This window comes from Priestia megaterium (genome assembly GCF_023824195.1).
Taxonomy (GTDB): Bacteria; Bacillota; Bacilli; order Bacillales; family Bacillaceae_H; genus Priestia; species Priestia megaterium_D.
Window position 1 is genome coordinate 1 of record NZ_CP085445.1, and the last position, 57,671, is coordinate 57,671.

General features: G+C 34.0%; 61 protein-coding genes, 3 pseudogenes and 1 riboswitch (1 of these 65 running past the window's edge). Of the genes and pseudogenes, 36 read left to right on the forward strand and 28 right to left on the reverse strand.

The features are described 5' to 3' along the window. Positions 1-1,178: 1,178 nt before the first annotated feature. The 7 genes from sigH to LIS78_RS28490 all read left to right on the forward strand — a co-directional run bounded on the left by sigH (position 1,179) and on the right by LIS78_RS28490 (position 6,425). Complete coding sequence (gene sigH, locus LIS78_RS28460) at positions 1,179-1,841, forward strand: RNA polymerase sporulation sigma factor SigH (protein WP_252285522.1); 663 nt, start codon at positions 1,179-1,181, stop codon at positions 1,839-1,841. A gap of 126 nt (positions 1,842-1,967) precedes the next feature. After that, entirely contained in the window at positions 1,968-2,237 is a 270-nt protein-coding gene (locus LIS78_RS28465) for a DUF1871 family protein (RefSeq protein WP_116079153.1), read from the forward strand. Between the two features lie 532 nt (positions 2,238-2,769). Then, complete coding sequence (locus LIS78_RS28470; RefSeq protein ID WP_098901496.1) at positions 2,770-3,063, forward strand: hypothetical protein; 294 nt, start codon at positions 2,770-2,772, stop codon at positions 3,061-3,063. Between the two features lie 594 nt (positions 3,064-3,657). Next, the gene (locus LIS78_RS28475) at positions 3,658-4,842 is read left to right on the forward strand and encodes an Alp7A family actin-like protein (protein WP_252285523.1); all 1,185 of its coding nucleotides are present in this window, start codon (positions 3,658-3,660) and stop codon (positions 4,840-4,842) included. A 17-nt stretch (positions 4,843-4,859) separates the two neighbouring features. Continuing rightward, on the forward strand, positions 4,860-5,237 hold the full coding sequence (locus tag LIS78_RS28480) for a hypothetical protein (RefSeq protein WP_252285524.1): 378 nt from the start codon (positions 4,860-4,862) through the stop codon (positions 5,235-5,237). A gap of 282 nt (positions 5,238-5,519) precedes the next feature. After that, complete coding sequence (locus LIS78_RS28485) at positions 5,520-6,056, forward strand: RNA polymerase sigma factor (protein ID WP_252285525.1); 537 nt, start codon at positions 5,520-5,522, stop codon at positions 6,054-6,056. 139 nt (positions 6,057-6,195) lie between these two features. After that, a riboswitch (cyclic di-GMP riboswitch) is annotated at positions 6,196-6,280 on the forward strand. 22 nt (positions 6,281-6,302) lie between these two features. Then, positions 6,303-6,425 (forward strand): anti-repressor SinI family protein, encoded by a 123-nt coding sequence (locus tag LIS78_RS28490; protein ID WP_252285526.1) that lies wholly within the window; start codon positions 6,303-6,305, stop codon positions 6,423-6,425. Between the two features lie 30 nt (positions 6,426-6,455). On the opposite strand, the gene LIS78_RS28495 is transcribed toward LIS78_RS28490, so the two are convergent. Then, complete coding sequence (locus LIS78_RS28495; protein ID WP_252285527.1) at positions 6,456-6,602, reverse strand: anti-repressor SinI family protein; 147 nt, start codon at positions 6,600-6,602, stop codon at positions 6,456-6,458. A 247-nt stretch (positions 6,603-6,849) separates the two neighbouring features. Between LIS78_RS28495 and LIS78_RS28500 the strand changes: the two genes are divergently transcribed. Next, entirely contained in the window at positions 6,850-7,545 is a 696-nt protein-coding gene (locus LIS78_RS28500; protein ID WP_252285528.1) for an AbrB/MazE/SpoVT family DNA-binding domain-containing protein, read from the forward strand. Positions 7,546-8,309: 764 nt separating this feature from the next. Here the strand turns inward: LIS78_RS28500 and LIS78_RS28505 are convergent. From LIS78_RS28505 to LIS78_RS28525, 5 genes are all read right to left on the reverse strand, one after another. Next, positions 8,310-9,269, reverse strand: a complete 960-nt coding sequence (locus tag LIS78_RS28505; protein ID WP_252285529.1) for a threonine ammonia-lyase — start codon at positions 9,267-9,269, stop codon at positions 8,310-8,312. Between the two features lie 61 nt (positions 9,270-9,330). Next, entirely contained in the window at positions 9,331-9,759 is a 429-nt protein-coding gene (locus tag LIS78_RS28510) for a GNAT family N-acetyltransferase (protein ID WP_252285530.1), read from the reverse strand. Between the two features lie 135 nt (positions 9,760-9,894). Next, positions 9,895-10,302 (reverse strand): GNAT family N-acetyltransferase, encoded by a 408-nt coding sequence (locus LIS78_RS28515; protein WP_252285531.1) that lies wholly within the window; start codon positions 10,300-10,302, stop codon positions 9,895-9,897. Positions 10,303-10,520: 218 nt separating this feature from the next. Continuing rightward, positions 10,521-11,024 (reverse strand): VOC family protein, encoded by a 504-nt coding sequence (locus LIS78_RS28520; protein WP_098197702.1) that lies wholly within the window; start codon positions 11,022-11,024, stop codon positions 10,521-10,523. 461 nt (positions 11,025-11,485) lie between these two features. Further along, on the reverse strand, positions 11,486-11,737 hold the full coding sequence (locus LIS78_RS28525; RefSeq protein WP_098197703.1) for a hypothetical protein: 252 nt from the start codon (positions 11,735-11,737) through the stop codon (positions 11,486-11,488). Positions 11,738-12,161: 424 nt separating this feature from the next. On the opposite strand from LIS78_RS28525, the gene LIS78_RS28530 reads away from it, so the two are divergent. From LIS78_RS28530 to LIS78_RS28540, 3 genes are all read left to right on the forward strand, one after another. After that, positions 12,162-12,530: a MerR family transcriptional regulator gene (locus tag LIS78_RS28530; protein WP_025601758.1), complete on the forward strand. Its 369-nt coding sequence runs from the start codon at positions 12,162-12,164 to the stop codon at positions 12,528-12,530. A 239-nt stretch (positions 12,531-12,769) separates the two neighbouring features. Then, complete coding sequence (locus LIS78_RS28535; RefSeq protein ID WP_252285532.1) at positions 12,770-13,903, forward strand: NADH-dependent flavin oxidoreductase; 1,134 nt, start codon at positions 12,770-12,772, stop codon at positions 13,901-13,903. Positions 13,904-13,968: 65 nt separating this feature from the next. After that, positions 13,969-14,709: an SDR family oxidoreductase gene (locus tag LIS78_RS28540; RefSeq protein WP_192101425.1), complete on the forward strand. Its 741-nt coding sequence runs from the start codon at positions 13,969-13,971 to the stop codon at positions 14,707-14,709. 276 nt (positions 14,710-14,985) lie between these two features. On the opposite strand, the gene LIS78_RS28545 is transcribed toward LIS78_RS28540, so the two are convergent. Beyond that, positions 14,986-15,897: a LysR family transcriptional regulator gene (locus LIS78_RS28545; protein WP_252285533.1), complete on the reverse strand. Its 912-nt coding sequence runs from the start codon at positions 15,895-15,897 to the stop codon at positions 14,986-14,988. A 185-nt stretch (positions 15,898-16,082) separates the two neighbouring features. On the opposite strand from LIS78_RS28545, the gene LIS78_RS28550 reads away from it, so the two are divergent. Continuing rightward, positions 16,083-17,267, forward strand: a complete 1,185-nt coding sequence (locus LIS78_RS28550) for an MFS transporter (protein WP_245210752.1) — start codon at positions 16,083-16,085, stop codon at positions 17,265-17,267. 515 nt (positions 17,268-17,782) lie between these two features. Here LIS78_RS28550 and LIS78_RS28555 read toward each other — a convergent pair. Continuing rightward, complete coding sequence (locus LIS78_RS28555; protein WP_252285534.1) at positions 17,783-18,562, reverse strand: SDR family oxidoreductase; 780 nt, start codon at positions 18,560-18,562, stop codon at positions 17,783-17,785. Positions 18,563-18,740: 178 nt separating this feature from the next. Between LIS78_RS28555 and LIS78_RS28560 the strand changes: the two genes are divergently transcribed. From LIS78_RS28560 to LIS78_RS28570, 3 genes are all read left to right on the forward strand, one after another. Continuing rightward, positions 18,741-19,655: a helix-turn-helix transcriptional regulator gene (locus tag LIS78_RS28560; RefSeq protein WP_252285535.1), complete on the forward strand. Its 915-nt coding sequence runs from the start codon at positions 18,741-18,743 to the stop codon at positions 19,653-19,655. Between the two features lie 81 nt (positions 19,656-19,736). Then, positions 19,737-20,093, forward strand: coding sequence for a nuclear transport factor 2 family protein (locus tag LIS78_RS28565; protein ID WP_252285536.1), 357 nt, complete (start codon positions 19,737-19,739; stop codon positions 20,091-20,093). Positions 20,094-20,362: 269 nt separating this feature from the next. Next, positions 20,363-20,650, forward strand: a complete 288-nt coding sequence (locus LIS78_RS28570) for a DUF1330 domain-containing protein (protein ID WP_252285537.1) — start codon at positions 20,363-20,365, stop codon at positions 20,648-20,650. A gap of 459 nt (positions 20,651-21,109) precedes the next feature. On the opposite strand, the gene LIS78_RS28575 is transcribed toward LIS78_RS28570, so the two are convergent. From LIS78_RS28575 to LIS78_RS28585, 3 genes are read right to left on the reverse strand one after another with little or no spacing between them, the layout of a single operon-like run. Next, a complete protein-coding gene (locus tag LIS78_RS28575; protein ID WP_055991944.1) occupies positions 21,110-21,292 on the reverse strand; it encodes a hypothetical protein in 183 nt (60 codons plus the stop codon). A 40-nt stretch (positions 21,293-21,332) separates the two neighbouring features. Further along, on the reverse strand, positions 21,333-21,680 hold the full coding sequence (locus LIS78_RS28580) for a hypothetical protein (RefSeq protein ID WP_252285538.1): 348 nt from the start codon (positions 21,678-21,680) through the stop codon (positions 21,333-21,335). A 48-nt stretch (positions 21,681-21,728) separates the two neighbouring features. After that, positions 21,729-22,001, reverse strand: a complete 273-nt coding sequence (locus tag LIS78_RS28585; protein ID WP_252285539.1) for a hypothetical protein — start codon at positions 21,999-22,001, stop codon at positions 21,729-21,731. A 1,130-nt stretch (positions 22,002-23,131) separates the two neighbouring features. Between LIS78_RS28585 and ltrA the strand changes: the two are divergent. Then, positions 23,132-24,678: pseudogene (gene ltrA, locus LIS78_RS28590) on the forward strand (group II intron reverse transcriptase/maturase). Between the two features lie 339 nt (positions 24,679-25,017). Here ltrA and LIS78_RS28595 read toward each other — a convergent pair. Next, a complete protein-coding gene (locus LIS78_RS28595; protein WP_252285541.1) occupies positions 25,018-25,398 on the reverse strand; it encodes a hypothetical protein in 381 nt (126 codons plus the stop codon). A gap of 417 nt (positions 25,399-25,815) precedes the next feature. Between LIS78_RS28595 and LIS78_RS28600 the strand changes: the two genes are divergently transcribed. The 6 genes from LIS78_RS28600 (at position 25,816) to LIS78_RS28625 (ending at position 29,356) form a co-directional block, all read left to right on the forward strand. Next, positions 25,816-26,481: a TetR/AcrR family transcriptional regulator gene (locus LIS78_RS28600; protein WP_127760300.1), complete on the forward strand. Its 666-nt coding sequence runs from the start codon at positions 25,816-25,818 to the stop codon at positions 26,479-26,481. Then, on the forward strand, positions 26,474-27,217 hold the full coding sequence (locus LIS78_RS28605) for an ABC transporter ATP-binding protein (protein ID WP_209152036.1): 744 nt from the start codon (positions 26,474-26,476) through the stop codon (positions 27,215-27,217). Before LIS78_RS28600 ends, LIS78_RS28605 begins: the two co-directional genes overlap by 8 nt. Next, the gene (locus LIS78_RS28610; protein WP_209152035.1) at positions 27,201-27,911 is read left to right on the forward strand and encodes an ABC transporter permease; all 711 of its coding nucleotides are present in this window, start codon (positions 27,201-27,203) and stop codon (positions 27,909-27,911) included. The genes LIS78_RS28605 and LIS78_RS28610 overlap by 17 nt, the downstream gene beginning before the upstream one ends. Further along, positions 27,912-28,133 carry a hypothetical protein gene (locus LIS78_RS28615; RefSeq protein ID WP_209152034.1) on the forward strand — a complete coding sequence of 74 codons (222 nt, stop codon included), beginning with the start codon at positions 27,912-27,914 and terminating at the stop codon, positions 28,131-28,133. Positions 28,134-28,155: 22 nt separating this feature from the next. Further along, positions 28,156-28,311, forward strand: coding sequence for a hypothetical protein (locus LIS78_RS28620; RefSeq protein WP_252285542.1), 156 nt, complete (start codon positions 28,156-28,158; stop codon positions 28,309-28,311). Between the two features lie 337 nt (positions 28,312-28,648). Beyond that, positions 28,649-29,356, forward strand: coding sequence for an IS6 family transposase (locus tag LIS78_RS28625; RefSeq protein WP_252285543.1), 708 nt, complete (start codon positions 28,649-28,651; stop codon positions 29,354-29,356). Between the two features lie 271 nt (positions 29,357-29,627). On the opposite strand, the gene LIS78_RS28630 is transcribed toward LIS78_RS28625, so the two are convergent. The 5 genes and pseudogenes from LIS78_RS28630 to LIS78_RS28650 form a co-directional block, all read right to left on the reverse strand. Beyond that, positions 29,628-30,164, reverse strand: a complete 537-nt coding sequence (locus LIS78_RS28630; protein WP_209152045.1) for a hypothetical protein — start codon at positions 30,162-30,164, stop codon at positions 29,628-29,630. A gap of 429 nt (positions 30,165-30,593) precedes the next feature. Beyond that, on the reverse strand, positions 30,594-31,148 hold the full coding sequence (locus LIS78_RS28635) for a peptidoglycan-binding domain-containing protein (RefSeq protein WP_209152046.1): 555 nt from the start codon (positions 31,146-31,148) through the stop codon (positions 30,594-30,596). An 848-nt stretch (positions 31,149-31,996) separates the two neighbouring features. Further along, complete coding sequence (locus LIS78_RS28640; RefSeq protein WP_209152047.1) at positions 31,997-32,482, reverse strand: MarR family transcriptional regulator; 486 nt, start codon at positions 32,480-32,482, stop codon at positions 31,997-31,999. Positions 32,483-32,661: 179 nt separating this feature from the next. Next, complete coding sequence (locus LIS78_RS28645; protein WP_252285544.1) at positions 32,662-34,164, reverse strand: monooxygenase; 1,503 nt, start codon at positions 34,162-34,164, stop codon at positions 32,662-32,664. Between the two features lie 1,113 nt (positions 34,165-35,277). Further along, a pseudogene (locus LIS78_RS28650) lies at positions 35,278-35,358 on the reverse strand (GNAT family N-acetyltransferase); the annotation flags it as partial. A 593-nt stretch (positions 35,359-35,951) separates the two neighbouring features. On the opposite strand from LIS78_RS28650, the gene LIS78_RS28655 reads away from it, so the two are divergent. Then, positions 35,952-36,278 (forward strand): antibiotic biosynthesis monooxygenase family protein, encoded by a 327-nt coding sequence (locus LIS78_RS28655; protein WP_098907278.1) that lies wholly within the window; start codon positions 35,952-35,954, stop codon positions 36,276-36,278. 467 nt (positions 36,279-36,745) lie between these two features. Here the strand turns inward: LIS78_RS28655 and folE2 are convergent, their stop codons facing one another. Both folE2 and dcd read right to left on the reverse strand, forming a co-directional pair. Further along, a complete protein-coding gene (folE2, locus tag LIS78_RS28660) occupies positions 36,746-37,639 on the reverse strand; it encodes a GTP cyclohydrolase FolE2 (protein ID WP_209152050.1) in 894 nt (297 codons plus the stop codon). A 143-nt stretch (positions 37,640-37,782) separates the two neighbouring features. Further along, positions 37,783-38,358, reverse strand: coding sequence for a dCTP deaminase (gene dcd, locus LIS78_RS28665; RefSeq protein ID WP_209152051.1), 576 nt, complete (start codon positions 38,356-38,358; stop codon positions 37,783-37,785). A gap of 358 nt (positions 38,359-38,716) precedes the next feature. Between dcd and rpsN the strand changes: the two genes are divergently transcribed. From rpsN to LIS78_RS31640, 4 genes are all read left to right on the forward strand, one after another. Next, the gene (gene rpsN / locus LIS78_RS28670; protein ID WP_061860288.1) at positions 38,717-38,986 is read left to right on the forward strand and encodes a 30S ribosomal protein S14; all 270 of its coding nucleotides are present in this window, start codon (positions 38,717-38,719) and stop codon (positions 38,984-38,986) included. Between the two features lie 87 nt (positions 38,987-39,073). Beyond that, positions 39,074-39,466, forward strand: coding sequence for a (2Fe-2S) ferredoxin domain-containing protein (locus LIS78_RS28675; protein ID WP_098591385.1), 393 nt, complete (start codon positions 39,074-39,076; stop codon positions 39,464-39,466). Between the two features lie 16 nt (positions 39,467-39,482). After that, positions 39,483-40,472 (forward strand): CobW family GTP-binding protein, encoded by a 990-nt coding sequence (locus LIS78_RS28680; RefSeq protein WP_252285545.1) that lies wholly within the window; start codon positions 39,483-39,485, stop codon positions 40,470-40,472. A gap of 367 nt (positions 40,473-40,839) precedes the next feature. Further along, the gene (locus LIS78_RS31640) at positions 40,840-41,253 is read left to right on the forward strand and encodes a Fur family transcriptional regulator (RefSeq protein ID WP_209152053.1); all 414 of its coding nucleotides are present in this window, start codon (positions 40,840-40,842) and stop codon (positions 41,251-41,253) included. Positions 41,254-41,302: 49 nt separating this feature from the next. Here LIS78_RS31640 and sufU read toward each other — a convergent pair whose 3' ends face one another. Both sufU and LIS78_RS28690 read right to left on the reverse strand, forming a co-directional pair. Next, positions 41,303-41,734, reverse strand: coding sequence for a Fe-S cluster assembly sulfur transfer protein SufU (gene sufU, locus LIS78_RS28685; RefSeq protein WP_098591387.1), 432 nt, complete (start codon positions 41,732-41,734; stop codon positions 41,303-41,305). A gap of 28 nt (positions 41,735-41,762) precedes the next feature. After that, positions 41,763-42,713, reverse strand: coding sequence for a CobW family GTP-binding protein (locus LIS78_RS28690; protein ID WP_098449533.1), 951 nt, complete (start codon positions 42,711-42,713; stop codon positions 41,763-41,765). A gap of 545 nt (positions 42,714-43,258) precedes the next feature. Between LIS78_RS28690 and LIS78_RS28695 the strand changes: the two genes are divergently transcribed. Next, positions 43,259-44,446, forward strand: coding sequence for a glycosyl hydrolase family 18 protein (locus tag LIS78_RS28695; protein WP_252285546.1), 1,188 nt, complete (start codon positions 43,259-43,261; stop codon positions 44,444-44,446). A 99-nt stretch (positions 44,447-44,545) separates the two neighbouring features. Here LIS78_RS28695 and LIS78_RS28700 read toward each other — a convergent pair whose 3' ends face one another. From LIS78_RS28700 to LIS78_RS28715, 4 genes are all read right to left on the reverse strand, one after another. Next, positions 44,546-45,520, reverse strand: coding sequence for a CobW family GTP-binding protein (locus LIS78_RS28700; RefSeq protein WP_252285547.1), 975 nt, complete (start codon positions 45,518-45,520; stop codon positions 44,546-44,548). A gap of 149 nt (positions 45,521-45,669) precedes the next feature. Continuing rightward, on the reverse strand, positions 45,670-46,506 hold the full coding sequence (locus tag LIS78_RS28705; RefSeq protein ID WP_252285548.1) for a metal ABC transporter permease: 837 nt from the start codon (positions 46,504-46,506) through the stop codon (positions 45,670-45,672). Further along, positions 46,452-47,159, reverse strand: coding sequence for a metal ABC transporter ATP-binding protein (locus LIS78_RS28710; protein ID WP_098591392.1), 708 nt, complete (start codon positions 47,157-47,159; stop codon positions 46,452-46,454). The genes LIS78_RS28705 and LIS78_RS28710 overlap by 55 nt, the downstream gene beginning before the upstream one ends. Before the next feature lie 66 nt (positions 47,160-47,225). After that, a complete protein-coding gene (locus LIS78_RS28715) occupies positions 47,226-48,176 on the reverse strand; it encodes a metal ABC transporter substrate-binding protein (RefSeq protein WP_209152057.1) in 951 nt (316 codons plus the stop codon). Between the two features lie 441 nt (positions 48,177-48,617). Between LIS78_RS28715 and LIS78_RS28720 the strand changes: the two genes are divergently transcribed. The 6 genes from LIS78_RS28720 to LIS78_RS28745 all read left to right on the forward strand — a co-directional run bounded on the left by LIS78_RS28720 (position 48,618) and on the right by LIS78_RS28745 (position 53,981). Continuing rightward, the gene (locus LIS78_RS28720; protein WP_209152058.1) at positions 48,618-49,604 is read left to right on the forward strand and encodes a permease; all 987 of its coding nucleotides are present in this window, start codon (positions 48,618-48,620) and stop codon (positions 49,602-49,604) included. A gap of 10 nt (positions 49,605-49,614) precedes the next feature. Beyond that, positions 49,615-49,992 carry a DUF1980 domain-containing protein gene (locus LIS78_RS28725; RefSeq protein ID WP_252285549.1) on the forward strand — a complete coding sequence of 126 codons (378 nt, stop codon included), beginning with the start codon at positions 49,615-49,617 and terminating at the stop codon, positions 49,990-49,992. A 144-nt stretch (positions 49,993-50,136) separates the two neighbouring features. Beyond that, on the forward strand, positions 50,137-50,580 hold the full coding sequence (locus LIS78_RS28730) for a TIGR03943 family putative permease subunit (protein ID WP_252285553.1): 444 nt from the start codon (positions 50,137-50,139) through the stop codon (positions 50,578-50,580). A 518-nt stretch (positions 50,581-51,098) separates the two neighbouring features. Further along, positions 51,099-51,968, forward strand: a complete 870-nt coding sequence (locus LIS78_RS28735; protein ID WP_252285550.1) for a permease — start codon at positions 51,099-51,101, stop codon at positions 51,966-51,968. Positions 51,969-51,983: 15 nt separating this feature from the next. Continuing rightward, positions 51,984-52,835 (forward strand): TIGR03943 family putative permease subunit, encoded by an 852-nt coding sequence (locus tag LIS78_RS28740; RefSeq protein WP_209152060.1) that lies wholly within the window; start codon positions 51,984-51,986, stop codon positions 52,833-52,835. Between the two features lie 384 nt (positions 52,836-53,219). Then, positions 53,220-53,981 carry a ZinT family metal-binding protein gene (locus LIS78_RS28745; protein ID WP_209152061.1) on the forward strand — a complete coding sequence of 254 codons (762 nt, stop codon included), beginning with the start codon at positions 53,220-53,222 and terminating at the stop codon, positions 53,979-53,981. A 990-nt stretch (positions 53,982-54,971) separates the two neighbouring features. Here the strand turns inward: LIS78_RS28745 and LIS78_RS28750 are convergent. The 3 genes from LIS78_RS28750 to LIS78_RS28760 all read right to left on the reverse strand — a co-directional run bounded on the left by LIS78_RS28750 (position 54,972) and on the right by LIS78_RS28760 (position 56,417). Further along, complete coding sequence (locus tag LIS78_RS28750) at positions 54,972-55,466, reverse strand: YflT domain-containing protein (protein WP_053488446.1); 495 nt, start codon at positions 55,464-55,466, stop codon at positions 54,972-54,974. A 143-nt stretch (positions 55,467-55,609) separates the two neighbouring features. Further along, positions 55,610-55,915 carry an MTH1187 family thiamine-binding protein gene (locus LIS78_RS28755; RefSeq protein WP_053488445.1) on the reverse strand — a complete coding sequence of 102 codons (306 nt, stop codon included), beginning with the start codon at positions 55,913-55,915 and terminating at the stop codon, positions 55,610-55,612. A 76-nt stretch (positions 55,916-55,991) separates the two neighbouring features. After that, complete coding sequence (locus LIS78_RS28760) at positions 55,992-56,417, reverse strand: CBS domain-containing protein (RefSeq protein ID WP_252285551.1); 426 nt, start codon at positions 56,415-56,417, stop codon at positions 55,992-55,994. A gap of 222 nt (positions 56,418-56,639) precedes the next feature. Here LIS78_RS28760 and LIS78_RS28765 point away from each other — a divergent pair, with 222 nt between their 5' ends. Then, positions 56,640-56,966 (forward strand): YflT domain-containing protein, encoded by a 327-nt coding sequence (locus LIS78_RS28765; RefSeq protein ID WP_252285552.1) that lies wholly within the window; start codon positions 56,640-56,642, stop codon positions 56,964-56,966. 282 nt (positions 56,967-57,248) lie between these two features. Then, positions 57,249-57,671 (forward strand): annotated as a pseudogene (locus tag LIS78_RS28770) (transposase); its annotated part runs 17 nt beyond the window's last position; the annotation flags it as partial.

The following is a 57,671-nucleotide window of genomic DNA, read 5'->3' on the forward strand; positions in this document are numbered from 1 at the left end:
ATGCAGGCTCACAGGCCATCAACATTTACCTTTTTCATATTCATAGCAGGTTCACATGAGTTAGAAAAAGATGTTGTAAAAAAGAAAATGAAAAGCTATGGAAAGGCTAATACAGAATCAAAAATTGTGATGAAAAAAAGTATCATTCAATCGGGTGATGAAAATATTCAGCTCTACCAAGATGATCAAAATAGTTTGCAAGAAAAACTCCAAAAATTGAATGAGAAGCAACAGGGTTTAGCCATGAGGTGAAAAAACACAGGGGGACCCAAAGGGGACGTGGCTTTAAAACAGGGGGACATAAAGGGGACATTGGGGTTTTAAAGGGAGACATAAAAGGGACGTACACCAAAAAAAGGGGACTCAAAGGGGACATTTAGCGACTTTCTTTGATATCACGGTTTTGCTAGGCTTTGCCTAGCCTATCACCCTATGTGATAGCAAAAACCCCTTATGCTCTTCTTCTCTCTTTTGTAGTAGGGAACCACACTTTACAGGGAAGGAACGGGTATCATGGATATGTTTTTATAAAATATAGATCCAATTGCCGTTAAAAAAATAGATAAAATAGAAAAAGAACAAAAGAATTTCCTGCCAAGATTTCTTTAAAAGTCGTCCTGAAAAGGGGGGAGATACTGAGAGAGATAAAAGGTTATGACAAAGGGGAAAAATAGAAATTATAAAATGGGTTTACGTAATTTTTTGCACGGAATAATGGAGCACATTCTACAACAAAAGAAATGCAGGATAAGAAATGGAACGTTAAAAAAAGCAAAAGTTTGGAGGCGAAGTGAAGGATAAGGAGTCTTCTTTTTCATATTGGAAAGGTAGAAGAAGGGAAGAAGTAGCAAGCAAACTAGGTAATCAAAATTTGATTATTATCAATAAGTACTACAACAAACTTGCTTATTTTCACAATGGCTATATTGAAATCCTTGATCCAGTAGCAACGGGTAAAACGTGGGAGAAAACACCTGTTAGCTTTTTTAAAGTCGTAAGCAAGATTAAAAATCGTCCATATTATACAGGTCATATACATAATATAAGGTTTGATGTAATGTCTCCCTTCTTTCTCTCTAAATATTCTTTCTACTCTTTGTTTTTTCGACATTTTTTATACCTTTTCTTTTTTATAATGTAAAGTACATAGAAAGCATAAGACACGAGGAGGAACGCAGATGAACATGGTAGCAGGTGTAGAAAAAAGAGAAGAAAAGACGAAACTAAATGATAAAGAGATTGTTCAAGCGTTTCAAAAAGGCGACGAAGACGCTTTCAACGTACTCATAAAGAAATATGATTATTTGGTCTGTTCAAAGGTAAAAGGATACTTCCTAGTAGGAGGAAATCGAGAAGATCTCTTACAAGAAGCAAGGCTAGGATTATATAAAGCTGCCCGTGATTTTAAAACAGAAGGGATGAGTTCATTTAGAGGATTTGCTGATTTATGCATTACACGTCAACTCGTTACAGCTCTAAAGGCAAGTGCTCGTCAAAAACATTCCCCTTTAAATAATGCTCTCTCTTTAAACATACCTAGGAATTCAAGGCGATTGGAAGATGATATGATCCTTATGGAGATGCTTCCTCATCCACGTGCCGTAAGCCCGGAACAAGTTGCTGTAGAAAGGGAGAATAAAAGGGAGAGGGAACAAATGTTACAAGAAATACTGTCACCTATTGAACAAGATGTATTCGCTCTATATCAAAAGGGACAAACATATATGCAAATCTCTCAAAACCTACATCTTCCTCAAAAAGCTGTGGATAATGCGCTTTACCGAGTTAAGAAAAAAATGAAGCATCAAATGCAGTACCTGTATTTACAGCAATCATCCTGACAGACGTGGATAAGTTTCTATGAGCTATTCGTTCTAAATTCATACAACGCTTATTGCATAGATACTACTTTTTTCTTTTATTTATAGTAAAGATAATGATGAGTAAGCTAATAGAAGGTGATGGGAATGAAAGGACAACAATGGAGTACAATGTTTAATGATGTAAAAGAGACGATACAATCAATTATCTATACATGGAATCCACTCTCTTTGCATGCTTCCGAGGAATATGAGTATGAAGCTACATGGATCCTTCCTATGGTATACAAAGTACCAAACGTTGAGAGTCTGGCGATTGAGATAACAGAAATATTAAATCAGTCATTTAATAGTAAGTTAACAAAAGAGGACTGTATAGGAATTGCGCAGCAAATCTGGGAGCAAATAAGAGAATAGATAAACTTACGCCTGTAGTTAGATAGGCGCTTGAAAAGAAAAGATTCTTCTCCCTAAGCACCACTGACGAGATGGGTTATGATATATACCCTTATTTACCATAATCACTCTTTCTGAAACAAAGCAAACGAAAGAACTCTTATGGAATAAGAGTTCTCGGAAAGTTTTTTTATTGGATATGCAACTCTTATACATCCTTGACATGACTCGATTTTCTCGTTTACCAGTTGAGAGGATAACGTATAAAAGGTCTGCAATATATACATATACTTGTACATGAAAATATAGAATTTATGGTAAAAATGTGCTATTATTAGTCTGCATTTGTCAATTCATTATTTGTTATACGTGTGAACCCTAGCAAAAAGCTATCTCATTCCCTGTTTTGAGGTAGCTTTTTTATTTTTACGAAAGTGTTTATTATGTTACCTGAAGAGTGGCTTTTAGCAGGGTTTTACCTTTTTAAGTCCAAATAAGATACTAATAGTGGCTTAGAAAGCGATTGAAGGATACAGAAATGGAGGGGAGTAAGTTGCCTAACAGAGAGTATCCATACTATTTTATGAAATTAGGTAAATTATATTACGTATATCATTCGTATAAGAACGTAAAAAAGAAAGAGGTATCCAGTTACGAATTCACAAATGATGAATCGTTAGCATTTCCCATTGATGAAGAATCTGCCAAACAATTGGCAGATGAATGTGGAGGTCATATTGTAGTGAAAAATGCTACGTTTAATGATTATATCAGCCAAGGAGAGAGATGGAGTAATTTTATAGATCGCAAAAAGAAGAACATATGGAGAATCTATATCATTAACTGAATGATAAAATCCTTTAACTACTATTTATTTGAAGAAAAACAAACAGTTTCGTTATAAAAGTACAACCAAAGGAAATTAGAATGAAATACGGTATGTTTTAATTCTAAAAGATGTGGTACACATATAGTACAGTATCAATATCAATTAAAATTGAATGCTGTGAAAGGTTAAATACTTAGCTTAATGAAGGGACTGGTTCGGTTTTGAAAGACGTAACAGCGACTTCAGCAAACGTATTACCCCAATTGACAAGTAGGTATTGTGATTTAACGAATGGTACTCTCGTTATGAACCGATATACGTAACGAAAGGGCCTCACAAGGGCAAATGAACATGAGAATTATTTTGTTGTAAGAGAGGGAAGCCTGCATCATTTTTGATGCAGGCTCTTATTATGTTGATGATATAAAGTAAGGTACATAAGGATTGAATCTGAATATTGCTTGTAGATACAAGTTCTACTTAATTTGAATAATTGTTGATAGATGTAATGTTTTGTAGATAACTAAATTGCCCCCACATATTGAATATTTATCCTATATCAAGTACAATAAGTTGAATATAAGTTCAACTTAAAAGATGAGGTGTTTATAAATGAAAATTTCACGTTTTAATAAAGATTGCGGTAACTCTGTTGATATGAACATTATGGATGGATATCTATTTGATTTTCCAACGAATGTAGTTGAACTTCAAAAAGAAGCAGCCGACTCCTTTTTCACAGATGCGGTTACAGCTCCAGAAGAATTTAAGAAGCGCATTTTACTTTCTACAACCATTAAGGGCGAAGAGAAAGAGCGTTATTTCTTAGTAGGTGACATTGCAGCTAGTCAATTGCTGGCTAATAATCACATTAATAAATTACATAATAAAATTACAAGTCATATTCCATACATCACTTTTTTAGCTGCGATTGCGTATTACCATGCGTTGCATGCGAAAAATAAAAAAGACAATACAATTGAAATTGACTATTTTTCTACCATGTTACCAATCTGGCTTCTTAAGAAAGAGAGTACATTTGGGGCAGCTCAAAAGGCCATGGCTAATCGATTCCTAGGCGACCATACATTTACTGTGCATACGCCTGGTTTTGAAAATACCTTAAAGGTAGTAGTTGAAGAAAGTGCCTGCTTAAAAGAGGGAGAAAGTGCACGTTTTGCATTAAAAAAAGACTTAACACTTCAAGATCGTGAAGATGCGAATGAGTATGTAGAATGTGAAACGGTCATGGTGGACATAGGCGGAGGCTCCATCGATGTGGTTATTCTACCAGAAGGATTGAAAGCAGCCAATAGTCGTGAATCGTTCCAAAGCATTGAAGGAATTCCTTATTTAGCGCATATTGATAAATTGCGTAAAGAGAAATTTCTAGAATTATTTACAGACTTACGTGCCTTTGATCAATTTATTCTCGATAACTACAGCAAGCAAAAATTTGTATTGAAAAACGAGAATACAGGTGAATCCATTGATCTAACAAGCACAATCAAATCTTCACTACGAGAATATGTGGAAATTTTATTGGCTAAATTAAATGATGTCGCACCACCACCAGCGAATAAACTGCGTAAGTATGTATACTGCGGCGGGGTAGCTCCTACTTTAGAAGTCGCTATCATGAATAGTATGCGTGAAAAAATTGGAGAAGAACGTACGGAGAAGTATCATAAGGTTCCCCAAGATAGCCGCCATTTAAATTTATTTGGCTTAGAGATTCGTAGTATTGGTTACGTTCAAAAGAAGCAAGCAGCAGTAAAGAAAGCCGTTAAATCCTAATAACGTAGGTGATAGGGATGTCAGAGCGTCAAAATGCGTTTACCATTAAGACAAATCAATTGAGTGATGAAGTTTATAATAAACTAGCTAAATATGCAAAATCGCGTAAGTTAGGGGATTATATTTCATCTTTAATTCTGCGTGATTTAGATGATTCATCTACAGAAAGAAAAGCAATTGAAGACAAAAAAGCCTACGAAATGTTTGAACATATCAAGAATGAATTAGCTGATTTAAAAGCATTAGCAAAAACAACAGGTTTTGTAGGAAACGATTCCTTCAAAGAAGAAGAGCCTTCAAAGGTTCCACAACTAAAAGAAGGAAAAATTGCAGATTTAGAAAATATCTCTGGCTCATTAGACGATGACGACTTAGAAGAATATAACGATTTTTAAAAGCAAAACCACTAGAATTGATTCTAGTGGTTTTCTTTTTGCAATTCATCTTCATTATTCTTTCCTTTTGCAATTATTTTTTTATCACTTGAACATTTTTACTTTTTCATCTAGCACACTCTTTTTCGGCTTATATTCCAAATAATAAACTCTTTACTGTCCATTTCAATAAATGAATAGCCTTTTTGTATAAATTCCTATTATAGAACTAACTGTAGGATTATTATAAGGGTGAATATATGTTATCTTAAAAGAGAATTTAATTAGTTTGGATGATCGATAATGGACGATTTTGAATATGAAATAATAATAAATGACTTAGTAGAGCAATACCAAACACAGCTTTTACATATAGCCTCAACATATATAAAAGACATCCATATGGCAGAAGATATTGTGCAGCAGGTGTGGATTAAGTATTATCAACTTCTACAGGTAGAAGGGAAAGACAGTAAAAATTCAGCGTATGCATGGTTATATCGTGTTACCGTTAATCAGAGTATTGATTTTTTAAGAAGAGTAAAGAACAAACCAGTAACACCCTCTAATTATATAGAGATGACTCAATACGTACAAAGCAGCAATACAATCATCTTGGAACAATTTATAATAGATAGGTTTGAAAATGAGGAGCTTTTTAAAAAAATAAAGCATTTACCGGATAAATACCAACAGGTTATTGTTTATTTTTATTTTAAAGACTTACCATATGGAGAGATTGCTACAACCTTAAATATTAGTGTGGGAACAGTTAAGGCGAGGCTTCATCGAGTAAAATTTTTGTTGAGAAAAATGTATGCGAAGCAAAGTAGTGATTAGCTGAATTTTCATGCAGTTTCTATAATACTGTTTATGTTAATTAGGGATAGTTTATAAAGAGTTTAAAAAATAAATGATAATCCTTATTTCGACATAATTTGACACCCATTATATAGTAAGATATTTATAAATTTACATATTAAGATAAAGGCAAACTAGTTGAAAAGCTAGGACGCAAAGCCACAGGTCTAATGTCAAGTGACTATGGAAGCTGAGCTCCCTTAATATCTGGAGGTAATTTTTATTATGGATGGTAAAGGACAATTAGTAGCACAAGAACTTAATCAAGAATGGATTAGACTTATGAAAGAAGCCAAGGAATTGGGTTTAACCATTGAAGAAATTAAAAAGTTCTTAAAAAACAAATAGATCCTTAACCATAAACAGTATTAGTTATAGTTAATCTTGTTTATGGTTATTTAATTCTTCGGATGTTCTATTCAAAAACTCCTTAAATTCCCCTTGAGTAACGTTAGAATTCATTGCTTCTTTAACTAAAGCTAGCCATTCCTGGGGAAGGGTAGTATCAAGATTTAAGTTATTCATTACAATATTCCTCCTTCACAACTTGTCCTATTATAAAACAAATTAATTTGTAATATAACCTATAATAACAAATTTATTACTTTAAGCTTATCATTTTCTTATATTTGGAACTTAATTTAGTTATTTGGTTTATAAAAAATCAACATTTAATAACATAGGTAGGCTAATAAAGACATAAAAAATGAATGGTAAGTAAATTCAAAGTTAACCTTTTTTTATAGAATTACATTTGAAAGGATTTTTATTAGTGAAAGAGAACGAATTACCTAAAGATTACCTAATAATCAATAGTACGGGGAGGGTAAAGATACCACCCCTGTTTTTAAAGCGTGCTAATATTCAGACATCTACTACAATACAATTCTTTAACTACAAAAATTATTTTGTTATGAAGCAGATTGAAGCTTCACCGGTATTTTTGGAGAAAAAAATGAAGTTAAACAACTTAGTTAGAACTATCGATCATTTAGGCTATATTCTAATCCCAAAGATACTCCGTGAAATACATGATATGAATTTATGTGAAAAAATAGGAGTGAAATTAATTAACAAGAGTATTATTTTCTATAAAAAAAGGAAACAGAATAAATCTCCAGGTCTAATACAAGAGCCTATAGAACCTGAATTAAATAAGTTATCTTTACTTGAAATAAAAGAAGGGAAGATAAGGATTCCTAATTTTTTGTTGGAATCTTTTGATCTAGAAGTAAGTATGCAATTACAGTTTTTTACTAAAGACCAGGACACGGTTGTTGCAAAAAAACACCAATATGAGTTTTTTACAAAAGGAAATCTTTTCTTTACTGGGCAATCGCGCGTAGTAAACAAAGATAAATATTTAAACATCCCTAAAAAGCTAAGGAATTATTTAAACGTTAATAACGGTGACGTTCTGGAAGTTAAAATAGTAGGAGATAAGTTAGTAATAAAGAAAGGTACTTAGAACGAAATAAGAGTTAAAAACTTATATCCAGAAGAAATAGATGTTTTCTTTTATAGTTGAAGTCAGGTTACTAATAATTTTGTAATAGAAGGAAACCTACTTTATTATTTATAATAACATCCCTGTTTTTATCAAAGAAACAGTTGAGAACAATACTCTTATTGAATAAGTTGGCTTTTTCAATGAGAACCAATAAAAGTAAGGAAATGAGCATTTCTCTATAGTGCTAAAAATTGTAAGTTATACGCAAAATAATAGTTAATTTCGTCAGAAAGCGTTTCTCTGCATATTAAAATCGTGGATAAACTAGATTTTTATTTAATATTTATACGACAAATCACAACCTTATTTTATACTAATATTAAGCATGTAGATACAAATTTCATAAAGAAAAGTTCTCGAAAAAGGCTATCTCAAAGATGAGATAGCCTTTTTCAGTTTCTTTTGATGGTTTAGGTGTTCTTAAAAGATTATGTCTTAGTGCTATTATAAGGTCTTTTGTCAGACATGTCACTATAAATTTTCTGACATTTATAAAAACTTGCAGAAGTTAAGGCTATCTAATATAAATAGTCCAAAAAGGCACACCTTTTTAGACTACATAGAATCAAAAGAAATAACGTCTATTTAGTGAATAAAATAAACCTTTATGGACGTATAAAAAGTAATTAATCTTTATAGACAATATTTCATATTCAATTTTAGTTAACATGGTCTGAATTCTCGAGAAAACTCCCTATCTAAATAGGGAGTTATATTTTTATTTAGTTATGTGTCGTAATAATATTAGCTAAAACTTTAGCATCTACATTACCCCCACTAATTACATTGAGGACCTTTTTGTCTTTCACATCAATTTTTTTATTTAAAATAGCTGCAATTCCTACAGCCCCAGATCCTTCAATCATATAGTGATACTCGGTAGCTAACCAAGACATAGCTTTCTCAATTTCTTTTTCAGCTACCAAGACAAAATCATCTATATAATTCAGAGCTAATTTTAAATTTTCTTTACCAATGCCACCGTGTAAACCATCAGCAATTGATTTTTCATATGTAACATCAACCAATTCTTTTGCCTTAAATGAATAATACCAAGGAGGGGAGGCTTCACTTTGTATACCAATAACCTTAATTTTAGGATTTATGGACTTAGCAGCTATGGCAATGCCAGAAATTAATCCACCTCCACCAGCAGGAACTAAAATCATATCAAAATTCGGATTTTCTAACAGAGATTCTAATCCAATAGTACCTTGGCCACAAATTACATCTTTATCTTCAAAAGCATGAATATAGGTCATACCTAATTTTTTAGATAATCTATAAGCATGTAATTCAGCCTCATCATAATTAGTTCCGTGAATAATAAGTTCAGCACCTAATTTTTTGATGCTGGTTTTCTTTGTCTCAGGTGTATCTTTCGGAACTACAACTTTAGCTAATACACCAAAGCGTTGAGCTGCTAGAGCTACACCTTGAGCATGATTACCTGCTGATGCTGTTATAACACCATTCTTCTTTTCATCTTCATTCAGTAAAGTTATTTTATTAAGTGCACCCCTTATTTTAAATGAACCTGTCTTTTGCAAGTTTTCTAACTTAAGCCATATTTCACCTTCACTCATTAACGATAAAGAATCCGAATAAAGTAAAGGCGTCTTTTCAATAAAACTTCTAATCCGATTATTAGCTAAGAATATATCATGCAGTTTAATATTCATTTGATTCTCCCTATATTAAAAATTGTTCCGATCATTATAACAGTAGTAAGAGCTTTTATATTTAATCTAGATATTCTTCTTCTAAGGATAAATTCAAATATCTCCCCATTGCTGTTTTATGCTTTTTAAGCCCCAAATTACGATAAAATTCTTCATTACCCGTTGTTGCAGTTAAATGTACAAATGAAATATCATCTAGATGCTCTAATAGATTACTAACAATAGCTTTTCCTATTCCTTTACCTTGAAATTCAGGATGAATTGCTACATCATAAATAGTTGCATAAAATTCATGATCCGTTAATACACGTCCACATCCCATAACTTTATTTTCTATGTACCCTATAGCTACGATTTGACTATTTTCAAAAGCTTTAATAATCCGATCTACTTTATGGTTATTCCAACCAACTTCTAAAAATAATTTGGACAGTTGCTCCCATTTTATATGTTCTAGGTTATTTTTAATAATTAAGCTGTCTTCATTCATTTCACTTCTACCTCCGATATATAATTGCTGTATTTTCAGATACCAGTATGATTTTCTCTAATCGATCCCGAACCATATAGTGTAAAATATATAATTTTAGTTAACATAAGCAAACTTATTAATGTACATTTAGGATTAAAGAAAAATAGACATACCAGGAGCTTCAATATCTCTTTCTTTAAAGCCAACTTTCTTATAAAAGTCTTGTTTACCTCTAGCAGAAAATAACTGTACCCATTTTATATTTTCTACTCTACACTTTTCTAAAAGGTTTTCTACTACTCTTTTTCCAAACCCTTGTTTTTGATATAGAGGATGAACAATTACATCACATATAAGAGTTTGATAAATACCATCTGAGATAATCCGTCCAAATGCTATAAGTTCATCATTAAGATAAACTGAAATTGCATACCAACTATTAGTTATTGCTTTAAAAAGCTGATCATCAGTATATAAACCTTTAGCATTCCAGCCTGTAGTTCTATGAAGTCCAATAAATTCTTCTTTTTTAGGTAATGAAGCTTTAAATTCCACATCCATTGACAATCTTTCTCCCTTTTGTTTATTTATTTAATTTATTTTATAATTATACAATAAATTCAAAGTTATCAGTTGTTTTATTGAATAATTATAATAAAATGAGCTTATATTTAATGAATGATGATTGTTACATTTAAAGACTTTTAAACTTGTATATGATATACAGAGTTAGTTTACATAACCATTATTATCAGCAACCATTTATAAAAAGGAGCAAATCAAAGTTTGATTCGCTCCTTATAATCCTTCTTCATATCTAACGTATAAAATTCTATAATGTTATCTTCAGTATCCTTAAAATACACTCTTCTTTCCTTTAACATATCGGTATTAACCTCTTCTATAACCTTATAATCAATACTAGCACTTTGCAGTACTTTAATAGCGAAATCAAAGTTCTCTTCTTTTATATGTAAAGCAAAATGTATATGAACGCCACCTTGATCATAAAGTCCTTTCCAGTTGGAAATCGTTTTTTCTTTTTCTATTTTTTCTAATGGTGAAAAATCTCTAGGAAGCCAGAGACCTAGCCTAGTATGTCCCCCTATATATAACCAAGTTGCCCGAATGTCTTCTTTATTATTTTCACTAAAATGGCCATTTTCATATCCCCACTGTTCCACAATTGGAAAACCTAATTTATTAGACCAAAAATCTATTGCTCTATCCATTGATTTTACTTGTAAAACCAATTCCGAAACTCCTTCAAGATTAAGCTTCATATCCATCCCCCATTCGTTAATTGTTAATTAAATGATAACAAAAACAGGGATTTTTAAATCATACCTAATAATGAAAGGGAGTCATACTTTAGCCTAAGGTTTATTTACATAATGTGCTTTCTAAGAATAAAGACAAGATACCTAACCACCCTTTAGGTATTTTTTATTTATTGTTCTCTTAGTGGTAAAATACTCTCCAAAAACCATCTAATGAGTAAAGAAATGAATATAAAACCAATGAAAGAAAGCCAATGAGAAAAGGTATGTATCTCATACATTCTTGCCCATATAAATAAAGGCTCTATCACATAAGAGAATAAAAATGAGGTAATAACGATATATAGGAAGTATCTTCTCCATGTTTTCCCGTAATAATAAGCTAAACTAAATGCAACAGGGATGACAGTTAAGTCAGCAGGAAATAAAGGTGGAACCATGAAAAATAATTTGATAGGGTATCCTCATAACAATGTATCAACTCCAATTACATCTAAGACATTTGAAATGATACCCATCGACATAGCAAATGCAAATACATGTAGGCGGTGCTCCTTTTTAATAAGATACCCCCATATAATCCAAGGTAGAATAGAAGCTATAAGCAAAACCCACCATTGCCATGTAAATAGGTCATGGTGAAGCCAATACTGATATCCGGTTTCCTTTAGTTCACTTCGAATATCTTGTACTTCATCATAAGAAGGGTAGGTCATAAATACTCTTTCGCCTCTCTACATACACTCCATAAATGCTTTTTCATTCATATCCTTCCCAAAATATTGACAATTAAAATTTATTATTTTTTCAATGTATATCCGATTCATTTTTAGTTTACATAAAACATGTTAACGATAGAAAAAAGCGCAGACCGGTTTAATAAAAACAAGTTGACGCTTTTTTCTATTATGAACGAGCATAATGGTCATATCCATCACTTACTTTTAAGTACCTTGTGACTCTATAAAAAACGCACACAAACAGATAGTTCGCAAAATGAACGTCCATAAAAGTATATCTTTTCGATTTAAGTTTCTTATCCTTGACTTAGAGTAAACTCTAAGCATTATTCTTTCTTTATGTCACAAATTAAAAAGGAAAGAAGAAATAGATCTATCAGATTTAATGGAGGCGGTTATATTGACATATTCTATTGGAGAATTTTCTAAAATCGTTGGGTTAAGTGGACATACATTGAGATTTTATGAAAAAGAAGGGTTAATAAAAGTAAACAGAGACGAGAACAATGTCAGAATCTACTCGGATGAAAATAAATTATGGATTGAATCTTTGCTTCACCTAAAAAATACGGGGATGTCACTTAAAGACATGAAACGATTTGCCATGTGGGGACATATGGGGGAAAAAACAATGGAAGAAAGGTTAGATTTGCTTAGAAATCATCGCAAAAAAGTAGTGGAAGACTTGGAGAAACTTCGTCAAAGTTTAGAGCATCTAGATAAAAAAATAGATTTTTATGAAAATGAAGTAGGAGACTGTTTCTCTTAGAAATTAAGTAGCCAATTGTTTTTTCCATTTGCATCTTTTGGATAAACCTCGTACAGACAGCTTTCTACATCGTGTTTTTATCGAAAATAAAAAAAAATAAAAAAACACTTGCGTTAGAGTGCTCTCTAAGGAGTAACCTTTTCTTGTACCATTTAAATACATGAAGGGTTAATCAACCTTTACAACATACGACAAACTAACAATGTTAGATCAATACTATTCAGAAAGAGGTTAAAAAAATGAACGAAAAATATAGCAACTTATTTAAATCTTTTACATTTAAAAACGGGATTACCCTTAATAATAGAGTGGTTATGGCACCAATGACAACTTGGTCCAGTAATGATGATTACACGGTTTCAGATGAGGAATTAACCTATTACAAAAAAAGAGTAAACGGAGTAGGACTTGTGATTACAGGTTGTACACATGTGACTCCAAACGGGATCGGTTTTACAAATGAATTTGCAGCTTATGACGATACATTTATGCCGGGCTTACGTAAATTAGCTGAAGCCGCGAAAAGTGGCGGAGCTCCTGCGATCCTTCAAATTTTCCATGCAGGTAACAAAGCACTACCAGACCTTGTGCCAAATGGTGAGGTTGTTAGTTCCAGTGCTGTAGAGACTGAGGCAACTGGATTTGCTCCTTCAGTTTTGCCGAGAGAACTTTCACATGAGGAAATTTTAGATATCATCCATGCATTTGGAGAAACAACAAGAAGAGCAATTGAAGCAGGTTTTGACGGCGTTGAGCTTCATGGTGCTCATGGATTTTTAATGCAAAACTTCTTCTCACCTTTCTTCAACAGACGAGAAGATCAATGGGGAGGATCATTAGAAAATCGCATGCGTTTCCCATTAGCAATCGTTCAGGAAGTGAAAAATGTCATTGAAAAGCATGCAACAAAACCGTTTATTTTAGGATACAGACTATCTCCTGACGAACACGAAGAAGGTGGTTTGAGAATGAAGGATACCTATGCATTGATTGAACGCCTTATTGAAGAGGATGTTGATTATGTCCATGCTTCATTGGCTGATGCTCTTTCTTCAAAGCCAGTCGATAGTCAAGATGAAAAAACATATCTTGAGTTAATTGTTGACCATGTAAACGGTCGAGTTCCTGTACTGGCTGCTGGTTCTATGGTAACTCCAGATGATGTTGCAAAAGCATTAGATAAGGGTCTTACCTTAGCTGCAGTTGGCCACGCGTTAATCATGAATCCAGACTGGGTTGAAAAGGTTCAAAATGGACAAGAGTCTGAGATCCAAACAGCGATAAAGGCTTCAAAGGTTAGTGAGCTTGAGCTTCCGGAAAAACTTTGGAGCGTCATTCAAGCTTCAGGCCCATGGTTTAAGATTGAAGAATGATATCGTAGTAACATTAAAATCTTACTGATTTTACCATATTTTCATTAAGAGAGGATGTCATTTATATGTCAAATATTCAAGATAAGGTTGTCATTATTACGGGTGCTTCCAGTGGGATTGGAGAAGCTACTGCAAAAGAACTTGCATCTAAAGGTGCGCAGCTGGTATTGGCGGCTCGTCGCGAAAATCGGTTAAAGAAATTGCAAGAAGAGATTCAAAAGAATGGTGGGCAAGCTATTTATAAAGTGACGGATGTTGCCTCACATGAACAAATGGAAGAGTTAGCTGAGTATGCTCTTACAGAGTTTGGAAAAATTGATGTAATGGTTAATAATGCAGGAGTAATGCCACTGTCACCTGTTTATCAGAAAAAAATCAATGAATGGGATTCGATGATTGATATTAACATCAAGGGTGTACTTTATGGTATTGCTGCTGTCCTTCCTTCCATGAGAGAAAGAAAAGAAGGGCATATCATTAATGTTTCCTCGATAGCTGGCCACTTAGTATTCCATGCTAGTGCAGTTTATAGTGGTACAAAGTTTGCTGTACGTGCCATTACAGAAGGTCTCCGTAAGGAAGAGGCACCTAATAATATTCGTACAACTATTATTTCGCCAGGGACTATTTCTACAGAATTACTAGAATCCATTTCAGATGAGGAATTAAAATCTGAAATCGTTGAAGTTAGTAAAATTGGAATCGAGCCTGCTAGTATTGCTCGTGCCATTGCATTTGCTATTGAACAACCATCAGATGTAGCGATTAATGAGATGATTGTTCGTCCAACAATTCAAGAACTCTAAAAAGAAAATTTTGTAATGAGGCAGCCCCACTTTTCTTGAGGCTGCTTATTCATTACCTTCTACTTTGCCAATAATGAAAGGAGAAGTTACATCTTTATAAATGCAAAAAGCCCTTGATATAAGGGCTTTTTAGCACGAAGTTGCCGATAATTTTCATTGTGATAACTAAGCATACATAGAATATATCATTTTCATTTTATATACTTTTACTTAAACTAACGATGAATTTGAATACAAGAATAAATCATTAGAAACTGTGCATGACCTCAGATAATATCAAAAACATTCATACTTATTAAAAATTGGAATAACAGATTCTTTTACTAATTCAACAAAAGCGTTTACTATTGGCGATTGATTTTTATTTTCCCATACAAGAGCTGTGACAGTATTGAATTTGTTATCTCGAATGTCACGATATACCACTTCATTTTGTAATAATAATTGTATTGAGGCAGGGACTATAGCTATACCAATTCCTGCAGAAACTAAAGATATAACAGTGGACATTTCTTTTGTTTCTTGTATGATGTTTGGGCTAAATCCTGCGTCATAACAACTATTAATTATCCCATCATAATGACTTTGATTTGAATTTCTTCCAGTTAAAATAAAAGGATCATTGGCTAACTCAATAAGATCGATGGAGGATGTTTTGGAAGCTAAAGGGTGTTCTTTTGGTAAGGCTGCAACCATAGGTTCTTTTCTAATTATTTCAAGATTAAGCGACTCATTTTCAATTGGCTCACTAATTATCCCAATATGAATAGTTCCCTCTTGTAAAGCTTTTAGTTGTTCTGCAGACGTAAGTTGTTTTAAATTCACATGAATAGAGGGGTATTGTTTTCTGTACTGTTTTATGATGGCTGGAAGAACGTCATAAGCTGCTGAAGCTAAGTAACCAATAACGATTTCTCCAATCTCTCCTCGACTCACCATTCTAACTGCTTCGATTGATTCATCTAAACTTTTGAAAAGTTGATAAACTTTTTCTAGAAACACTTGTCCTTCTTTGGTTAACTCCACATGCCTTTTCGTCCGATGAAAAAGGGATACTCCTAATTCTTCTTCTAAATTACGGATCTGAAGACTTAGTGGTGGTTGTGCGATATTCAAACGAGCTGCAGCTTTACCAAAATGTAGTTCTTCAGCTACTGCTTTGAAATATTTCAAATGGCGTAATTCCACTGTAATCCCTCTCTTTTCATTATTAATACTTTAAATGTATTAATTTATTATCATATATATATTAGACATATATATTAGCGTCTTGTAAAGTAGAAACGAAGAATTCTTCACTCCACAGTCACAGTATTTAGGCTCATTAATAAAAAATTAATAAGTTTTAATCACGCAGAAAGAAGGTTTTTAGGTTGTATTCATCAGTATCGAAATTATGGACGTGGCAGTTTTCTCTTATTATTTTAATAACTATCTCGTTCTACCTGTGTCTACAGATGCTTACAGGGGGATTTTCAATTTTTGTTACAGAGTTTAGTCATAACCCAACTTTAGGAGGCGTTATGACGACGACCTTTATGTTGGCCGCGATTATAACTCGTCCAGTAACAGGAATTTTAATGCATAAAATAAATATCAAACAGGTACTATGCGTTATGCTCCTTTTTGTGCTTGTTTGTATTATGATTAGTTACAATCAACAAGTTATTCCTTTATTAATATCAATACGAATTTTAGAAGGTATAGGCTTTGGAGTTACAACAAATCTATTAGCTACTCTTGCAACAAATTTGATTCCCAAAGAACGAATGGGTGAAGGAATTGGCTATTTTGGAATGGCGACAAGTCTAGGAACAACCCTTGGTCCGATGATTGCTTTGTCAATTCTACATTCATTCTCTTTTAAATTTCTTCTTTTTATAACGTTGTTTCTAATAGTAGTCTCATTTATTTTCTCGTTGTTTATCAAAATCAAACAATCATCTTCATTCGCTGAATCACCGATCCAAAGAGAATCACTAGTGAATTTTGTTTTTGATAAACAGGCTATGCTTCCATGCTTTTTAGTCATGCTTTTTTATTGCACTTATTCAGGCATTGTCAATTTTATTAATGGTCTAGGGGAAGAAAATCATTTAGGTAGCAAAGTTTCTCTCTTCTTTTTAATTATTGCGGTTGTCATCGTATTAGTTAGACCATTTTCGGGAAAAATTTACGATCAAATGGGGCATAAGTACTTAATTTATCCGGCAAGTATCTGCAGCATCATTGGTTTGATTTTAATAGCATTTGCACATGGCCTTACGACATTTTTCATTGCAGCCGTACTTTACGGTATTGCTTACAGTGTCATGCAACCTTCATTTCAAGCATGGGCGGTAAGCAGGGTAACGCCTGATAAAAAAGGAACGGCTAATGCCATGTCCCTCAGTTCTATGGATTTAGGAATGGCTCTTGGTGCTCCGGTTCTAGGTGGAGTTGCTAGTCTAACTGGTTACAGAGAGATGTACAGTCTTTCCTCATTGCTAATTGTCGCCCTTATCTTAATGTATAAGGCGAGACACCTTAAGGATATTAAGGAGCAAAAGGAGATCTAACTAAAATTTCAAGAAAAAAAGAATTTTTTAACACTTAAATTGATTTCATGAAAAATAAAAAAGAATCCTTTGCCGATATGAACAGCAAAGGATTTTTTAATTTGACAGAACAGGAGGGAGATGTTATTGGTGCATTCATTACTGTAGGTAAATCTAAATCATCACGAAAATATTAGTAAATACAAAAGCTACAATATTAATTAGTGTAGATGTTATATTATGTTTGATAATAAGCATAATATTTAACATATTTTATTTAAAAATAGTTTACTAATTACCTATCTTGTAGAAAAAGTTCATATTTGTCCTCACTAAGAGTAAATGATAAAACAATAATTTTTATAAGTGAGTTTATCTATTTACTCTTTTGTATAAAAGAAATTTATTTTATATTTTCGGTTACCACAAAAAAGAACCCTTGGTACTCAAGGGCTTCGATGAGGCTACGATTTCTGCTTTATGCAGCTTTTATACATATGCTGGACGGCTTTAAACATGCCTTATGAAATAGCTTTTTAAATCGTTGGAACCGTTCCACCATCAATCTTATATTCACTTCCAGTGATCGCTTTGGCACGATCAGAAACAAGAAAGGCTACTAATTCTGCAACGTCTTCTGGTTGTCCTGGTTTTCCAAGTGGAATACCTCCAAGTGAACTCATAAGTTCCTGTAATGCTTGTTCGTAAGAACCATATTTTTCTTGAAGTCGTTCGATCATTGCGTCAGCTGCCTTTGTTTGAATAAAGCCAGGCGCGACAGTATTAACACGTATGCCAAAAGCTGCTACTTCATTGGATAGCCCCTTACTATAATTACTTAATGCAGCTTTTGCAGCTGCATATGCTAACGTAGAATCAAATAAAGGTAGTGTTCGTTGAATAGAAGAAATGTGAACAATTGTTCCATATTTTTGTTGCATCATTGCCGGTAATAGATTGCGATCAAGTCGAACTGCAGATAATAAATTCCAATTTATAGCCTCCATCCAATCTTTATCATTAAGAGCAAGCACTCCTCCTGCGGGAGCTGAAGAACCGCCGACGTTATTAACTATAATATCAATCCCTCCAAGGAAATCTAGCGTGCGCTCAGTAAGTACTTTTATTCCTTCTGTAGTTCTTATATCGGCTGAAATAAAAAGATCAGCAGTAGTTCCTTCCTCCGGTTCGGATCTTGCTGTAGTCACGACTGTCGCACCCTTTGCCTTCAAGTTTTCTACAATCGCTTTTCCCATGCCTCTTGTTCCACCAGTAACCAATGCTCTTTTTCCTACCAGTTCTTGTGTTGTTTTCATTTTGAATCTCCTTTTTTCTCACATGTAATGAATATATACATGAGTTGATAAGACTATCCTAACAAATTAAATATGACAACATTATGTCATGTTTAAAAATATTAATAGCGTCAATGCTAAATGAATGACATTATGTAGTGCCAAGTTTAATCTATTCTTTATAGAAAGAGGTGAGAGTGTGCCGATTAGCAGACATTTCGAAATTATTTACCATTTACTTAATAAGAAGAAAGCAACGGCTAAAGAATTAGCAGATCACTTTGAAGTATCCACGCGCACTATTTATCGTGATATAGATGACCTCAGTGCTGCAGGAATTCCTGTCTACAGTAGTCAAGGAAAGGGAGGGGGAATTTTTCTACTAGATGACTATGTATTCAATACCTCTCTGCTATCTGAAAGTGAACAAGATGAGATTCTTATGGCCCTTCAAAGTTTAAATGCAGCTGCTTATCCAGAGATAGATAGTGTGTTGTCAAAGCTTAGTAATTTGTTTAAAAAAGATAAAGCTAATTGGATTGAAGTAGATTTCTCTCCTTGGGGTAGCAGGCATAGCCGAAAAGAACTTTTCTATCTACTTCGGGAAGCAATAATGAATCATCATTTAATTTTATTTCGTTACTTTAATGTTTCAGGTATAAAGAGTAGCCGACAAGTCGAGCCGGTTAAACTTCTATTCAAAGATAAGTCTTGGTATTTATATGGGTATTGCCTAGAAAGTAGCGCATTCCGTACCTTCAAAGTGAACAGGATGAAAGAAGTAAAAATAACAGATATTGATTTCGAGCCCCGAGAGAAGGAGAGTTCCATAGAAAATGCAAAACAAAATAGTTTGCCAGAATTGATAGAGGTAAAGTTACGAATTTCCTCCCAAGGAGCATTTCGGGTATATGATGAATTTGAAGAAGGTGCTGTGGTACACAATGAGGATGGTTCCTATACTATACGTACAAAAATGTCTTTAGGGAGTTGGTTATATAGCTATATTTTGTCTTTCGGTACCCTTATTGAAGATATTGAGCCGGTGCATTTACGAAATAAAATTTTGGGAGATCTAGATACTGTTAAAAAAAATTTAAATCAAAGATCATAATATGACATAACGTTGTCAAGTAACACCTGTTATATTTAATGGGTCCTGTTTTGATGAAAAATAGAAAGGAGATACCTCGAAATGAGCTATTTACCACTATCTGTTAGAAGATTTTTCCAATTCGCAAATGATAATAACTATAAGAATTTTATAGAAGTCTTTACAAAAGACGCTTATATATTTGACGAAAAAAAGAAAATAAAGGGTATTCAAGCTATAGAAAAATGGAGTAAAAATGCAATTTTTAATCCTAATGTGAAGTTTAAGATTAAAAACTATACAGAACAAGACGACAGAATAACGGTAACTGCTGAAGTCGATGGCGACTTCGATAAGACAGGCCTTCCGTCTCCTTTACTTATAGACCATCGTTTTAAATTAAGATCGGGAAAGATTGAAGAGTTAATTTGTTCTGAAACTAAGCATATAACTAGTTAAACTTATGTAATGATTAACTTACTGTTATTTTGAAGAATCTTAAGGGAATAAGTAAGATCATATTATCCTAAAGGAGAAGAGTAAACCTTATACAGGCTCGTTTAAAGCAGGACCAGAATATTAATAAGAATTTGCTCTATTAGCTCTTTCGACGATTGCTCTCCTTCAGATTAAAATAAGTTAAATTTAAACTGAACTTTTAATATTTATAAGGTGAGTACTTAATTTTCGATATCTTAGCAATTTGCAAATAGGAGGAAAGAGGAAATATGACAGCATACGTTGTTTTTATACGTGAAAAAACTACAAATTCATCCCAACTTGAAATTTACGCCGAAAAGTCTCCTGCAGGATTAAAAGGACACCCGGTCACACCACGTGCAGTATATGGAAAGCATTTGGTGCTAGAAGGCCCACAAATTGAAGGTGCAGTAATTCTAGAATTCCCCACTTTTGAAGAAGCAAATACTTGGTATAATAGCCCTGCATATCAAGAAGCCCTTCAGTACAGACTTAAAGGCGGGAACTATCGAGGTTTTATAATACAAGGTGTTTAACAAATATATTAGAGTAAACTTACAACAATAATAAATAATTAATTTTTTCAAAAAGGCAACCAAAAATAATGTGGTATGCTCTCCTTATAGTAGACAAGTAAAAGAAAACACCCTATTCTGTCTACTATAGAGGGGATTTTTTTAATGTAAATTCCCTAAAAGCTATCCATCCTGCAACGATGTGGTAGCTTTCTTTTTTGTTAACGATAATAATTATTTTAACATCTTATAATAGATTTAAATAACTTGTTCGTAAAAGTATACTTTATTGAACACTCCTTGAGCACCAATGCACACATTTTGTGTTAGTTTTTGCTGAGAGAAAGAGTAACTTTAGGGTTGCTCTTTTTTTCGTTAAATGGTATAATTTCCAAAAAATAAAGATTCTACATGGTTTTAGTTTTGTAAGATAAAACTTATCGGAGAACCGCCTTACTTTTGTAGGGCGGTTTTTTCGTGCTATTTTTTTGGATGGTATCCGAGGTTTGCATTTACTTTTCCAGTTAGTCCATCGTTTTCAGCAGGAATTTTATTTCCGACAGATTGGGGTACATCTACTGGTTGGATACTTCCACCGTTTGTATCATAACTATTGCTATGATTGTTATTATCATGTGTTTGATTGAAACCGTGTTCTGGCATAAAAACACCTCCTAGCTGTATTACTTGATTGCGCTTTTTATTATTCTGATAGTTCTGATTTATATATGCGACCACAAGCTATCTTTGCTACAGCAATGCCACCGTCAGCCATTATTCCTTCAATTCCAGCACCATCAAAAATACTACTATCGTTAGCACATTCAACAGAAACTACAGCAACACAATTAGAATAGTTTTTATTTTCTCTTTCACTTTCACTATAATTTTTAGCTCTCTGATTTGCAATAGCGTTAACCTGTTCGCGTGCCTGCTTTCTAGGGTTAAATCCTCCAATAAGACCATCCTCAAACATCCCAGCAAAAGGGAGCATAAAAATCACTTCTTCCATTTCATTATTCACAAGGTCCAGAAGTATAAATTCGTCCACACGCTAGCCTTGCTGCAGGAAAACCGCCTAAGGCACCTAGCCCTGCTCCTACAGGCCCCCAAGAGCAGCACCAGCTACCGCACATCCAGCAGCTACCGCAACTACACAATCACAGTAATTTTTATTTTCTCTTTCACTATTACTGTATTCTTTAGCTTTCTCATCAGCATTATCTGTTACTGATTTAAAATCACCTGGATTTAAGTCTACTCCAAAATATTCTCCTGTAGAAACTTCTCCGGTTAAAACCTTGCTTGGATCAAGAGACCTAGCTGCTCTACGAACTGATCGAGGAGGTCTAAGTCTATCTCTTAATGACATTTAATTGACCTCCTAAACGTATTATTTGATTTGTGTTGAAGAAAATAAGAGGTAGTATGAGGAAATTACTAATACAACTACTCACGAAAAGACTTTTAATTTTGCGTATGAGTTCGCTAGCAACACGATTTTAGGCAAAAAAAGAGCAACCGTGATTATTTCGGCTGCTTTTAGTAGAGCTCATACATATTTGATGTATGGAATAAGCTATTTTCATCATATTTTTCGCATATAGGCAATTTTTTATAGAGGTTAACATATGTATAAAAGGTGCACTTCTTATACATTAGTTTCTCAACCACCTACTGAGAAAACGTTGATAAATCAACAGTGTATAAAAAGATGCATACTCCGGAAAAGAATCCTTGGTGGAATCCTACTGTCCCAAGGGTTCTTTTGCTTGCTTGGTTCCGGAAAGAGTGTTTATGGTGCGACAAGAAGTCGCTTTCTTACAGTGTAGCTAACGCTACTCATCTAGACGCGGAGATGATCTCCATCCAAAACGGCATTCTTGGTAACGAGTCTGTCGGTTGCATGAGGAAATGCGGAAACAGAGGACAAATGCATGGTCCAGAATACTGCTAGGAGAAGATAGGTATGGTAAACGAAAGTGAAGGTTTGTAAGCTTCGTTACTCTTAGCCCAAGATAATGCATAGATTGGCTTGGGTCTTGGTAAGAGGAAAAGTAGAATCATAAGGCTACTCTGATGCGTCCCGCATCTTACCCGGAGTAAAGAACCTACCTCCCCCTATCGCATCTGTAGAATGTGGAACTTGGTAAGCCCTATGTCATCTGCATAAGCAGTAGGATGACTGCAAAGTCAAACGATGTGGCAGAGGGTATGGGATATGAGAAAAGCGAAAGCCGTTACCCTGAAAAGGGACAGGAAAGCAGAAACGTTGTATAACTGGACGGATACTGTCGTCTTTATAGACAATGACAGGCTCGAAAGAGCGCCTACTTCTCATGGGTCTTCAACACGAAAATAAATTTGTGGCTATCTTTTAACGACAAGGAGCGTGCTGTTATGAATACCTCTCCACGAGCGTCGGCGCACGTCTCGCATAAAGGTTGGTACTCTATTGATTGGAATACTGTACAAAAATATGTAACGAAGTTACGACAAAGAATTTATCGTGCCGAACAACAGAATCAACAAAGGAAAGTAAGGAAGCTTCAACGCTTACTCCTTCGAGTAAAGCAAATCTACTACTTTCTATTCGCAGAGTGACACAACAAAATAACGGTAAGCGAACACCTGGAGTAGACGGCTACACGGCCTCAAATCCAAACGAACGTATCAAACTTTATCAACAATTAGTTAAATGTAATGTCTTTCAGCATCGCCCAAAGCCAGCGAAGCGAATGTTTATTCCTAAGAAAAATGGAAAACTAAGACCTCTCGGTATTCCGACAATGCGAGATCGAGTGTACCAAAATGTCGTGAAGAATGCACTCGAACCGCAATGGGAAGGCAGATTCGAGTCTACCGCCTATGGTTTTCGTCCTAAACGAAGCACACACGATGCTATAAGTAATCTCTTTAACAAGCTTAACACCAACAGTAAGAAAAAGTGGGTTTTTGAGGGGGATTTCTTAGGATGTTTTGACCACCTCAAACATGATTGGATAGTAGAACAAATATCTACGTTTCCAGGAACCCCTCTTATCAAAAGGTGGCTCAAGATGGGATACATAGAGCAGGATATGCTCCGTCCAACAAAGGAAGGAACTCCGCAAGGAGGCATTGTGTCCCCCCTCCTAGCCAATATCGCCTTATGCGGTATGGAAAAAGAGATTGGTATTATCTATAAAAAGACATACAAACCAAACGGAGGATATAAAATCGACCCCAAGTGTAAGATAGGACGTGTTCTCTACGCAGATGACTTCGTCATCGTAACAGAAACGAAGGAACAAGCTGAAAGTATGTATCAAAACCTAATTCCTTATTTACAAAAACGAGGAATTACACTCAGCACGGATAAAACTAGGGTTACACATATCGAGAATGGGTTCGATTTTCTTGGCTTCTCGCTGCGTCAATACAACACAGGACAAGGAAAGAAGTTATTGATCAAACCTAGCAAAGACAGTATCAAAAAAGCTAAAAACAAGATAAAAGATACGTTCACAGTAATGAGAGGACGACCAGTAAAAGAAATTATACGTGTCTTAAACCCTATTATTAGAGGTTACGGACAGTATTGGAAACATGTCGTTTCCAAAAAGACGTTTAGTTATATGGACTATTATGTTTTCTCTAAATTAATCAAACATCTTAAACAATTACATCCAAAAAAATCGTGGAAATGGATTACCAGGCGTTATTTTAAGAAGCCCAACCACGGTGGAAATGATAAATGGACTCTCACCTGTCCACTTACTAATATTCAATTGTTGAAGATGGCCTGGATTAAAATAGAACGACATGTGATGGTAGCCTATAAAAACAGTCCAGATGATCCGAACCTAAAAGGATATTGGGAAAAGCGAGACCGTAAGGTCTTCAATAGCGAAAATACGCTAGATAGGATAAAACTCGCAAGGAAACAAGGTTACCGTTGCACATTATGTAAACACACTCTACAAAATGGCGAAAAAGTTACTGTACAACACTTAGAAGTTTCTACAGGCAAAGTTGCTAAATTAGTACATGTACCGTGTATTAAATAAAGAAGTTGTTTGGATAAAAAGAAGGCTTGAGCCGTATGACGGGAAATCTGTCACGTACGGTTCTTAGGGGGGCGGGCGCTCGTGAGAGTGCCCGCCTACCCGACTAAACTAAAAATAAATAACATATATAGCTCAAAAAGAAAAAAACTACTGGTGTAATGAACTGCACCTCCAATTATTAGTTTTTGTCTAACAATTGGGGTGCAGTTCATTTCCCTTGTGTTTTATTCCAATTATGTAACAAGAAGTTGCAGATTTAAAACATAAAGGTTGTACGGCTCATACAACCTTTGAAGAACATATGAACTTATTACGTTTCAAATTCTCATTCTTCTCACCTTACTTAGAAATAAGATCCTTTTTATAGAGACTCGTTCGCTTAAACATAACGGGCGCCCACCTTTTAATCGTGTCCTCATAATGTAAATTCTCAGCAATCGGTAAGTCAATTTCTTTCCCTTCTAATGTATAGAGGCTCTGAGGGACATATGTAGGAGTAATCTCAAAGTCTTCAAATACTAGTTCAAGGATTGCTCTGGCAAAATCCTGAGACATCCCCTGCCACATCATAATAGTAGGATGACCAGGTATATGAACAGAGTATTCCCCGTCGTAGGGTATTCCTTCTTGTTTTAAGTAATTTTCTAGTTGGATAAAGGAAACATAAGATTCAGTGCCATCTAGATATTTTACGATTTCCTCTTTTATTTGATTCTTCATTCTTCCTCACCTTTTAAATAGATAGATTCTCATTGGTTGATTAGCTGCTAGAATAATCTTTCTCTACCTATAGAATTCTTACACACATTGACACTTTTACATATAATCATATAAAAACTATAACGAACCATACACATACATACAAACAATTAACTTTACATACTTTTCACTCGTCACAAAAACGACCGTTTTTGTGATGGTAAGAGTAAGAAAAACTATTTTACATTTATATCCATCTATATGGCCATTTACGGACTTATCTCGGACATATCCCAAGAACATTTGAAGTTAAAAAGGAATAAAGAAGATCGAAGTACAGAAATTTGTTCTATCAATATTGACAAATTTCAAAAAAATGGATATAGTAAAATAAAAACCGGACGATCGGTATGTTTTTTTGTTTGGAGGCTAATAAGTATGGCGAAAAAATATAATTCACAAGCAACGATTGAAACCATTTTGTCTGTTTCTGCAAAACTATTTCTGGAAAAAGGATTTGATAAAACCAGTATAAAGGATATCGCTGAAACTGCAGGAATATCAAAAGGGGCTATTTATCATCATTTTCAATCCAAGGATGAAATCATCAATGCCGTTACGGAAATGCAGGCACAAAGCGTAGAAAATATGATAAAGGGTTGGTTATCTGAAATGGGGTCTTGTACTGGAAAAGAAAAGCTAATTACTCTTTTGCATAAGAGCTTTTCCAGCCAAGAGGTACACTATTTGGACGATGTGATGGGTTCACGCATAAAAAGTCCAGAATTTGTAGTGTCATATATGCAGGACTGCGTAAACAAAGACTCTGCACTCATTACTGAAATCATAAAGGAAGGAATAGCAGATGGCTCACTTATTACTGATTATCCCGAAGAATGTGCAGAGGTTTTTTTACTATTGATGAATATTTGGTGCGACCCTGTTGTTTTTAAGTGTAACCATGCCAAATTAGCCATGCGTTTGAAGTTTTTGCAACATATGATGAAATCAATCGGAATGGATATATTGAATGATGATTTGCTTGAAAAGATAAAAGAATTATTGCAAAGGTTATATCCAGAGGAGAACAAAACAAATGAATAATATTTCTGCTGTAAAAGTCGAAAACCTTACAAAAACCTTTGATGGAAATGAAGTAATAAAAAATTGCAATATGAATGTGCAAAAAGGTACTATTTATGGTTTTTTAGGTGCAAATGGAGCTGGAAAAACAACGGTATTTAAAATGCTGTCTGGCTTGCTTACACCGACAATGGGGAATGCACAAGTTTTAGAAATGGATGTTAGGTCTCACCGAAGTGAAATTTTAAGAAATATTGGAACGATCATTGAAACTCCTGTATTTTATGAGCATTTATCAGCAATTGAAAATTTAGAAATACACCTTGCCTATATGGAAGATAATGACACGGATATAGCCTCTGTTTTAACTAAAGTCGGATTAAATGACACAGGCAAACAGCCTGTGTCAAAATTCTCTCTTGGTATGCGTCAACGATTAGCCATTGCAAGAGCTATCATTCATAAACCTAAATTGTTGATTTTAGATGAACCCATTAACGGACTAGATCCAATTGGAATTAGAGAAATGAGAGAATTGTTCCTTGATCTTGTTAAAAATCAAGATATGACCTTATTGATTTCCAGTCATATTTTATCGGAAATTGAGCATATTGCTGATACCATTGGGGTGATTGTAAACGGCACTGTTATACGAGAGACTTCTTTGGCTGAAGTAAAGGCAGAATCCCCGAATGGTCTTGAAGAGTATTTTATGGATATCATGACCGGGAGGATAAGCAATGATAAAACTTATTAAATTGGAATTGAGAAGAAACAACATTCGTACTTATGTAATTGCCAGCATTATGATTGCTATAGTCATGTTAGGTTTCCTCTATCTTTTTGCCTATGCGCCAAAGCTAGAGCCAAACGATAAAGATTTAGAGATTTTTTTAGGATATAACAATCTGATCCCTTTGTTTGGTGTATTAAATATGGCGGCTTTTTGCGTCCTATCAGCTGTTATGTATTCTAAATTTATAATCGAGGATTATTCTGGAAATAGACCTGTTTTACTTTTTTCATACCCGATAAGCAGAAAAAAGATCTTATTTTCAAAATTAAGTGTTGTTAGCATATTTACGATTATTTCAATGATTATTAGCAATCTCATTATTTTTTTGATATTTGGTATAACCGAAAAAACTATGCATCTTGTCAGTGGAGGCTTTACGGCTGCTATTATGCTACAAGCTATAAAAATTACAGTTGTCATGGCCATTATAGCCGCATGTATAGGAATTATAGCAACGGGCATTGGGTTTATTAAGAAATCAGTTCCTACTACTATTGTTTCGGCTGTTCTCTTGGCTTCGCTGATGTGCAATATTGTGGTAAACACCACTTCAAGTATAACGTTTATGTATATATTCAGTTTGATTATGATATTTGTCGGAATAATCTTTTCTGTAAATCTGATTCACAAAGTAAATCATATGGAGGTAGAGTAAATGGAACAAAGAATTGAAAAGTCCATTAATCATGTACTTGAAAGTGCTTCATCCCAACTTTATATTTTTAGTATTGGTCTTGGAATTGTGCTTGTTATATTAGGAATTTTCCTCTTCCTCTCTGGAAAGCGTACAAAAGGAAAAACAGGTAAAATAAATACTGGTTTAATTTGTGCGGTAATTGGTATCGTCGCTATTGTGAGTGGGACTATTCAAATCTAGATAAAGAAAAAGGGATAGTAAAATGAAACCTATTTTAATAGAAAAAAACCCTAAAAAGGTAACTGTTACATCGGATTCAAATCCTTATACTCCTTCAGAAGATATTCGAGAGAAACATAACCTATTTTTGGGAGCAACAAAAGTTGCAAAATCCTTCTCTGCGGAACGGAGAAAGTAGTGAAGGATAGAGGGAAATTGTGCGTTCTTGTTCAACTATGGGTAGTGTTAATACAAAATGTTTACTGATCAGCTTTTTCAGACTATTGAACTCCTACAAATCCAGCTAATAGAAGTTCTTGCTTATTCCATAAATGGGCGCGATTGTGGTAAACGACTTTATTGCTAAAGCATCCTTTATGAAAAATTTAACAACTTTATTTTACCCCCATCCAAAACAGGACGGGGGTATGTATGTTAGAAGTATTGGATCTGGTGCAAAAATACAACCTAGCTTGAAACAAATCTTTTAAACTTGGACATACTGATACTAGTACTCTAAAAAGGAAGTGATCGGTATGGAAAAGCAAAATTCATTTAAGTGGAAACACTATCAACCTGATATCATTATGTTAAATGTAAGATGGTACCTACGGTATAACCTCAGCTTTCGTGATTTGGTTGAAATGATGGAAGAACGAGGACTTTCCATTGCTCATACAACAATTATGCGCTGGGTTCATCAATATGGCCCTGAATTAGATGAGCGAGTACGGCGTCACCTTAAGACAATTAATGATTCTTGGCGAGTGGATGAGACCTATATAAAAGTAAAAGGACAATGGATGTATTTGTATCGTGCCGTTGATTCAGAAGGAAATACAATTGATTTTTACCTAAGTAAAACAAGAGATCATAGGGCTGCAAAGCGCTTCTTCGAGAAAGCTTTGCGGTCTTTTCATGTTTCCAAGTCCCGTGTGATCACAGTAGACAAGAACCCAGCCTATCCTATAGCCATTGAAGAGTTAAAGAAAGAAAAAAAGATGCCTGTAGGCATCCAAATAAGGCAAGTCAAATATCTAAATAACATCGTGGAACAAGATCATCGTTTTATTAAAAAGCGAGTTCGTTCAATGTTAGGACTAAAATCCTTTCGCACAGCTACATCCATTATTTCTGGAATAGAAGCAATGCATATGATAAAAAAGGGGCAACTTGTTTTACAGGACAAGTCTGTCCGAAATCAAATAAAGTTCATCTATCAACTATTTGGAATGGTTGCCTAAGAGCAGATTCGGTTAGGAATCTATATGTTTCTTTCAAAAGGATAGCAAAAGAAACATTTCCGAAGCTATCGTCAAAGTTAACAGCTTGTTCATACTAAATTCCCTCCTTTTCCATAGATCAGACCATCTATAAATACTATATGGAACGACCGAACCTTGTATAAAAATACTTCTAAGTTGATAGATGTGTTTTAATCGCAGGGTTTCAACAATTATAATTGATACTTACATATAAAAGACAGACAAATGAATTGTCTGCCTGTTTATTAGATTAATTTGCTTTTACAATTGCAGAAGATGCTTGATCATTCCATGTTCTTGCTCCATCGCCCATACTAACTGTTGTCAAATTCAAATATTTCCCATTATTCACAATAGCAAGTGCGCGTCCTTGTGCATTACTATGTTCATAAATCGTTGTATAGTCTCCAAATGGATGCGTAAGTACAGATGAAACCGCATCATTGCTTGATTCACCAAAATTAGCAAGAATAACGGGATTTCTACTCGAGTTCACAGTAAAACGAGCCCCCTGTAAATCCGTATCATGATAAAAAGTAGAATAAATTTGCGATGAAGATTGTAGAGATTTCGAAAGATTTGGAGCAACTGAATGCGCCTTTAAGTACGCTTTAAATTCTGCTTTGTCATCAAATCCAATCGTTTTAGGACTTTCATCCAATTCACCCGGTATTACAACTTTATAAGGTTGAGAAGAAGAATCTGCATGCACCGCCGTATTTGATACACCAAAAATCATGGTCCCAGCTAAAAGAGCAGTAGAAAGTACACCTACAACACGTTTCAAACTCATCACTCCTATAATAGTATACGTACAAATGTTATGATAACACTCAATTATGGATAATGTATCCAACTTTATGATTAATTACCATGTAAAAATAATCTATAATAGTTACTTATTAACTATTTAGCATAATATCAATTATCGATACTCTTTTTTAAAACAAAGTAAAGCCCACTCTTATAAAGAGTGGGCTTTACTTTGTTTTATATATGCTATTTTACAAATTGATATCCTGATGGATTTATTGTAAATCTTTCATATAATTAGAACCTTTAAGCAGCGTAGGGTGTGTTTTTGCTTTTGCTAAAAATTTTTGAGCGTGATTATCTTTTGATGCTGCATGAGTGATTGATGCCCCCATTCTTAAAGATGTTGCTATAAGTGCAATATCTTTAGAATAGCTTTATCGCTGTAATAACTTTTCCCATTTTATTCTTCGATCACACGGCCATCCTTATAAATATGGAACCACCCAATTGTACCTGAACCGCCTTGATTCATCCAGTCTTTGTTCGCTGCTTTCAATCTGTAATAGGATTGTTTTTTGGAGTCTTTTACTAATCTACCGTCACCACTAAATACAATATTGTTACCTAGCTTTTTTTGACCAAATGCAATTGCATTATTTACGGTAAACTGTTGTCTTTCTACTTTATTTTGATCTAAGGCTGCCCATGTCGCTGGACCAACTATGCCATCAGAAATTAGATTATGATCAGCTTGGAACTGTTTAACCATCGTTTGAGTTTTAGGGCCAAATACTCCATCAACACCTGTATCATATTTCACATCTTTAAGATTTTTCTGTAAGTTTTTTACATAACTAGAGTGAGAGCCTATACGCAGAGTTGGACGCGTTTCGGCTTTCGCTACGATTTTTTGAGAGTTGGCTTTAGGTGCTGCCTCGACAGTAGATGCTCCCATAGCTAAAGGTGTTGCAACAAGCATAATAGTTGGAATAACGGCTAACAATTTTTTCTTCATGGTAAACTAACCTCCGTTTTTAATAATAAAAAGTCTATTAATCTTGCTAATGTTCTAAAGGAATCAACTTGACTAGTTGCCCTAGAATGTGAAATGAAGACAACGAAATGCAACAAAATTTCTATATTATGTATAATCAATTAGCTAGTTTGCCTTTATAAAAATAACCCAATTAAAGGATATTTTTCAATTAAAAGGTCATCAAAGAAATTTATGTAACATTCACAACGTTAATATTACAATTATTACATTTATATTACAACATTTTTTTAAAAAAAATAATAAAAACTAACGGGAGATACTCTTTCAAACTTATATGGTTCCATGCATAATCAGACTGATTAAAGACAACATCAATTAATTGTGTTACTAGTAACAAAGCTGTAAAAATACCAAAGGACCAGCTTATTCTCTTCCAATTTACACGTCTATTAGCTGTTATTAATGATTTCATTCGCCTTTTATGAATAAAGCGAAATCCTAACCACAAGCCCAAAATCCAAAACAAATAAACAATGTGGGATAATAAAAGGTCAAGATTAGCATTTATCCCTATTGCAATTCCATTATCAGAATCAAAGTACGTTTTCTTACTTCAGTCTCCCTCCACCATGATAGCTTCCATAAATTATAGACCCTATTATCATAAATACAGAAGCTAGAATAGTAGAACTTAAATAACGCTTCCAGTTATTTTTTCCTTCCGTTACATCTATATAATTTTTCATTTTGCCCCTACTCCTTCGGCATCTTTTTCTAGGCTAAACGTTTCTTTCATATTTCGTCTATATTCAACTAATGGGTAAATACCTACTCCACTTCTAAAAACGAACAGCCCTATAAAGATCTTAGTAATCCCATTCCAACAAATCCTGTAGCAGCCTTCGGGAAAAGGCCAATTGCTCGGGTGTGTACTTGTCCAAAAAGCTCATAAACCGGTTTTCAATCTCCTGGTGAATCTGTTCATGGATTTTATGAAACTTTTGTCCCTTTGCTGTCAGTCGGAAATAAACTTCCTTCTTGTTATCAAGAAGCTGCTGCCTTTTGATCAGATCCAATTTCAATAGCTTCTTGCTTATTCGTGTGATAGACCCTTTCGCTAAATTTGTCTTTTCGGAGATCATCGTGACGTTAATTGGCCCGTAATCGCCGATACAAGCGATTAAATGAATCTCCGATAAATTAAGGTCTATCTTCATCCCCAGCTCAGATTGAAGTTTTTGCATCTCTTCTCCAAATCTGACGGTGAATTTGCTGTCTCTAATCTCCTGTTGACTAATGAGCTGAATGAAAAGCTCCAAAATCCACTGTTTGGAAAGCTCAGTATTGTACATTCGTTAATTTCACCTCTTTGTATTTCTCTGATTTTACAATATTTATTTTATGAAAAAAAGTTTATACGGTCATGGCTTATTACGTGCTGATTTTTGCGTATTTGAAGGTAAACAAAACCTTACATTCAAGCAGGAATATTCTTTTTTTGTTTCGGGCAAAACATTTTTAATAATAAAAATCAGATTTCACCGCACCAGTGGACGATTCCCTGTCTGACAGCTTCGATACGCTTTGGCTCCGATCGGGAAACCGCCCATGCGATATACCCATCCGGACGAATCAGTGCTGTATGAACGTCCTCCCAATCTGAGTGGACATTCGCGAGGGAAGCAAGTACAACCCGAATGTGCTTGTATTTGCACCATTCAACGGCGTCATGCAAACGATCATCCGAAGCGAGATGAAGCAAGATAAAGGAACCGGAGCGAAACAGCTCGTAGGCATTCCGAACCGTCCCATCTGCAAGCAACAGTTTCAAGTCCCTAAATCGGTTGCCGTTCAACGGATGCGGCAGCTCCTTTGTCTCCTGCTCGTATCGGACATTCAATGCGGAAATTTGCTTAGCCATCTGGTAATTGGCCTCGGGTATTTGAAGCATACTGGACAACATGCTACGTAGTTCGATCATTTTAGGCGAGAAATCTGATCCCATCAATAGCGTTTGAACCTCGGTATTTCGAAGCAGCGCGGTATTAACAGGGAACCGTTCTGCATGATAGCTATCCAGAAGCCAATCCGGAGCCCAGCCCTTCAGCTCGGCAGCCAGCTTCCATCCTAGATTTACCACTTCCTGCAAGCCTACATTCAGCCCTTGTCCGCCTGCGGGGAAATGAATATGCGCAGCGTCTCCTGCGAGGAATATCCGTCCCTCCCGGTATCGCTCTGCTTGCCGAGTTGCATTTCCATAACGGGACAGCCAGTAGGGTTTGGTGATCCCGAAATCGCTTCCGAGGATACGTATCATTCCCGAACGCAGCTCCTCTAACGTGACTGGCTCTTGCTTCGAAATAGACATCCTCTCTGGATCGATCATCACCACCCGATGCAATCCATTAGGCAGAGGTGCAACCATGACCAGCCCCTGCTTGCTGAAGAAGGATAGTCCGTTCGGTTCCGAAAAATCCGGCAAAACAACATCTCCCAACATACCGGTAAGTGTCTCGCTTGTACCTACAAATGGGATGCCTGCCTGTTTTCGAACAATACTGCCTGCACCGTCGGTACCAATCCCATAAGCCGCCGTCAGTGTGAATTCTCCTTTAAGATCGGCAGCAGTTATCTCTACCCCTTGCGAATACTGATGTACAGATAAAACCTCTACTCCACGCCAAATTTCCACGCCAAGGCTTCTCGCCCACTCCTCAATAACCTTCTCCGTTTCATTTTGGGGGATAAAAAGGGTAAAATTGCTGGTAGAATCTAATACCGAAAAATCCAGAGGGGTATCCAATGCCGCAAAATGTCCGGTAGGAATCGGCTTTCCTTTTCTCATCAGTTTCGCTTTTAATCCACGAAAATCAAAAATTTCCAGTGAACGAGGATGAAGGGTAAGGGCTCTGGAATAAGGCGTCGTCTCCTTCAATCGCTCAAGGACGCACACTTTCACTTTCATTAAAGCCAGTTCCGATGCCAGCATCATGCCAACAGGTCCTCCGCCTACTACGATAACTTCAAAGTCCATTCAAATCAGCTCCTTTTCTTTATTTATGATGTTTGTCAGCATTTCCGATTTAATTTTTTTCATATTTTCAAATCACATTTTCGACTTTTTTGTTTCGCGCGAAACAATTTGATTATATCACTTCAATTACTTTCTAGCAATACCTATCTATGCCAAATTTTCAGATTTGATAAAATTACAATAAAGTAATTTTTTACACAAAATAAAAAAATTATATAAACGAACATATTCCAAGCATTCCTGTTATGGTGCGACAAGAAGTCGCTTTTATATAGTGTGGTTTACGCCACTGGTTTAGACGCAAAAACTATCCCCGTCCAAAACTGCGGGCCTGGTAACGGGCTCGTGGGTTGCATGCGGAAATGCGGAAACAGAGAGTCAGTGCACGACTCGGAACACTGCTAGGGGAAGATGAGTATGGTGAACATTAGTGAAGGTTTGTAAGCTTCGTCAGGATTAGCTCAGGATAGTGCACAGATTTGCTTGGGTATTGGCAAGAGGAAAAGCAGATTCATAATGCTGCTGTGAGGCGTCCCGTATCTTGCCCGGAGTAAAGAACCCACCTAACCTCGTCGTATCTATAAGATGCGGAACTTGGTAAGCCCTTTGTCATCTGTGTAAACAGTAGGATGACTGTAAAGTCAAACGATGTGATAGAGGGTAAAGGATACGAGAGAAAGCGAATGCCGTTACCTCGAAAGAGAACAGGAAAGCAGGAAACTGTATAACTGGACGGATACTATCGTCCTTACGGACAAACCCATGATAGGCCCGAAAGGGAGCCTACTTCTCGTTGGTCTCTCGTAGGAACATAAGGTTGTGGCTATCTTCTGACGAAAGAAACGTACTGTTATGTATACCTCCACTTGGAGCGTCGGCGTACGTTTTAACTTACCGTTATGGTATGTGATGAAGATACGACAGCAAATGGACCTGCAATGGGAGGCTTGAGCCGATGTGTCTTGAAAGGGACTCGCACGGTTCTTAGGGGAGGCGGGGGCAGTGATGCCCCTAACTTACCCGACTGAACTAGCTTTGTGTATGATATACATCTTAAAAGCAGAAAATATTAGAGTCATTTCTTATTTGTTCAATTCTTTTTGGTAAAACCTAAAGATTTTTACTATGAGGTGCTAATTTTTTATATAGATTCTCAATTACATTACTATCCTTTGGTTCAGCTTCACGAATCATGTAATTACCTATCTTTCTATTAATAAATTATCTCGCTACTACATTACCATAAAATTCCTTATTCTGTAAAAATTCCGATAAATCACATTATGTGAACTGAAATATTTAATTTAATTGTCTTTGGATATAGGATAAAATCTATATGAAATGAAATATTTAACGGAGTGTGCTTATGTTGTTAGTTTTGATTAGAAATTCTTTGATTTTAGCTACAGGATTTTATCTATCTATCAGCTTTTTACCCGAAGTGTTGTATATAAACGAGACTGTTTCCAAGTACTTAATGGTGATACCTGCTGGCTTATGGCTTCTCCGATCAAAGAATAGATGGTGGTTTAACATAATTTCTGTTTTTTTAGGACTTATAATTTCATTAATTGCATTTGAATTCATTTAAAGCATACTATAAAAGCTATCTCATAGAATGAGATAGCTTTTTACTTTTAGCTGCCGATAAGCTGTTTTATGTTAACTAACTTTGTATCTTGATACATAGTATTTAATTAGTTTTATGTTAATCCTTTTGAAACACTTAAATTATGTTAAAATTTACAATATTGGATTTGATTTCACTTTTCAAGGAGGAGATACATATGGTTGGAATCGCAAAAACCCCTGAACCACCTTATTTTGCAGTAATTTTTGCTTCGCAGAGAACTGAAGGAGATAAGGGGTATGGAGTAATGGCAGATAAAATGGTGGAACTTGCTTCTAACCAGAAAGGATTTTTAGGAGTAGAAAGTGCCAGAGATAAAGATTTAGGAATCACAGTTTCATATTGGGATTCTTTAGAATCGATAAAAGCTTGGAAAGAAAACTCAGCTCATAGAGTAGCACAAAACAAAGGGAAAACGGAATGGTATAAAAATTTTTCTTTTAGAGTTTGTAAAGTTGAGAGGCATAGCTTTTTTGAGATGTAATTAATTTTTAGGTTAGTACCGATAAGCGAAATTATGGTAAGTGGTTTTTATACTATCTATAAAAACCAAAAAGTACAAACCACTATATATGGTTTGTACTTTGGGCTAAGGAATAACACTAAAAGAAAGATTGTCTAATAATACGGTAACAATTTAATGCTTTAAAGTAAAGAGTTAAATTGTTCCTTATTATATCCCTCGTTATTTAAGTAAACAGTAAATCATTTTATAAAAAATATAAGTTTTACTATTTACTCTCACTGACGACAAATAAAACTGTGTTCATTAATTATTAGAGAACTACCCTAGGTTTTTTGAATCAAATTATTAATACTTAATAGTAAAGCAATTAATTAAATTATATTTGAGATACAACTTAAAATATTAATTTATTTACAAAAAGAAGAAGTCTAGAAAAATGTACGTTCTAACCTTCTTCTTTCTTTATTTTTATAGAGATTTTAGTATTATTTCTTGATGCTAAGTAAAGCTATTGCATCATGTAAATGTATAGATTCCTCATTCCTGCATTCTACATCAAACCCTTTAATCCAATCTATTTCATATAGATCTGCAGCTACAAGACGTACTATATCTTCTACAAAACGAGGATTTTCGTATGCTTGTTCTGTTACAATTTTTTCATCTGGTCTTTTTAATATAGGATGAATATACGCACTGGCATTTGATTCTGCAGCATGTAATAAAACTTGCTTCCAATCTATATCGTCACTGTAATCTGAAGAAAGTTGAGCATTCATTGTTACGTACCCACGCTGATTATGAGCACTATATTCACTGATTTCTTTTGAACAAGGACATAATGTTGTAATTCCACAAGTTAAACTAACTTCGTCTTTAAATCCATGTTCTTGAGTATAATTAATTTTCATTTTTGCTTGCGTATGGTTCAGTCCGGTTAAATCTGAAGAGGGACCTTTACGTTCATAAAACCATGGAAACTCTACTTGAAGTTGAGTATCTTTTTGTTCTAGTCTTTTTGATAACGTTTTTACAAAATCGTGAACAGTAGAAAAATCTAATATGAACCCTTGACGTCTGTACTGTTCTAATTGCTCTACAAAACGACTCATATTTGTTCCTTTTTTGTCATAAGGAAGACTGGAAGTTAAGGTAAATGTCGCTATAGTCGTTTGTTGATTTGGAGATAACGAGCTATGTACATTAACAGGTTGTTTTACGTTGCTAATTCCTACTTGATTTATGTCAAATAAAAATTTGTTTTTTTGATTTTGTAAATCTTTCATTCCATTTTTTGTAGTGGGTTTAATTTTTGCACCTGGTGGCACAGAGCCAAATAATTTATGTCGTTCTTCTTTAGAAGGCAGTTTAATAATCATCTTCTCATCCTATCAACATGTTATTGCTATTAATAAAATTTATAATCTTAAATAACTTTATTAAAGATAAAATAATTATTATAAAAATCCCATTCCTTTTTTATATTAACAGTATCGATATGTCCAAGATTTAGAGAGTAAATCTAATCAAACTGTTTAAACTTCTTTTCATTGTTTAACTTTGAAAATCTCGTTTCTTCGTCAAGGTAAATCCTACTCTCAGTCGCTCCGTGTTGACCACAGTATTTTCCTAGGTAAGGGGTAGCTTCATTATCTAAGGAAGCTAATACTAGCTGACATATGCGCCTCCCAGATTTCAACTGAATAGGTACATGGTTAGCATTGTAAAGTTCTAACGTAATATGACCTTCAAACCCAGGATCTACCCATCCAGCGTTTTGAATAAATAGCCCTAACCTCCCTATAGAACTTCTTCCTTCTACAAAAGCAGTTAGATTATTTGGTAACTTTATATACTCCATTGTGGTACCTAAAATAAAGGAGTGAGGCGCAATCATGATAACGTCCTGATTAATTTCTCTATATTCCGCCGGTTTATCGAATGAAATCATGGAGGTAATGTGCTCATTAATCGTAAGAAAATGCGTTCCTAATCGTAAATCAATAGAAGCTGGTTGTATTTGAGAGTTAACAATTGGTTTAATATCCAATTGTTGAACTTCCAATTTCTTCAAGATCGTCTTGCCAGTTAAAATCACAATATCTTTTCCTCCTAAATAAAAATTTTATAAGACTTAGTTAATTAAACTAATCATATTTTCTAGATAATTTTGTCATATAAATAACAGATTCGTTGTTCATATGAACAAGAGTGCATTTCTTGAAAGTAAATCGTAATCATTACGTTTAATGTAATGCTAAAAAAATATCTTTTAAAAGTCAACTATATTTTTCCCCTGCTTCTTTAGAATTTATTAACTACATCTGTTTGTTATTTGCATTTGAACCACAAGTAGGATATTATAACAAGATGTAAATAGTAATGGTTACGATTTAATAATGATGCATATCTTCTAATTAACCAAAACACACAACATAAAGAAAGGGTGTATTCCATTGGCAAAAAAATCTAAAGTAGTAAAAGAGAAGAAACGTCAAGAACTAGTCAAAAAATATGCTGAATTACGAAGAGAGCTAAAAGAAAAAGGTGACTATGAAGCTCTTCGAAAGCTACCTAGGGATTCGGCACCAACTCGTTTACACAATCGTTGTGAGCTAACAGGAAGACCTAGAGGATATTTGCGGAAATTTAAGATGTCTAGAATTGCTTTTAGAGAATTAGCACACAAAGGTCAAATTCCAGGAGTCAAAAAATCCAGTTGGTAAATGAAGTTGAGGTAATATAAAGAAATAGGAGAGTAATAATTGAGTTTAAATCGTAATCATTACTGTTAATTGACAGGAGGAAAGAATATGGCAACATGGGACTTAAGTAAAACTAAACATCACGTGCTTATTTGCAACGGAAGCAGTTGCAATCAAGTTGGAGCAGAAGCGCTAACTCAAGCAATTCGGAAAGAAATCTCAGATCAGGATTTAGATGGCACTATACATACAACTCGCACACGATGTAATGGACGATGTCATGATAAGTGTGTGGTCATCGCGTATCCTAAGGGAACGTGGTACAAAGATCTAAAACCGCAGGATGCCAAAATATTTATTGATTCCCTTATGACCAGCCAAGATGAGACGGGAAAAGTAAGTCATTTATTTAGTAATGATGGCTTTCAGAGGACTGAAGGAGTTGTAACAGGGATCTCCAAAGAGAAAGAAAAAGTAATGAAAGTATCCAAAAAACATTAAATGGAGGAATCTAACAATGGTATTAATGAAACAAAATAAAACTCCTATCACTATTTTAACAGGCTATCTAGGAGCTGGAAAAACCACTCTTTTAAATCGAATATTGACAGAAAAGCATAATCAGAAGATTGCTGTTATTGTAAATGAATATGGAGAAGTTGGAATAGACAACCAGTTAGTAGTTGATGCTGATGAAGAAATTCTAGAAATGAATAATGGCTGTATCTGTTGTACAGTTCGTGGAGACCTGATTCGTATTTTAAATACGCTTGTTTTATCAATGGAGCAAGGAAAAGTAAAGTTTAATCGCGTTTTAATTGAAACAACAGGCTTAGCAGATCCAGCACCTGTTGCTCAAACATTCTTTATGGATAAACATCTGTCTGAGAAATTTGAAGTGGATAGCATTGTTACAGTAGTTGATAGTAAACATATCACTAAACATTTAGACAATCATGATGAGGCACAGGAACAAATTGCATTTGGTGATGTGATCATTTTAAATAAGACCGACTTAATATCGAGTGACGATTTAAATTCATTAGAACGAAGAATTAATCAAATGAACCCTACAGCTAAACGCTTATACGCTCAAAATTGCAGTATAGATTTGAATGAAATTTTAGGAATTCACACATTTGATGTAGACCGAAAGATTGAAATTGACCCTCATTTCTTAGAAGAACATCATCACCATCACCATGACGATAAAGTATCATCTATTGCTTTTAGAGAAGAAAAACCACTTGATTTAGATAAGGTTAACCATTGGATGAGTTATCTTGTCCAAGAGAAAGGAGAAGATCTCCTAAGATATAAAGGAGTTCTTTATATTAAAGGTATGAAAGAACGAATTGTATTTCAGGGACTTCATATGCTCTTTTCCGGCAGACCTGACCGTAGATGGAAGGAAAGTGAGAGAAAAATAACCGAGTTGGTTTTTATTGGTAAAGATTTAAATAAAGAGGAATTAGAAAAACAATTTAAAAATTGTATAGCTAATTAAAAAATACTCGCTTTAGAAGTATTATACAATTTCATACTCGTTAAAGGCGTACGCTCCTATCTTTATCGAGTATGAAACGTACTGGAGCGACTATTTTGCAAGATAAGATATCAAGTGGCTTGTAAATAAATGTACTAATATACGCAACTCATTCCCTTTTCTAGGCCTAGGTGAAATTAATAACACGCCTAATAATTATAAGTGGGATAAATGAAAGATAGCAACTGAAAGTAAATAATCTATTGTCATGGTAATCATTTTTAGAAATTAAATTTTTACATTTCCATCCATAATTCATTTATATTATCCACAATAAAACGTAATTATTACTATTTATATTATAATAATCTTTTAAAGGATGGTATCTATGATTAAAGAACACTATATAACCTACTTACAAGAAAATGGGTATAAGTGTACGCCTCAAAGAAGCGTTATATTATCATACTTCTGTCAGCATAAAAATAAACTAATTTCAGCCAGTACAGTTCGGAATGATCTAGAGAAAGATAATTGGAGTATAAGTCTTGATACGATTTACCGGAGCCTTTCATTATTTTCAGATGTTGGTTTATTAGAATCTACTAGTCTTAATGGTAAAAGATTATTTTGCTTAAAAAATAAACTTGATCATCAAAATATGTTTATTTGCACACAATGTAGAACAGTAAAACCCCTTAATTTTTGTCCTAAGGGAATAGTTCAATCTTTTTTTAATGATTGTTTAATTACTAGTCATAAATTCGAGGTCTATGGTTTATGTCCCAGTTGTTGTAAATAATTATTTGACCTACTTAAAGAAAGGCTGTCAATAATTTGACAGCCTTTCTTTAAGATTTCTCTCTATTCTTAAGTAATTTCTCAAAAGCTTGCCAGGGCATTAAAGCACAATTGTATCTGGCAGGAAATTTATGAATATCTCCTAAACTAATTGCATCCTCTAACCTTAGGTCATCCACTACCTTTCCAGTCAGAATCATATCCTTCATAAGTATAGAGAGCTCCCCTATCTCAGCAATTGTCTTTTTTTTTGCTATATTAGTAAACATTGAAGAAGAGGCCATACTAATAAAACATCCTTCTCCTACAAATGATAAGTCTTCTATTTTGTTTGCTTTAATCGTTGCATACATCGTCATTACATCTCCACAAGTAGGGTTTTTATAGTGTACTTTATGAGTATAACAATCCGTTTTCCTGTGGTTTCTTCTATTCTTTGCATGATCCAATATTACCCGTTTATATAAGTCATTAATATTCATTATGTCCCTCCTGTAGTATCTGATTAAATTACTCTAAATAAGCAGAGACTTTTTGCTTAGCATTTTGTTCTAAATCCTTTAACTCCTTCTTTAGTCTATCTAGATCAAAATCCTTCCCAATAAATACGAGATTTTTAGGGAATGTTTTTTTCTGTGGAAATGAGTATGGAGATCTATATGAATATTGGAATAAATGAGTATGTACTTGATCATCTTCAAACTGCAAGAAACCTTTTATCCGATAGATATTATTAGGTAAGTTTTTAATCCATTCATCAAATTCTTTTTTAATAACTGAGCCTTCAAACTGGTAAGTCATGGTTTGAATATGTAAATGATGATGAACATGTAGTTCCTCATGGGTAGCACCACAGGAACGGTTGGAGTGATTAATTTCCTCCAATGACACTTGAGCATAAGTTGTTAAATTGATTTTAGCTTTAGGGTTAATTTTTATTATTTCTTTTTGGATAGATGATTGTTCTTTATCTGTTACTAAGTCGCTCTTATTTAACAGAAGATAATCACTATACCTTATCTGTTCTACAAGGAGTTTTTGCAATGACTGATTCAATTCATAACGATCCATCCATCTCTTTAGATCAACTACACTAATAATGGATTTAATATCAATAAATGGTGCAATAATAGGAGATAAACATGCATCTAATACTTCTAATGGATGAGCAACTCCTGTTGTCTCTATATAAATCACGTCAGGCTGATGTTGTTGATAAAGAGATAAAAGTTGAATTTCTAACTCATTTTTTAGGGTGCAGCAAATACATCCATTTAAAAGTTCTTTTAATGGTATTTTCGTTCCAATAATATCTGTATCAACAGAATGCTCTCCAATTTCATTTAATAACACTGCTACTTTCCGGTTTCGTTTCTTCTCTTCTTTCAAGATATTTTGCAATAAGGTAGTTTTCCCACTTCCTAAGAAGCCACCAAGTATAGATATATTGATTTTTTTCATCTGTTCTCACCCATTTCTTTGCTTCATATTTAGATATAAAAACCTTTATATACTTTTATTATTATTAATACTCTTTGATATAACCTGATCGTTCAATTTTAATTGAATTGTTTGTAATAAGATTAATGGAACGCTCTCTTAATGTTTTTTATACACTAATTGCTTCATCTACTTGATAATACAATTATAATTATAACACTAAATCGTAATGATTACTATTATCTGTTTTTATAATTTGATAATGAATAATTTTCTATTTATCTACCTATTTAAAAGACATTTTGGAAGATTCCTTGCAGTTATTTTGAAGTTTTTGCATCAGAACCATTTTCATTACTAAAACGCATAATAGTAGATGAGAAATTATCAAATTTATTTTTAAAAATTTTTTAGTTCTTCACTCTATAATTTCACATAGAAATAAAGAGAAACATAAATTAAATCGTAAATGTTACGTTTTGATTTATGTTTCTCTTTAGTTACTAGATTTAATTTTAATCACTAAATTTGAACTGCAATACTTATCTTAAAATGGAGGATTCTATATGAAACATTCTTACCCTTCATATAATCGCCCGCCTGCTCTAAGACAGCTCTACAAGTATTTATGGATTTTTTTTCTCTTGCTCTTTCTCATAACTTTAATTATTCCTACTATGATTGTGTTTTCAACAGGTAGTGGATCTCTTGCGATGAATAAATCCCTAACTTCTTCAATTTCACAAAAGTCTTCTGCAGTCACTGAAGACAACAAAATTTCTTCTGTTTCTGTTAATAAACATGTTTCACCTAAAGAATCTCCTTTGTCTATAGGATGGGTAACAGGAAATAATAATAACTCGAGTACACAAGATTTATCTGCTTATCATAATCTTAAAGTTGTTTCTCCAGCATTAGTGTCTATTAACAATCAGTATAACTTACAAGTGAACTCTAACCCCTCTTTAATAAACACTATGCATACCCAAGATAAAAAAATATGGGCACGTTTTATCATTAATAATGATACAAAATCTAATGTTCATACATTTCTTTCTAATCCTAGTAAAACCCAAGAAATAATCAAGAAAATTTACCAAGTTTCCCTTAATAACCAATGGCATGGTATCAATTTAGATATTGAAAACGTGCGTAGTCAAGATAGGGATCTTTTTTCACAATTTGTAAAAAGTTTATCTAATCTCCTAAATCAATCAAAGATTGTTCTTTCTATTGACCTACCTCCTGATTCTAAAGGAAGTAATAATAAATATGGACCATTTGATCATAAAATAATAGGGAATTATTGCGATTACATTATTTTTATGGGATATGATCAACATTGGTCAACAGACCCTGTACCCGGACCTGTAACATCACTCTCATGGCTAAAGGAAAATGTACAAGAGTTTACGAAAACTGGTATACCTCCTCAAAAAATGATATTAGGCCTTCCTGCTTATACAAGGGTTTGGCAACAAGACAATAGTGGGAAGATTGTAAAGAACCCTGCCACTTCTGTTCAATATGTTGAAGATTTAGTTACTCAAAATCATCGAAATTTAAATTGGAATTCCACTTTGGGGGAATATTACACTTCTTACACTGCAAATAACAGAGTTTATCAAGTATGGCTCCCTACTGTTACATCCTTTAAAGAATATTTAGATTTAATTCCGCAGTATCATCTAGCTGGATCTGCTATATGGAGCCTAGATCTTATGAGCGCATCATATTGGAATCAAATATTTTAACAGATAATAATATATGTTAAATTCAAAGGCTAATAAATATTGTTTATTATAATTTAAAAAGACCTTTCTATTCATATAGAAAGGTCTTTTAGTTTATTATTATGTTCCATATACCCTTGGTATATTTGCTGTATCTAGATCTTGTCCAATTAGAACAATGCAAGGATCAATAACACCGTTTTGTGGTTGATCACTCACATCAATTTGATTAGAACTATATTGGAAATGATATAAACCTTGTTTTTGTTCTAATTTTACATATCCTTTAGCTCGAATAATACCTTCTGGAAGTGACTTTAACCAACGGCTTAATTGTTTTTTTGTAAAACTCGGCACATCTTGAATAGTCATTGTTTTGATGCCTATATGGTGTTCATGATGATGGCTACAAGACTTTTCATGTTCATGTGTATGGTTATTGCACTTACATGTTTTATTATCTAAAACTGCTGAGCTTATGCGCTTTTCCAATAATACCGGAATATCAACCTTTCCATATGAAGCTTTCAAAACCTTTGTTCCCTCAAGGGTATATTTTGCCAATTTCGTTTCTACTTTAGCCATTTGCTTGTCCGTTGCTAAATCTACTTTATTTAAGACAATTGTTGTAGCACCTTTAACCTGACTTTCAAGTAAATTACGAATTGTTTTTGATGTGAAAATACTTTGATTATCTACATACGTATTGGCATCAATTAAACTAATAACTGCTTGTAAATCAAAATACTTTAGTAATGAAGGGCTAGACATTGTTTCCACTAACTCAAGAGGATTTGCAACACCTGTTCCTTCTATAAGTAATATATCAACAGGCCCTTTTTCATGTTGTTTTACTACATTCATTAACGTTGTTTTTAAATCATCTTGAATCGTACAGCAAATGCAGCCGTCTAGTAGTTCAAATACTTGTTCATTTTCAAACAAATGGCTCTCTACGTTTACACTACCTAATTCATTTAAAATAATTGCGGGTTTTAAATTTTTCTTTTTACAATATCTTAAGATGTTAATTAACAATGTTGTTTTTCCACTTCCTAAAAAGCCAGAAAGAATATAAGAAGGTATAGCTGTCATAATAATCCCTCCACATAAAAGAGTAATTGAAGATAGAGAATCTTCGTATAGGTGTACATTCTAGAATTAAATCGTAATTTTTACGTTTTACTATACTACTTCTATCTTTATATGTGAAACGATATGTGGATAGACTAAAATATTTTAAATTAATGTATCTTTTTATGGTTTGATCGCATTATCATCAATACTACCTTCTGGACAATAAAACCAATAAGTAAAAGAATGACTAGTAACAATGTAATGGTTGCTCCAGGAGGTGTTCCCAGTTCATAAGAAGATGTAAGCCCTAAAAGGATACTAAAAAGTGCCATAGCAATCGCCACTAGAAAGACCATTGTAAAACCTTTTGATAGTTTAATCGCAAAAGCTGCCGGTAGGACTAACAGCGCGGATACAAGTAGCACACCAATTGTTGGAATAATAACTGCTATTGCCATACCTACTAAAATGCTAAAAGATAATGAAAGTAAATGAACATTTACTCCACTTGTTTGAGCCGTGTCTTCATCGAAGGTTATTAAATACAACTGTCTTTTAAAAATAAAAAAGTATAAAAGGATTAGTACGGTAACGCCAGTCATAATGTAGAGTTGTTCATTACTAATGGTCACAATTGAACCGAATAAATATTGTTCAATGTTAGTTGTCATACCGCCTTCTGTGATACTGAGTAAGAAAAGAGCAAAGGACAACCCTGCTGCCATCAGTATAGCAATGGAAACCTCCGAATACGTATGATAGGCCCTTCTCATATACTCAATGCCAACTGCTCCAATAATAACGACTAAGAAGCTTGATAGCGTAACGTTAGAATGAATAAAAAAACCAATCGCTACACCAGCAAGAGAAATATGTGACAATGTATCTGCCATTAATGCTTGTCGTCTAAGCACTAAAAATAAACCAAGTAAAGGTGCAATAATCGCAATTAAACTTCCTGCCCAAAATGCGCGCTGCATGAATTCCAAGTTAAACATTTCCATCCGCCTTTTTCACCTCTTTCTAGTCGAATAATTTTCGTTAAGTACTTTTCAACTTCGTCTTGTTCATGTGTGACCATCACAACTGTACGACCATGCCTTTTAACTTGGTGATCCATAAATTGATAAAATGCCTGGCGACTTTCTACATCCATTCCTGTTGTCGGTTCATCTAGTACTAACACATCCGGGTCTGAAGCGAGTACCCGTGCAATACAAACCTTTTGTTTTTGCCCTCCAGATAAATCGCCAATTTTATGATGTTTAAATTCCCACATACCCACCATTTTTAGTGCATCTTCTACCTTTTGATGATGCTTTACTGTTAGTCGTTTAAACCAATTTCCCTTTTCATATTGACCAGATCTTACTAACTCTAATACAGTGCTTGGAAAACCTGTGTTAAACGAGGCAATTTGTTGAGGCACATAGCCAATTTTTAGCTTTTTTCCTTCATGGTTAGTTTTATTGATTAGAATTGTTCCTCGCCACGGCTTCAACAGACCCAGCATCAATCGCAGCATCGTTGATTTTGACGCGCCATTTGGACCAGTAACTCCAACGAATTCACCACTGTCAATGGTAAATGAAACATCTTTTAATATAGGCGTATGTTGGTAACCAAATACGACATCTTTTAATGAAATAAGTTCCATTTTTTCTTCCACCTTCTAATTAAAACATGCGTCTTTAAGATAAAGACACATGTTTTTTATGATAGTTTACTCAGATAATGACTTTTGCAATTGTTTTAAATTGTTTTCCATGACTTCGATGTAGTCTAAACCCTGCTTTTGTTGTTCCTTGCTTAAACCCTCTAACGTGTTTAATACCTCTGTTTTCGCTCCTACTTCATCAGCCAAAGTTCTTGCTACTTTTGGAGATGTTAATTCTTCAAAATAAATCGTTTTAACATGATGAGTTTGAGCAAATTTCTTCAATTCTGCTAATTTCGCTGCACTTGGCTCTTGTTCAGGAGAGAGTCCTGCAATTGGAACTTGCGTTAAACCATATTGTTTCGCAAGATAACCAAAAGCTGCATGTTGTGTAATCAATTCTTTATTCGGTACATCTTTTAATGTGGATTGATATTTTTGATCTAGATCTTTTAATTGATCAATGTATTTTTCACTATTTTTTTCATAATAATCTTTGTTATCTGGATCTGCTTTTTCAAGTGCTTCTGCAATATTTTCAACTTCTTTTTGTGCAAGAATGGGACTTAACCATACATGTGGATCGTATGCATGGGCTTGCTTACCTTTTTCTTCTTCATCTTCCATTCCATTTATTAATTCAATCCCTGTACTTGCTTTTACAAACGTTGGTCCCTCGCCATTTATACTTTTTTCAATCGATGGTTCCCATGTCTCCATATAAGGACTGTTGTAAACCACTACGTCCGATTGCTGAATATTTTTCATATCTTTAGGAGAAGGCTCCCAATCATGTGGTTCTACCGTCGATGGAATGAGTAACTCCACATCTGCCTTATCTCCAGCTACCTGTTTTGTAAATTCGTACATAGGATAGAACGTAGTTGTCACATGAATTTTTTCATCTGTCGATGATTTATTTGTTTCGTTTGAACTCCCACTTTTAGTTGAACATCCAACCATAAGTGAAAAGCATGCTACTGCTACCACAGCTGTCGTTACATATTTCTTTTTCATGTAGATTCCTTCTTTCTAAAAAAATTATAAATATGTACCTAAACTAGATGTCGTCATTTTATTAGAGCAATCTTACATTTACTGAAAATAAGTTCACCTAGTAAACTACTCAATAATAAATCGTAATCATTACTATTTGCAAGTTTTTTTTCTAAAAATAATACAGGTACATATTGGTTTACAAAAATTTCTATTAATAAAAGTATTTCATTAACCTTCTAACATAAAGGATGCATAAGGATAAATTCATAGTTCAAACCCTTGGAACTTATGGCTTTGTTGTTACTTATACGTTGTTTTGGTGATTTAACACTATTAATATATTTAAGATTTAAACGTTATTTGTAGTTATATGTGTTTATTAGATTTTTTTTATTCAATTGCATAATTCATTCGAACTCTAGCATATAGTTCTAGTAAGTGGAGGTGGAATAATAGATTATGACAATCCTATCAAAGTTAAGTAAAGATCTAATTGGTGTTCTGTTGCTGCTACTTTTTGGTTATTGTTTTTTCTTTGTTGATATAGATACGCAAGATTTAGCTATTCCAGCATCCTTATTAAATGTAAATTCTATTTTTTTAAGTATTATACTTGAAGCCATCCCTTTTATTTTGCTTGGTGTATTTGCTTCTGCCCTTATTCAAGTATTTGTATCAGAAGAACTTATTCAACGCTTGATTCCAAAAAATCCGTATATCGCACTTATACCAGCTGTTCTTGTAAGTGCTCTGTTACCCGTTTGTGAATGTGCCATTATTCCAGTTATAAGAAGGTTATTAAAAAAAGGAATGCCACTTCATATTGGAGTGGTGATTCTAGTCGGTGCCCCCATTTTAAATCCAGTTGTATTTGCTGCTACTTTTTATGCATTCCAATCAAATATGTCTATAGTATACAGTCGTATAGGTTTAGCTGCTGTTGCTTGTATATTAATTGGTCTATCCGTTTACTTCTTTTTTCGAAATTCCAATCAGTTACGAGATGTATACGTTCACGAACATGACGACGCAAAAGTAGGTAATAAGTTAAAACAAACCTTGTATCATGCTAGTGATGAATTTTTCGATATGGGCAAATATTTATTATTCGGGGCGCTTGTAGCAAGTCTATTTCAAACCTTTTTAGATAGACAACTATTAACGAACCTTGCAAGTAATGAATATATGTCTTCTGCTGTTATGATGGGATTTGCTTATGTGCTGTCACTTTGTTCAGAAGCAGATGCTTTTGTTGCTTCATCTTTTTCTCACACATTTTCACCTACAGCTCTTCTTGCCTTTCTACTATATGGACCAATGATGGATTTTAAAAACACTATTATGCTATTGTCCTTTTTTAAAAAACGTTTTGTATTTAGTCTGATTCTTATCATTACTGTGGTTGTGTATGTTATCGTCATGACTTATGGAATAGTTAGTAGATAGGAGAAGTGGTATGAAAAAAATTGACCAACAATTTGTCATCTATATAAGGGGAATATTACTAATTGGTTTTTCACTCCTTATGTTTAAACTCATATTAACAGGTAAAATCATTCAATTTATTGCGCCTAAAATGATGCCTTTTATATTGTTTTCTTCTGGTACCTTTTTTTTGTTGGGAATTATACAAATTTGGCGAAGTAGTATAAGTACTGACGTATCTTGCGAATGCGGTCACGATCACGTTGAAAAAGGAAAAGTTCGAGCTACTCTCATTTACTCTTTATTTTTATTACCTATTATGACAGGATTTCTATTTTTAAATCATACACTTGACAGCTCAGTTGCAGTAAAAAGAGGAGTAAAGTTTTCAGCTAATGTCCTTGGCTAGCAACCAGCTCAACAAGGAAGCAATAAAGTTAAATCTATTAATTCCAAAGTAGAAGAATACACGAATAAGGTATTAGCTGGTGATTCAGAAGAAGTACCAAAAAATGATCCCTTAGAGCATCAAAATAATATTTCTCCGCCTAAAATCCCACCTAAAGGATTTTATAAATTACTTGAAAAAAAGCTACTAAAACAAAAGAGCATTAATGTAAATAATACAGATTATATTCCTGTGATGAGTATCATCGAAAATAATGTAGATCAGTTTATAGGCAAAGAAATTGAGGTCGATGGATTTGTATACCGTGAAAATGGATTTAAAGATAATCAATTTGTGGTAGCTCGTTTTGGCATATCATGTTGTGTGGCAGATGCATCTGTTTATGGAATGCTATCAACTATAGAGAATGCCTCTACATTTAAAACAGACAATTGGGTTCATATAAAAGGAATAGTTAAAAAAGCTACGTACAATCAAGAGGATGTTCCGTATATTCAAATTCAACAGATTAAGTCCATACACCAACCTGATAACCCATACGTATATGAACTTTATCAAGATGAACAGCTGATAGGTCCTGGTGAATAGAAAGCATTCTACGATAGACTTACTATTAAGGATAAGCTATACACCATTAAAATAGTTATATACTCAGATTATTGTGTTAAAGTACTGCATAATTTATGACTATAATAAGAAGTGAAAAATTGGTAAATGCATTTTCACCATACTTTCATTTTTCTATGATATAGTACAAATGTAAAAAGAAATGCTCGCGTAAATATTAAAGGATATTTGTAGAGAAAGAATATTATATCCAAAGATTTGTTTAAATTTGCATTTTTCAAATAATATAGTCTTTATGGTTTTGATTAAGCTCACTTTCCTAGAGACTACTATTTGTTTATGTTATAAAGATAATTTTTTATTACAGCTCTTGTATATATTCATTTTTTTGTGAGATTGTCCCCTTTAGGTAAATAGTGTAATTTCACTGCTTGTAAGTGATATTACTCTCTATTTAAAGGGGCTTTTTCTATGTTTAGAAACAAACAGAAAATTCTAATATAAAGCAACATGATTATTTCTTAGTTGGAGTGAGTGTAATGAGTTCATCTCTTTTACAAATGAACACCATTTTTATTAGTATCCTAATTGAAGCTCTACCCTTTATATTATTAGGTGTAATTATTTCCGGTATTATTCAAATTTTTGTAACGGATGAAATGATGGCAAAAGCTATTCCTAAAAATAAATTTGGCGCAATTGTTCTAGCAAGTGTAATTGGAGCTTTATTTCCAGCTTGTGAATGTGGAATTGTCCCTATTACAAGGCGTTTAATGGCAAAAGGTGTTCCCTTATATGCTGCTATTCCCTTCATGCTAACAGGCCCTATTATTAATCCTGTTGTCCTGTTCGCAACATTTGTTGCTTTCGGTAACGATTGGAAAATTATGATAGAACGTGGTGTTGTTGCCTTTCTTGTTTCTCTAATAGTAGGTTTAATTTTAGCCTTCCAATTTAAAACACCACAAGTAAAAAATGAAATACTTGTACACACTTCTTCCAAGAAGATGAGTGAAAAAATAGGAGAAGCCCTTAAACATACTATCGATGAATTCTTTTCTGTTGGGAAATTTGTGATTATTGGTGGACTAATCGCTGCCGCAATGCAAACTTATGTGAAGACCTCTACCCTGATGGATCTCGGGCACGGAGCAGTATCTTCAAACGTAGTTATGATGGGTTTATCTTATATTTTATCGTTATGTTCTTCAGCTGATGCCTTTATTGCTTCATCGTTTCGAAGCACATTTAACGATAGTGCAATTATAGCCTTTCTAGTATTTGGCCCTATGTTTGATATAAAAAATACATTAATGATGTTGAGTCAATTTAAGACAAAATTTGTTTTCTCACTATTTGCATACGTGTTTATTCTGGTACTAGTCCTATCTCTATTAATCGTTCATTAAAAAGGAGGGACATTTATGTTTAGAGTTTTGATTTTATTAGGCTTTACTATGATTTTTATGCATCTTCATGCTACTGGAGATATATCAAAATATATAAACATGAAATATTCATGGATTTCATTCAGCACCATTTTCTTACTATGGTTTCTAACCATTGCAGAGTTAGTGTTTTATATGACAGGAACGGATGAAAAGGATCATGATCATGACCATAATGGTGACTGTAGCTGCGGTCATAGTCATGAATCATCAAACAAGTGGAAAAGACGGGCATGGTACCCTCTTTATTTCTTACCTGTATTAACCGTCTTCTTTTTGCCTGTTGCTACTCTTGATTCAAACACTGTTGAAGCAAAAGGATTTCATTTTCCTATTTACGATAAAAAAGACCCTTACTCATCGCATCAGTTTCTTCAACCGGATACGAGTTCATTTTATGGAGAAGATGCATACTACAAAATGATTCATAAAGATTTAAAAAAGTTTTCAAAAGGAGATACCCTTAATTTAGAGAATGAAGAGTTTTTAAATGCTATGGAAACCATTTATCGATATCCTGGTGAGTTTACGGGGAAACAAATTAGTTTTAAAGGATTTATGTACCATACGAAAGAATTAAAAGACAATCAGTACTTTTTATTTCGTTTTGGTATTATTCATTGTGTAGCAGATTCAGGTGTGTTTGGTATGTTAGTTCAATTTCCGGATGATGTATCATTTAAAAATGATGATTGGGTAACGGTAACGGGTAAAGTAAGTACGATGTATTATCAACCATTTAAAAAGACCATTCCAATTGTAAAAGTAACAAAAGTAAAACGTGAAGAAAAACCATCCGATCCTTATGTGTATCGTAATAATCAATAGGTGAAAAATCAGGTTAACATTTGTTAACCTGATTTTTTTATGGTATTTAATGGCCCCTCTTTGACGAGTTTCTTCTATTAGAAAGATATCTTATTTATTAATGTAGATCTAAAAACAAATCTTACTCACATAAGGGTTCTTTCGCTTTCTTCGTTCCTTTAAGAGTGATTATGGTAACTAACTATGCATATCATATATCCCCTGGTTACTTGTCTATATACTTAATTAATCCTAATTTTGTTGCTACGCCTAATAGTCTACGAAGATTTCTGGATAGAATCATCCATTCAGTGGGATTAGAACGTTTTTTCCATTGATGTTTATACAAGATATATGTATAATATAAATCGTAATGTTTACGTTTTAAACAAAAGGGGTGTTATAATGAAAATTTTATTTACAAAGGGGTTAAGCATAGTAACTGTTAGTTCACTACTAGCATTGGTGGGATGTCAGACTTCAAGTTCATCCGAAAGTGAGTCTAATGAAACAACACCATCCTCATCTGTCTCAGAAGACTCTTCTAAAACGAAAGAGCAAGCATCTAAAAATGACACACATGAAAGTGAACACGAACACAATCATAGTCATGCACATGATAAAGAAACTGAACAAATTTACGCAGGCTATTTTAAAGACAGTCAAGTAAAGGATCGCTCACTTTCTGATTGGGAAGGAGACTGGCAATCTGTATATCCATATCTACAAGATGGTACTCTTGACGAAGTATTTTCTTATAAAGCAGAACATGAAGCTGACATGACAGCTGAAGAATATAAGAAGTATTATAATAAAGGATATCAAACAGATACTGACCGTATCGTGATTCAAGAGAATACTGTAACGTTCTTCAAAAATGGAGAAGAACATTCTGGTAAGTATATCTATGATGGGTATGAAATTCTAACATATGATGCGGGAAATAGAGGAGTAAGATACATATTTAAACTAGCAGAAGAAACTGAAGGGGTTCCTCAGTATATTCAATTTAGTGATCATAGTATTTATCCGAATGAATCTGGTCACTACCACCTGTATTGGGGTGACGACCGTGAAGCTTTATTGGATGAAGTCATAAACTGGCCTACCTACTACCCATCAGAAATGGATGGACATGATATTGCCCATGAGATGATGGAGCATTAAATTAGGAGTCAAGATGATTATTACTAAACTATTGAAGAAAAAGGTTGTTTACTTAAACAGCCTTTTTTATATGTAATTCTACTATGTTAGTATGGATATTAAGTGATGTAGTTAATTTTACACTTAATGACGACAAATGAGATTTTTTACTTCTTACCATATACCAATCTATCTTATACTTCCCTTTTAAGAAAATGATATATTAACGGTAACTTAACAGGGAATCTATAAGTATTTAACATTTATATATATTTAATAAAATAAATTCAATCAAAAATACAAAATTAATATATTTTATATAAAGCAGTAAATAGATAAACTAACTTATATAAATAATAGTTTTACCCTTTACTCTTAGTGACGACAAATATATTGTTTTTCTACAAAATAAGTAATTATTAAACTATTTTTTAATGAAATACGTTAAGCGTTACTCTTATTAGTAACATTAAATTGCATTTATACAAATTAGTGCTACAGGTTTCATTTTTTATATCATATTCCATAAAATTTTATGTTTCATACGTGTAAAAAGAAAAAGCCCATATTTGTCGTCACTAACAGTAAATAGTAAAACTTTATTTTTTATAATATGGTTTGTTGTTTTACCTCTTTGTATAAAGTATGTTTATATTTTACTTTCTATTAAATTTATATTACAAAAAATATAGTAGCATTGAATGCTTTCAGATTTTCTTTTTAGTCATCATAGATACATCATTTTCTTAAAAGGAAAGAAGAAGATAGATTGGTACATGATAAGAAGTGAAAATCTGTATTTTTCGTTAGTAAGAGTAATAAGTTTTCACATCTGGAGCAAACTACTCATGAAGTGTTTAAATTCTAAAATGCAAGGCTCTTGTCTACGTACTATTTAACCTAAAAAAACTACTGACACACATATGCCAGTAGTTTTTTTATTTGTCTCACTCTCTGGGGGCAGTCCCCTCATCTATTAGAGAGCTCTTTTCATAAACTTTTTATTCAAATTTAAAGAATTCTTCCGGATAGAGGTGGTTTTTGCTCTCTATTTTTACCAAACTGCTCTTTTTCATCAACAAGTACTAAGATATTTCCTTCTTTGACTGAGTTACCATAGTATTCAGCTTCATCTTTAGGAAGACCTATTTCAACAAGAGCTCCTGTTAAACCTCCTATTCCTGCGCCCGTTACAGCCCCAGTTAACACGGCTGCAATTGGTCCGGCAGCAACAATCGGTCCTATTCCTGGAATAGCAAGTGCACCAGCTCCTGCCAATAAACCTGTTAGCCCGCCAAGAGCTCCACCAGTTAGTGCACCTGTTGCAATTCCATCAACCACTTCAGTATCTGTTTCTTCTGTTACTCTATCTACCTCTCTACTGTCTTGCCCGATGATGGAGATGTCACGTGTAGCGTACCCTTGATTTTTAAGATCTTCTACAGCTGCAATGGCTTCTTGCTCAGATTTGTATACCCCTACAACTCTCTTTGCAGTTCGTTCCATTTTCATCTCCTCCTATTCCTTTTCTATTATTCATGTTCCCTAGGTATAAATATTAAAACTTCTACTTATCATAATCGCTATTATAGACAGAGAAAAACTAAAAATCTCTTTCATTGAACAAATTATCCTTTTTTTACGTTAATCTAACTATGATGTAACGCATCCTCAACGGTATTTATTTGATGGTTCATATTTGTTTTCTTATCTTTTCGATGATCAATACTTATGTTTGTGATAATTCGATTAGGACCACTTGAAATGGCCTCTTGATGTATTTCTTTTGCTACTTGCCATAATTGCTCAAGGTCTCCTTCTATTATGGTAGAAGTGGGCGTTACATCATAATGTAATTCCTTCCCCTTGAGCTTACTTACAGCGTTAATCACTTCTGAACTAAAACTTGTTGAATCTGTTCCAACAGGTATAATGCTTATTTCTAACAAAGGCATAACGTTTACTCCCTTCTCATATCCTTGTTTTTTAAAACTAAAAAAGAAACGATTTATAGATAAAATCTCCGGGTTTTTATTTAGTAGGTTCAGCAGGGACTGAAATGTCCTCAAGAGCTTTACCTGCTTCTTTATTTGAAGTATTACTTACTGCTAAATCTCCCAAAGAAACCATTCCAATGAGTTTTCCATCCTCTACGATAGGAAGTCTGCGTATTTGATACTGAGACATGATTTCCATAGCTTGCTCTACAGACATATGTTTTGTACCGGTAATCACATCCGTTGTTATCATTTCAGATATTTGCGTATTCGCATTAAAATTATTGGCCAATCCTTTGACAACTAAATCACGATCCGTTATTAATCCTATTAGCTTATTGTCTTCACAAATGGGAATAATCCCTACATCTAGATTCTTCATCATAGTAGCAACCTCACCACAAGAACTTTTAAGGTTACACGTCTCAACATTTGAGGTCATCACTTCTGTTATGTTCATAATAATTCCTCCTTTATTGAATAATCGTCTTATTTCACTTCATTCCCGTACATCATCTTCTAAAACGTAAGCTTGAGTTTTAGTAAACACGCTTTAGATTTTAATGGGAAGAAAATGAATTGTGGATTGGTAAAATTCACGGCATTTTATCAGTTAGTAAAAAGATGATTTTCATTTCTTGAAAACGGGTATATATCATTTAATTACAAAGGAGGTTTTTTTATGAAAAATGTAAGAGTAGTAGAAAACGGAGTTCAAGCAAAAGAGGTAATTGAACAATTTTTAAATCGAGGATATACGAAAGATGAATTATATTTATTAGCTCACGATAAAAATCGTTCTGAAGATTTAACAGAAGCATTGGATACCAACAATATTGGGGTCTCAGAACAAGGAGCATTTGATTTAGTAGCCAATGTATTCCGGTCTCGTGGAGATGAATTACGTTCTAAAATTCAATCTTTAGGATTATCGGATGTTGAAGCTCAACAATATGAAAGAGAATTAGATCAAGGACGTGTAATAGTAGTTGCAACCAAAGCAGGCTAATACAAAAAAGGGGATTTTTCGCAAAATAGTTACAGAATGTATGTAAAAGTATAAAAGAGGATCCGTTAACGGGATCCTCTTTTATTAACTGTTGACTAAATTCCCTTCAGCAGGAATTAGATGACTTTTCAACAGTCTTGCAAAATGTATTAGATTATGAGCCACCATTTCCACATGTTGCATGGTAAAATCATTTTTATTTCCTTCAGCTTCAATAAAGGACGGTCCTGGTCCTGCTTTGGAGATGGTACGATAAACTGGACACTAAATTAAGAGAAAAAGGTGATTCAGTTTACAACAGATCTTGTTCAAGCTCTAGTCCAAAAAGAAGATGTGACGGAATTTTTCCGTTCTCACTTAGAAAATGCGGTTAATACGCTTTTAGCGAGCGAATTGACAGCTTTTTTGGACTAAGAAAAATATGATTGTATTGGATTTAATATAGGGAATTCACGAAATGGTTTGTACGAACGGGCGCTACGCACAGAGTTTGGAGCACTTCATCTCGTTATTCCTCATGATCGGAATGGCGACTTTAAGCAACAGACGGTGGCTCCTTATAAAAAGCCAATGATACGCTTGAAGCGTTTGTTATTCATATATTCCAAAAGGGTGTAACGACTGCTGAAATTGCCCATTTGATGGAGAGCATGTATGGTCACCACTACACGCCTCAAACTATTTCAAATATGACAAAGGTGTTGT

Bases quoted from the DNA above. Each gene is read 5' to 3' on its own strand.
- LIS78_RS31640 (WP_209152053.1), top strand. From the start codon at position 40,840: ATGATTAAAGAACACTATATAACCTACTTACAAGAAAATGGGTATAAG.
- LIS78_RS28635 (WP_209152046.1), bottom strand. From the start codon at position 31,148: ATGAAGAAAAAATTGTTAGCCGTTATTCCAACTATTATGCTTGTTGCA.
- LIS78_RS28645 (WP_252285544.1), bottom strand. From the start codon at position 34,164: ATGGACTTTGAAGTTATCGTAGTAGGCGGAGGACCTGTTGGCATGATG.
- LIS78_RS28465 (WP_116079153.1), top strand. From the start codon at position 1,968: ATGAAAGGACAACAATGGAGTACAATGTTTAATGATGTAAAAGAGACG.
- LIS78_RS28605 (WP_209152036.1), top strand. From the start codon at position 26,474: ATGAATAATATTTCTGCTGTAAAAGTCGAAAACCTTACAAAAACCTTT.
- LIS78_RS28675 (WP_098591385.1), top strand. From the start codon at position 39,074: ATGGCAACATGGGACTTAAGTAAAACTAAACATCACGTGCTTATTTGC.
- LIS78_RS28535 (WP_252285532.1), top strand. From the start codon at position 12,770: ATGAACGAAAAATATAGCAACTTATTTAAATCTTTTACATTTAAAAAC.
- LIS78_RS28480 (WP_252285524.1), top strand. From the start codon at position 4,860: ATGTCAGAGCGTCAAAATGCGTTTACCATTAAGACAAATCAATTGAGT.
- LIS78_RS28540 (WP_192101425.1), top strand. From the start codon at position 13,969: ATGTCAAATATTCAAGATAAGGTTGTCATTATTACGGGTGCTTCCAGT.
- LIS78_RS28760 (WP_252285551.1), bottom strand. From the start codon at position 56,417: ATGAACATAACAGAAGTGATGACCTCAAATGTTGAGACGTGTAACCTT.
- LIS78_RS28565 (WP_252285536.1), top strand. From the start codon at position 19,737: ATGAGCTATTTACCACTATCTGTTAGAAGATTTTTCCAATTCGCAAAT.
- LIS78_RS28615 (WP_209152034.1), top strand. From the start codon at position 27,912: ATGGAACAAAGAATTGAAAAGTCCATTAATCATGTACTTGAAAGTGCT.
- LIS78_RS28515 (WP_252285531.1), bottom strand. From the start codon at position 10,302: ATGGATGTGGAATTTAAAGCTTCATTACCTAAAAAAGAAGAATTTATT.
- LIS78_RS28705 (WP_252285548.1), bottom strand. From the start codon at position 46,506: ATGGAAATGTTTAACTTGGAATTCATGCAGCGCGCATTTTGGGCAGGA.
- LIS78_RS28680 (WP_252285545.1), top strand. From the start codon at position 39,483: ATGGTATTAATGAAACAAAATAAAACTCCTATCACTATTTTAACAGGC.
- LIS78_RS28625 (WP_252285543.1), top strand. From the start codon at position 28,649: ATGGAAAAGCAAAATTCATTTAAGTGGAAACACTATCAACCTGATATC.
- LIS78_RS28720 (WP_209152058.1), top strand. From the start codon at position 48,618: ATGACAATCCTATCAAAGTTAAGTAAAGATCTAATTGGTGTTCTGTTG.
- LIS78_RS28495 (WP_252285527.1), bottom strand. From the start codon at position 6,602: ATGAATAACTTAAATCTTGATACTACCCTTCCCCAGGAATGGCTAGCT.
- LIS78_RS28510 (WP_252285530.1), bottom strand. From the start codon at position 9,759: ATGAATGAAGACAGCTTAATTATTAAAAATAACCTAGAACATATAAAA.
- sufU (WP_098591387.1), bottom strand. From the start codon at position 41,734: ATGAATATTAATGACTTATATAAACGGGTAATATTGGATCATGCAAAG.
- LIS78_RS28595 (WP_252285541.1), bottom strand. From the start codon at position 25,398: ATGAAGAATCAAATAAAAGAGGAAATCGTAAAATATCTAGATGGCACT.
- LIS78_RS28505 (WP_252285529.1), bottom strand. From the start codon at position 9,269: ATGAATATTAAACTGCATGATATATTCTTAGCTAATAATCGGATTAGA.
- LIS78_RS28570 (WP_252285537.1), top strand. From the start codon at position 20,363: ATGACAGCATACGTTGTTTTTATACGTGAAAAAACTACAAATTCATCC.
- LIS78_RS28525 (WP_098197703.1), bottom strand. From the start codon at position 11,737: ATGACCTACCCTTCTTATGATGAAGTACAAGATATTCGAAGTGAACTA.
- LIS78_RS28755 (WP_053488445.1), bottom strand. From the start codon at position 55,915: ATGCCTTTGTTAGAAATAAGCATTATACCTGTTGGAACAGATTCAACA.
- LIS78_RS28690 (WP_098449533.1), bottom strand. From the start codon at position 42,713: ATGAAAAAAATCAATATATCTATACTTGGTGGCTTCTTAGGAAGTGGG.
- LIS78_RS28695 (WP_252285546.1), top strand. From the start codon at position 43,259: ATGAAACATTCTTACCCTTCATATAATCGCCCGCCTGCTCTAAGACAG.
- LIS78_RS28745 (WP_209152061.1), top strand. From the start codon at position 53,220: ATGAAAATTTTATTTACAAAGGGGTTAAGCATAGTAACTGTTAGTTCA.
- LIS78_RS28600 (WP_127760300.1), top strand. From the start codon at position 25,816: ATGGCGAAAAAATATAATTCACAAGCAACGATTGAAACCATTTTGTCT.
- LIS78_RS28715 (WP_209152057.1), bottom strand. From the start codon at position 48,176: ATGAAAAAGAAATATGTAACGACAGCTGTGGTAGCAGTAGCATGCTTT.
- LIS78_RS28485 (WP_252285525.1), top strand. From the start codon at position 5,520: ATGGACGATTTTGAATATGAAATAATAATAAATGACTTAGTAGAGCAA.
- LIS78_RS28520 (WP_098197702.1), bottom strand. From the start codon at position 11,024: ATGAAGCTTAATCTTGAAGGAGTTTCGGAATTGGTTTTACAAGTAAAA.
- LIS78_RS28585 (WP_252285539.1), bottom strand. From the start codon at position 22,001: ATGTCATTAAGAGATAGACTTAGACCTCCTCGATCAGTTCGTAGAGCA.
- LIS78_RS28490 (WP_252285526.1), top strand. From the start codon at position 6,303: ATGGATGGTAAAGGACAATTAGTAGCACAAGAACTTAATCAAGAATGG.
- LIS78_RS28655 (WP_098907278.1), top strand. From the start codon at position 35,952: ATGGTTGGAATCGCAAAAACCCCTGAACCACCTTATTTTGCAGTAATT.
- LIS78_RS28750 (WP_053488446.1), bottom strand. From the start codon at position 55,466: ATGGAACGAACTGCAAAGAGAGTTGTAGGGGTATACAAATCTGAGCAA.
- LIS78_RS28640 (WP_209152047.1), bottom strand. From the start codon at position 32,482: ATGTACAATACTGAGCTTTCCAAACAGTGGATTTTGGAGCTTTTCATT.
- LIS78_RS28710 (WP_098591392.1), bottom strand. From the start codon at position 47,159: ATGGAACTTATTTCATTAAAAGATGTCGTATTTGGTTACCAACATACG.
- folE2 (WP_209152050.1), bottom strand. From the start codon at position 37,639: ATGATTATTAAACTGCCTTCTAAAGAAGAACGACATAAATTATTTGGC.
- LIS78_RS28610 (WP_209152035.1), top strand. From the start codon at position 27,201: ATGATAAAACTTATTAAATTGGAATTGAGAAGAAACAACATTCGTACT.
- sigH (WP_252285522.1), top strand. From the start codon at position 1,179: ATGAACATGGTAGCAGGTGTAGAAAAAAGAGAAGAAAAGACGAAACTA.
- LIS78_RS28475 (WP_252285523.1), top strand. From the start codon at position 3,658: ATGAAAATTTCACGTTTTAATAAAGATTGCGGTAACTCTGTTGATATG.
- LIS78_RS28620 (WP_252285542.1), top strand. From the start codon at position 28,156: ATGAAACCTATTTTAATAGAAAAAAACCCTAAAAAGGTAACTGTTACA.
- LIS78_RS28765 (WP_252285552.1), top strand. From the start codon at position 56,640: ATGAAAAATGTAAGAGTAGTAGAAAACGGAGTTCAAGCAAAAGAGGTA.
- LIS78_RS28575 (WP_055991944.1), bottom strand. From the start codon at position 21,292: ATGCCAGAACACGGTTTCAATCAAACACATGATAATAACAATCATAGC.
- LIS78_RS28555 (WP_252285534.1), bottom strand. From the start codon at position 18,562: ATGAAAACAACACAAGAACTGGTAGGAAAAAGAGCATTGGTTACTGGT.
- LIS78_RS28735 (WP_252285550.1), top strand. From the start codon at position 51,099: ATGAGTTCATCTCTTTTACAAATGAACACCATTTTTATTAGTATCCTA.
- LIS78_RS28740 (WP_209152060.1), top strand. From the start codon at position 51,984: ATGTTTAGAGTTTTGATTTTATTAGGCTTTACTATGATTTTTATGCAT.
- LIS78_RS28700 (WP_252285547.1), bottom strand. From the start codon at position 45,520: ATGACAGCTATACCTTCTTATATTCTTTCTGGCTTTTTAGGAAGTGGA.
- LIS78_RS28725 (WP_252285549.1), top strand. From the start codon at position 49,615: ATGAAAAAAATTGACCAACAATTTGTCATCTATATAAGGGGAATATTA.